Origin of the sequence: Kitasatospora sp. NPDC056531 (genome assembly GCF_042794375.1) — a bacterium.
Lineage (GTDB): Bacteria > Actinomycetota > Actinomycetes > Streptomycetales > Streptomycetaceae > Kitasatospora.
On sequence record NZ_JBHTTU010000004.1, the window covers coordinates 214,725 to 268,227 of the forward strand.

At 72.6% G+C, this 53,503-nt stretch carries 64 protein-coding genes (1 of these 64 running past the window's edge); 26 read left to right on the top strand and 38 right to left on the bottom strand.

The features are described from left to right. Positions 1-177: 177 nt before the first annotated feature. Entirely contained in the window at positions 178-1,356 is a 1,179-nt protein-coding gene (locus tag ACFQ87_RS07220) for a PP2C family protein-serine/threonine phosphatase (RefSeq protein ID WP_380609576.1), read from the top strand. 382 nt (positions 1,357-1,738) lie between these two features. Then, positions 1,739-3,547: a hypothetical protein gene (locus ACFQ87_RS07225; protein WP_380609577.1), complete on the top strand. Its 1,809-nt coding sequence runs from the start codon at positions 1,739-1,741 to the stop codon at positions 3,545-3,547. A gap of 65 nt (positions 3,548-3,612) precedes the next feature. Here ACFQ87_RS07225 and ACFQ87_RS07230 read toward each other — a convergent pair whose 3' ends face one another. Both ACFQ87_RS07230 and ACFQ87_RS07235 read right to left on the bottom strand, forming a co-directional pair. Continuing rightward, positions 3,613-4,389, bottom strand: coding sequence for a GNAT family N-acetyltransferase (locus ACFQ87_RS07230; RefSeq protein ID WP_380609578.1), 777 nt, complete (start codon positions 4,387-4,389; stop codon positions 3,613-3,615). A 4-nt stretch (positions 4,390-4,393) separates the two neighbouring features. Then, entirely contained in the window at positions 4,394-4,828 is a 435-nt protein-coding gene (locus ACFQ87_RS07235) for a MerR family transcriptional regulator (RefSeq protein WP_380609579.1), read from the bottom strand. A gap of 118 nt (positions 4,829-4,946) precedes the next feature. Between ACFQ87_RS07235 and ACFQ87_RS07240 the strand changes: the two genes are divergently transcribed. Continuing rightward, on the top strand, positions 4,947-5,840 hold the full coding sequence (locus ACFQ87_RS07240) for an NAD(P)-dependent oxidoreductase (RefSeq protein WP_380609580.1): 894 nt from the start codon (positions 4,947-4,949) through the stop codon (positions 5,838-5,840). Positions 5,841-5,878: 38 nt separating this feature from the next. On the opposite strand, the gene ACFQ87_RS07245 is transcribed toward ACFQ87_RS07240, so the two are convergent. Further along, positions 5,879-6,655 carry an SDR family NAD(P)-dependent oxidoreductase gene (locus ACFQ87_RS07245; protein WP_380609581.1) on the bottom strand — a complete coding sequence of 259 codons (777 nt, stop codon included), beginning with the start codon at positions 6,653-6,655 and terminating at the stop codon, positions 5,879-5,881. Between the two features lie 116 nt (positions 6,656-6,771). Beyond that, entirely contained in the window at positions 6,772-7,701 is a 930-nt protein-coding gene (locus ACFQ87_RS07250; RefSeq protein ID WP_380609582.1) for an NADP-dependent oxidoreductase, read from the bottom strand. A 148-nt stretch (positions 7,702-7,849) separates the two neighbouring features. Between ACFQ87_RS07250 and ACFQ87_RS07255 the strand changes: the two genes are divergently transcribed. From ACFQ87_RS07255 to ACFQ87_RS07270, 4 genes are read left to right on the top strand one after another with little or no spacing between them, the layout of a single operon-like run. Next, on the top strand, positions 7,850-9,181 hold the full coding sequence (locus tag ACFQ87_RS07255) for a LuxR C-terminal-related transcriptional regulator (protein ID WP_380609583.1): 1,332 nt from the start codon (positions 7,850-7,852) through the stop codon (positions 9,179-9,181). Between the two features lie 37 nt (positions 9,182-9,218). Further along, positions 9,219-9,437 carry a hypothetical protein gene (locus ACFQ87_RS07260; RefSeq protein WP_380609584.1) on the top strand — a complete coding sequence of 73 codons (219 nt, stop codon included), beginning with the start codon at positions 9,219-9,221 and terminating at the stop codon, positions 9,435-9,437. A gap of 15 nt (positions 9,438-9,452) precedes the next feature. After that, entirely contained in the window at positions 9,453-9,884 is a 432-nt protein-coding gene (locus ACFQ87_RS07265; protein ID WP_380609585.1) for a protein phosphatase, read from the top strand. Between the two features lie 10 nt (positions 9,885-9,894). Continuing rightward, entirely contained in the window at positions 9,895-10,470 is a 576-nt protein-coding gene (locus tag ACFQ87_RS07270) for a HEAT repeat domain-containing protein (RefSeq protein WP_380609586.1), read from the top strand. On the opposite strand, the gene ACFQ87_RS07275 is transcribed toward ACFQ87_RS07270, so the two are convergent. From ACFQ87_RS07275 to ACFQ87_RS07285, 3 genes are read right to left on the bottom strand one after another with little or no spacing between them, the layout of a single operon-like run. Further along, positions 10,436-10,783, bottom strand: coding sequence for a hypothetical protein (locus ACFQ87_RS07275; protein WP_380609587.1), 348 nt, complete (start codon positions 10,781-10,783; stop codon positions 10,436-10,438). The two genes, ACFQ87_RS07270 and ACFQ87_RS07275, sit on opposite strands and share 35 nt — an antisense overlap. Continuing rightward, on the bottom strand, positions 10,740-11,390 hold the full coding sequence (locus ACFQ87_RS07280) for a DUF2867 domain-containing protein (RefSeq protein WP_380609588.1): 651 nt from the start codon (positions 11,388-11,390) through the stop codon (positions 10,740-10,742). The genes ACFQ87_RS07275 and ACFQ87_RS07280 overlap by 44 nt, the downstream gene beginning before the upstream one ends. 45 nt (positions 11,391-11,435) lie before the next feature. Further along, on the bottom strand, positions 11,436-12,305 hold the full coding sequence (locus ACFQ87_RS07285) for an NmrA/HSCARG family protein (protein ID WP_380609589.1): 870 nt from the start codon (positions 12,303-12,305) through the stop codon (positions 11,436-11,438). 69 nt (positions 12,306-12,374) lie between these two features. Between ACFQ87_RS07285 and ACFQ87_RS07290 the strand changes: the two genes are divergently transcribed. Then, on the top strand, positions 12,375-12,842 hold the full coding sequence (locus ACFQ87_RS07290) for a MarR family winged helix-turn-helix transcriptional regulator (protein WP_380609590.1): 468 nt from the start codon (positions 12,375-12,377) through the stop codon (positions 12,840-12,842). Here ACFQ87_RS07290 and ACFQ87_RS07295 read toward each other — a convergent pair. From ACFQ87_RS07295 to ACFQ87_RS07350, 12 genes are all read right to left on the bottom strand, one after another. After that, complete coding sequence (locus ACFQ87_RS07295; RefSeq protein WP_380609688.1) at positions 12,839-13,798, bottom strand: urease accessory protein UreD; 960 nt, start codon at positions 13,796-13,798, stop codon at positions 12,839-12,841. The two genes, ACFQ87_RS07290 and ACFQ87_RS07295, sit on opposite strands and share 4 nt — an antisense overlap. Positions 13,799-13,803: 5 nt before the next feature. After that, positions 13,804-14,424 (bottom strand): urease accessory protein UreG, encoded by a 621-nt coding sequence (ureG, locus tag ACFQ87_RS07300; protein ID WP_380609591.1) that lies wholly within the window; start codon positions 14,422-14,424, stop codon positions 13,804-13,806. A gap of 27 nt (positions 14,425-14,451) precedes the next feature. Further along, a complete protein-coding gene (locus ACFQ87_RS07305) occupies positions 14,452-15,174 on the bottom strand; it encodes an urease accessory protein UreF (protein WP_380609592.1) in 723 nt (240 codons plus the stop codon). Then, entirely contained in the window at positions 15,171-16,895 is a 1,725-nt protein-coding gene (gene ureC, locus ACFQ87_RS07310) for an urease subunit alpha (RefSeq protein ID WP_380609593.1), read from the bottom strand. Before ureC ends, ACFQ87_RS07305 begins: the two co-directional genes overlap by 4 nt. Then, a complete protein-coding gene (locus ACFQ87_RS07315; RefSeq protein ID WP_380609594.1) occupies positions 16,895-17,344 on the bottom strand; it encodes an urease subunit beta in 450 nt (149 codons plus the stop codon). Before ACFQ87_RS07315 ends, ureC begins: the two co-directional genes overlap by 1 nt. Before the next feature lie 23 nt (positions 17,345-17,367). Then, complete coding sequence (locus ACFQ87_RS07320) at positions 17,368-18,231, bottom strand: cobalamin biosynthesis protein CbiX (protein ID WP_380609595.1); 864 nt, start codon at positions 18,229-18,231, stop codon at positions 17,368-17,370. Between the two features lie 3 nt (positions 18,232-18,234). Next, positions 18,235-18,540, bottom strand: coding sequence for an urease subunit gamma (locus ACFQ87_RS07325; RefSeq protein ID WP_316524538.1), 306 nt, complete (start codon positions 18,538-18,540; stop codon positions 18,235-18,237). 81 nt (positions 18,541-18,621) lie between these two features. Continuing rightward, a complete protein-coding gene (locus tag ACFQ87_RS07330; protein ID WP_380609596.1) occupies positions 18,622-18,912 on the bottom strand; it encodes a hypothetical protein in 291 nt (96 codons plus the stop codon). Positions 18,913-19,299: 387 nt separating this feature from the next. Beyond that, positions 19,300-20,052 carry a dienelactone hydrolase family protein gene (locus ACFQ87_RS07335; RefSeq protein ID WP_380609597.1) on the bottom strand — a complete coding sequence of 251 codons (753 nt, stop codon included), beginning with the start codon at positions 20,050-20,052 and terminating at the stop codon, positions 19,300-19,302. 130 nt (positions 20,053-20,182) lie between these two features. Beyond that, complete coding sequence (locus ACFQ87_RS07340; RefSeq protein ID WP_380609598.1) at positions 20,183-20,755, bottom strand: dihydrofolate reductase family protein; 573 nt, start codon at positions 20,753-20,755, stop codon at positions 20,183-20,185. 48 nt (positions 20,756-20,803) lie between these two features. Then, positions 20,804-21,541, bottom strand: a complete 738-nt coding sequence (locus tag ACFQ87_RS07345; RefSeq protein WP_380609599.1) for an SRPBCC domain-containing protein — start codon at positions 21,539-21,541, stop codon at positions 20,804-20,806. Beyond that, positions 21,538-22,212 (bottom strand): ArsR/SmtB family transcription factor, encoded by a 675-nt coding sequence (locus ACFQ87_RS07350; protein WP_380609600.1) that lies wholly within the window; start codon positions 22,210-22,212, stop codon positions 21,538-21,540. The genes ACFQ87_RS07345 and ACFQ87_RS07350 overlap by 4 nt, the downstream gene beginning before the upstream one ends. A 282-nt stretch (positions 22,213-22,494) precedes the next feature. Here ACFQ87_RS07350 and ACFQ87_RS07355 point away from each other — a divergent pair, with 282 nt between their 5' ends. Beyond that, positions 22,495-22,752, top strand: a complete 258-nt coding sequence (locus ACFQ87_RS07355) for a hypothetical protein (protein WP_380609601.1) — start codon at positions 22,495-22,497, stop codon at positions 22,750-22,752. Positions 22,753-22,781: 29 nt separating this feature from the next. Here ACFQ87_RS07355 and ACFQ87_RS07360 read toward each other — a convergent pair whose 3' ends face one another. After that, the gene (locus ACFQ87_RS07360) at positions 22,782-23,540 is read right to left on the bottom strand and encodes an alpha/beta fold hydrolase (protein ID WP_380609602.1); all 759 of its coding nucleotides are present in this window, start codon (positions 23,538-23,540) and stop codon (positions 22,782-22,784) included. A gap of 113 nt (positions 23,541-23,653) precedes the next feature. On the opposite strand from ACFQ87_RS07360, the gene ACFQ87_RS07365 reads away from it, so the two are divergent. The 3 genes from ACFQ87_RS07365 (at position 23,654) to ACFQ87_RS07375 (ending at position 25,510) form a co-directional block, all read left to right on the top strand. Further along, on the top strand, positions 23,654-24,187 hold the full coding sequence (locus tag ACFQ87_RS07365) for a SigE family RNA polymerase sigma factor (protein ID WP_380609603.1): 534 nt from the start codon (positions 23,654-23,656) through the stop codon (positions 24,185-24,187). Continuing rightward, positions 24,184-25,089, top strand: a complete 906-nt coding sequence (locus ACFQ87_RS07370) for a hypothetical protein (protein ID WP_380609604.1) — start codon at positions 24,184-24,186, stop codon at positions 25,087-25,089. Before ACFQ87_RS07365 ends, ACFQ87_RS07370 begins: the two co-directional genes overlap by 4 nt. Before the next feature lie 130 nt (positions 25,090-25,219). Further along, the gene (locus ACFQ87_RS07375) at positions 25,220-25,510 is read left to right on the top strand and encodes a hypothetical protein (protein WP_380609605.1); all 291 of its coding nucleotides are present in this window, start codon (positions 25,220-25,222) and stop codon (positions 25,508-25,510) included. 32 nt (positions 25,511-25,542) lie between these two features. On the opposite strand, the gene ACFQ87_RS07380 is transcribed toward ACFQ87_RS07375, so the two are convergent. The 6 genes from ACFQ87_RS07380 to ACFQ87_RS07405 all read right to left on the bottom strand — a co-directional run bounded on the left by ACFQ87_RS07380 (position 25,543) and on the right by ACFQ87_RS07405 (position 30,624). Next, positions 25,543-26,463, bottom strand: a complete 921-nt coding sequence (locus tag ACFQ87_RS07380; RefSeq protein ID WP_380609606.1) for a GNAT family N-acetyltransferase — start codon at positions 26,461-26,463, stop codon at positions 25,543-25,545. 54 nt (positions 26,464-26,517) lie between these two features. Next, a complete protein-coding gene (locus tag ACFQ87_RS07385; RefSeq protein WP_380609607.1) occupies positions 26,518-27,735 on the bottom strand; it encodes a glycosyltransferase in 1,218 nt (405 codons plus the stop codon). A gap of 132 nt (positions 27,736-27,867) precedes the next feature. Then, the gene (locus ACFQ87_RS07390) at positions 27,868-28,671 is read right to left on the bottom strand and encodes a nucleotidyltransferase domain-containing protein (RefSeq protein ID WP_380609608.1); all 804 of its coding nucleotides are present in this window, start codon (positions 28,669-28,671) and stop codon (positions 27,868-27,870) included. A 99-nt stretch (positions 28,672-28,770) separates the two neighbouring features. Beyond that, entirely contained in the window at positions 28,771-29,274 is a 504-nt protein-coding gene (locus ACFQ87_RS07395; protein WP_380609609.1) for a hypothetical protein, read from the bottom strand. Between the two features lie 49 nt (positions 29,275-29,323). Then, the gene (locus tag ACFQ87_RS07400) at positions 29,324-30,232 is read right to left on the bottom strand and encodes a hypothetical protein (protein ID WP_380609610.1); all 909 of its coding nucleotides are present in this window, start codon (positions 30,230-30,232) and stop codon (positions 29,324-29,326) included. A gap of 65 nt (positions 30,233-30,297) precedes the next feature. Beyond that, positions 30,298-30,624 (bottom strand): DUF1330 domain-containing protein, encoded by a 327-nt coding sequence (locus tag ACFQ87_RS07405; RefSeq protein ID WP_380609611.1) that lies wholly within the window; start codon positions 30,622-30,624, stop codon positions 30,298-30,300. 164 nt (positions 30,625-30,788) lie between these two features. Here ACFQ87_RS07405 and ACFQ87_RS07410 point away from each other — a divergent pair, with 164 nt between their 5' ends. Further along, positions 30,789-31,271 (top strand): MarR family winged helix-turn-helix transcriptional regulator, encoded by a 483-nt coding sequence (locus ACFQ87_RS07410; RefSeq protein ID WP_380609612.1) that lies wholly within the window; start codon positions 30,789-30,791, stop codon positions 31,269-31,271. Next, positions 31,268-31,567, top strand: a complete 300-nt coding sequence (locus ACFQ87_RS07415; RefSeq protein WP_380609613.1) for a DUF1330 domain-containing protein — start codon at positions 31,268-31,270, stop codon at positions 31,565-31,567. The genes ACFQ87_RS07410 and ACFQ87_RS07415 overlap by 4 nt, the downstream gene beginning before the upstream one ends. A gap of 83 nt (positions 31,568-31,650) precedes the next feature. On the opposite strand, the gene ACFQ87_RS07420 is transcribed toward ACFQ87_RS07415, so the two are convergent. Beyond that, entirely contained in the window at positions 31,651-32,136 is a 486-nt protein-coding gene (locus ACFQ87_RS07420) for a YbaK/EbsC family protein (protein WP_380609614.1), read from the bottom strand. A gap of 7 nt (positions 32,137-32,143) precedes the next feature. Next, positions 32,144-33,895 carry a 2-isopropylmalate synthase gene (locus ACFQ87_RS07425; RefSeq protein WP_380609615.1) on the bottom strand — a complete coding sequence of 584 codons (1,752 nt, stop codon included), beginning with the start codon at positions 33,893-33,895 and terminating at the stop codon, positions 32,144-32,146. A 168-nt stretch (positions 33,896-34,063) separates the two neighbouring features. On the opposite strand from ACFQ87_RS07425, the gene ACFQ87_RS07430 reads away from it, so the two are divergent. The 7 genes from ACFQ87_RS07430 to ACFQ87_RS07460 all read left to right on the top strand — a co-directional run bounded on the left by ACFQ87_RS07430 (position 34,064) and on the right by ACFQ87_RS07460 (position 40,871). Next, positions 34,064-34,750 carry a FadR/GntR family transcriptional regulator gene (locus ACFQ87_RS07430; RefSeq protein WP_380609689.1) on the top strand — a complete coding sequence of 229 codons (687 nt, stop codon included), beginning with the start codon at positions 34,064-34,066 and terminating at the stop codon, positions 34,748-34,750. Positions 34,751-35,159: 409 nt separating this feature from the next. Then, positions 35,160-37,895, top strand: a complete 2,736-nt coding sequence (locus ACFQ87_RS07435) for a nitrate- and nitrite sensing domain-containing protein (protein WP_380609616.1) — start codon at positions 35,160-35,162, stop codon at positions 37,893-37,895. Further along, the gene (locus ACFQ87_RS07440; protein WP_380609617.1) at positions 37,892-38,338 is read left to right on the top strand and encodes a roadblock/LC7 domain-containing protein; all 447 of its coding nucleotides are present in this window, start codon (positions 37,892-37,894) and stop codon (positions 38,336-38,338) included. Before ACFQ87_RS07435 ends, ACFQ87_RS07440 begins: the two co-directional genes overlap by 4 nt. Positions 38,339-38,453: 115 nt before the next feature. Then, positions 38,454-38,819, top strand: coding sequence for a DUF742 domain-containing protein (locus ACFQ87_RS07445; protein WP_380609690.1), 366 nt, complete (start codon positions 38,454-38,456; stop codon positions 38,817-38,819). A 2-nt stretch (positions 38,820-38,821) separates the two neighbouring features. Further along, entirely contained in the window at positions 38,822-39,436 is a 615-nt protein-coding gene (locus tag ACFQ87_RS07450; RefSeq protein WP_380609618.1) for an ATP/GTP-binding protein, read from the top strand. A gap of 18 nt (positions 39,437-39,454) precedes the next feature. Beyond that, entirely contained in the window at positions 39,455-40,588 is a 1,134-nt protein-coding gene (locus tag ACFQ87_RS07455) for an FAD-dependent monooxygenase (RefSeq protein ID WP_380609619.1), read from the top strand. Positions 40,589-40,679: 91 nt separating this feature from the next. Continuing rightward, positions 40,680-40,871 (top strand): hypothetical protein, encoded by a 192-nt coding sequence (locus ACFQ87_RS07460; RefSeq protein WP_380609620.1) that lies wholly within the window; start codon positions 40,680-40,682, stop codon positions 40,869-40,871. On the opposite strand, the gene ACFQ87_RS07465 is transcribed toward ACFQ87_RS07460, so the two are convergent. The 4 genes from ACFQ87_RS07465 to ACFQ87_RS07480 all read right to left on the bottom strand — a co-directional run bounded on the left by ACFQ87_RS07465 (position 40,825) and on the right by ACFQ87_RS07480 (position 43,126). Then, a complete protein-coding gene (locus ACFQ87_RS07465; protein WP_380609621.1) occupies positions 40,825-41,619 on the bottom strand; it encodes a serine hydrolase in 795 nt (264 codons plus the stop codon). The two genes, ACFQ87_RS07460 and ACFQ87_RS07465, sit on opposite strands and share 47 nt — an antisense overlap. 24 nt (positions 41,620-41,643) lie before the next feature. Continuing rightward, positions 41,644-41,880 (bottom strand): DUF397 domain-containing protein, encoded by a 237-nt coding sequence (locus ACFQ87_RS07470; RefSeq protein WP_380609622.1) that lies wholly within the window; start codon positions 41,878-41,880, stop codon positions 41,644-41,646. A gap of 65 nt (positions 41,881-41,945) precedes the next feature. Next, positions 41,946-42,131, bottom strand: a complete 186-nt coding sequence (locus ACFQ87_RS07475; RefSeq protein ID WP_380609623.1) for a DUF397 domain-containing protein — start codon at positions 42,129-42,131, stop codon at positions 41,946-41,948. A gap of 2 nt (positions 42,132-42,133) precedes the next feature. Next, the gene (locus ACFQ87_RS07480) at positions 42,134-43,126 is read right to left on the bottom strand and encodes a Scr1 family TA system antitoxin-like transcriptional regulator (RefSeq protein ID WP_380609624.1); all 993 of its coding nucleotides are present in this window, start codon (positions 43,124-43,126) and stop codon (positions 42,134-42,136) included. Between the two features lie 10 nt (positions 43,127-43,136). Between ACFQ87_RS07480 and ACFQ87_RS07485 the strand changes: the two genes are divergently transcribed. Further along, positions 43,137-43,598: an ATP-binding protein gene (locus ACFQ87_RS07485; RefSeq protein ID WP_380609625.1), complete on the top strand. Its 462-nt coding sequence runs from the start codon at positions 43,137-43,139 to the stop codon at positions 43,596-43,598. 186 nt (positions 43,599-43,784) lie between these two features. Here the strand turns inward: ACFQ87_RS07485 and ACFQ87_RS07490 are convergent, their stop codons facing one another. Beyond that, positions 43,785-43,988, bottom strand: coding sequence for a hypothetical protein (locus ACFQ87_RS07490; RefSeq protein ID WP_380609626.1), 204 nt, complete (start codon positions 43,986-43,988; stop codon positions 43,785-43,787). 19 nt (positions 43,989-44,007) lie between these two features. After that, positions 44,008-44,196 carry a hypothetical protein gene (locus ACFQ87_RS07495; RefSeq protein WP_380609627.1) on the bottom strand — a complete coding sequence of 63 codons (189 nt, stop codon included), beginning with the start codon at positions 44,194-44,196 and terminating at the stop codon, positions 44,008-44,010. A gap of 45 nt (positions 44,197-44,241) precedes the next feature. Here ACFQ87_RS07495 and ACFQ87_RS07500 point away from each other — a divergent pair, with 45 nt between their 5' ends. Then, complete coding sequence (locus ACFQ87_RS07500) at positions 44,242-44,703, top strand: helix-turn-helix domain-containing protein (RefSeq protein ID WP_380609628.1); 462 nt, start codon at positions 44,242-44,244, stop codon at positions 44,701-44,703. Positions 44,704-44,814: 111 nt separating this feature from the next. Here the strand turns inward: ACFQ87_RS07500 and ACFQ87_RS07505 are convergent, their stop codons facing one another. Beyond that, positions 44,815-45,606, bottom strand: coding sequence for an alpha/beta fold hydrolase (locus ACFQ87_RS07505; RefSeq protein ID WP_380609629.1), 792 nt, complete (start codon positions 45,604-45,606; stop codon positions 44,815-44,817). Positions 45,607-45,840: 234 nt separating this feature from the next. Next, positions 45,841-46,530 carry an alpha/beta fold hydrolase gene (locus ACFQ87_RS07510; protein ID WP_380609630.1) on the bottom strand — a complete coding sequence of 230 codons (690 nt, stop codon included), beginning with the start codon at positions 46,528-46,530 and terminating at the stop codon, positions 45,841-45,843. 173 nt (positions 46,531-46,703) lie between these two features. Here ACFQ87_RS07510 and ACFQ87_RS07515 point away from each other — a divergent pair, with 173 nt between their 5' ends. Further along, positions 46,704-48,002 carry an MFS transporter gene (locus tag ACFQ87_RS07515; RefSeq protein ID WP_380609631.1) on the top strand — a complete coding sequence of 433 codons (1,299 nt, stop codon included), beginning with the start codon at positions 46,704-46,706 and terminating at the stop codon, positions 48,000-48,002. A 208-nt stretch (positions 48,003-48,210) separates the two neighbouring features. Then, entirely contained in the window at positions 48,211-49,440 is a 1,230-nt protein-coding gene (locus tag ACFQ87_RS07520) for a serine hydrolase domain-containing protein (RefSeq protein ID WP_380609632.1), read from the top strand. Positions 49,441-49,523: 83 nt separating this feature from the next. On the opposite strand, the gene ACFQ87_RS07525 is transcribed toward ACFQ87_RS07520, so the two are convergent. Beyond that, on the bottom strand, positions 49,524-51,062 hold the full coding sequence (locus ACFQ87_RS07525; RefSeq protein ID WP_380609633.1) for a hypothetical protein: 1,539 nt from the start codon (positions 51,060-51,062) through the stop codon (positions 49,524-49,526). A 67-nt stretch (positions 51,063-51,129) separates the two neighbouring features. Then, complete coding sequence (locus ACFQ87_RS07530) at positions 51,130-51,408, bottom strand: hypothetical protein (protein ID WP_380609691.1); 279 nt, start codon at positions 51,406-51,408, stop codon at positions 51,130-51,132. 471 nt (positions 51,409-51,879) lie between these two features. Here ACFQ87_RS07530 and ACFQ87_RS07535 point away from each other — a divergent pair, with 471 nt between their 5' ends. Further along, positions 51,880-53,503, top strand: partial view of a putative bifunctional diguanylate cyclase/phosphodiesterase gene (locus ACFQ87_RS07535; protein WP_380609634.1) — the 5' portion only. It continues 1,574 nt past the right edge of the window; 1,624 of the gene's 3,198 nt are visible here — the first part of the coding sequence; the start codon lies at positions 51,880-51,882; its stop codon lies beyond the right edge, outside the window.

Consider the following 53,503-nt stretch of genomic DNA (forward strand, 5'->3'; position numbering starts at 1 on the left):
TTGGCCCGTTGCGGGGGGGAAGGGGGGCCAGGCCTGGGGAACCACTGGAAACCAGCCTGGGGGGGGCCGGAAACCCCCCCCCCCCCCCCCCCCCGACGGCGCCCGCGGCACCGCTGGACACCACCCCCGACACCCCCCGGAGTGCGTCCCACCGTCCGCACGGTGTACAGAGGAGAGGTGCCCCTCCGGCAGCGTGCCGAACAGCCGCGTCCTCGTGCCCGCCGCCGCGCCTGGCGGCCCGACCGCCGAGTGCTGACGGCGCTGTCGCTCGCGCTGATCATCCTGATCACCGTCGTCGACATCCTCTCCCCGTCGGAGATCCACCTCGGCCCGCTGCTGATCGTCGCCCCCGCCCTCACCGCCTCCTTCGCGGGCGCCCGCGCCACCGCCGGGGTCGCCCTGCTCGCCCTCGGCGCGCTCACCTTCATCGGCACCGTCAGGGACGGCCTGACCAGCGCCAACATCGAGACCCAGCTCGGGGCGCAGGTCGTCGTCTCGGCCCTGATCGTCGGCCTGCGGGTGCTGCGCGACCGGCACGAGCGCGAGCTGGCCCAGGTCCGCTCGGTCTCCGAGGCCGCCCAGCGGGTGCTGCTGCGCCCGTTGCCGGAACGGATCGGGCCGCTGCACCTGGCCTCCGTCTACCTGGCCGCCGAGGCCGAGGCGCAGGTGGGCGGCGACCTGTACGCGGCCGCCCGCACCGCCACCGGCACCCGGCTGCTGGTCGGCGACGTGCGCGGCAAGGGCCTGTCCTCGCTCGGCGACGCCGCCCTGCTGCTCGGCGCCTTCCGCGCCGCCGCCCACCTGCACGCCAACCTGCCGGACCTCGCCGCCTACCTGGACGGCAGCGTCTGCTGGGACCTCGCCCAGTTGGCCGAACAGTCGCAGCAGGCCCGGCTGGCCCGTCCGTCCCTGCGCCCGGGGGTTCACGAGGCCCCCGACGAGGGCGGCGAGTCCTTCATCACCGCCGTCCTGCTCGACATCCCCGACGACGGCTCGCCGGTCCGCCTGATCGACTGCGGCCACCCGCCGCCGCTGCTGCTGCGCCCCGAGGGCATCACCACCATCGTCGCCCGCCACCCGGCGCCTCCGCTCGGCCTCGGCGAGCTCACCCCGGTGGAATACGAGGTGGAGACCTTCCCGTTCCGCCCCGGCGACCGGCTGCTGATCTACACCGACGGCGTGATCGAGGCCCGCGACGCCCAGCGCCGCTTCTACCCGCTCACCGACCGGGTCACCGACTGGCAGGCCGAACGCCCGGCCGCCCTGCTGCAGCGGTTGCGCCGCGACCTGCTCGCCCACGTCGGCGGGCGGCTGGACGACGACGCGGCGATGGTCGTGGTCGAGCGGCTGCCGTAGACGCTGCCGTGGCCGCCCGGGCGGTGACGTGCCGCACCGGGGCGGGATGGTCCTCTCGGGTGAGCCCGGGGAGCGGCTCGCGAGGCGGTTCACACTCGCCCCCCGACCGCCCTTGGTCCGTACCGCCCGACCGTCCGGTCGGTGCCCGGGCCCAGACGGTGATGCCCGGCCCGGGCAGCGAACCTTCCGACAAGTCGGCACCGTATGCCATGACCTTCCCCGCGGACGGCAAACGGGTCGTCAACTTCCGTCTCCGGCCCTTGTTGTCGTGACCTCGCCCTCACTACCGTCATCGGGCCCGCGCCGCCCGACCCCCAGGTGGCCGTGGGCAACTCCCGACGCACTGCCCCAGGTTCACCCCCAGACCGCAGGAGGCATCCCGTTGCGCAATCGCAGACTCGCCCTGCTGCTCGGCCCGGCTCTGCTCGGCCTCTCCCTCCTCTCCCCCTCCTCCTCCGCCGCGACCGGGGGCCCGGCCCTGCCCCAGGGCACCCAGAGCGACTCCGCGTACGCGGCGAGCCAGGCGGCCAACGCCGTCAGCAACGTCGAGGCCACCACCGCCCGGACGAGCTGCTTCCGGCCCGAGGTGCCGTACGCCGCCGACAGCGGCCCCGCCGAGGGCTACAGCGGCATGACGCCCTGCCCCGCGGGCGGCGCGACCACCGGTGAGGACACCGGTGCGGCGGGCCCGTACGCGACCCAGGTCGGCAGCAACCCTGGGTACCCGGCGGCGACGCCGATGCTGGTCAAGGGGCACTCGGAGTCCGACCTGCGGGTCGACCCGACCAACCCGAACCACCTGATCGGCGCCTCCAAGTGGGTGGCCAGCCCGGAGGGCTACAACCACCTGCTCGGTTTCTTCGAGTCCTTCGACGGCGGCCACAGCTGGCCGGTGCAGGGCCACATCCCCGGCTACGAGGGCTGGACCGACAACACAGACCCGGTCGGCGCCTTCGACACCTGGGGCAACTACTACTCGCTGCTGCTGCCGTACCAGTTCGTCTACGACGCCAACGGCTCCCACGACTTCGTCCCGGGCACCGCCCAGGAGGCCAACCCGGCCGTCCCGTCCCAGGTCATCTCGGTGTCGGTGCGCCCGCACGGCGCCACCACCGCCACCCAGTGGCTGACCACCCACGGCGGGCACCCGGACTTCGTCGCGTCCTACGACAGCATCGGCAACGGTCCCGACAAGCAGTGGATCGCCATCGACACCAACCCCGACAGCCCGCACCTGAACCGCATCTACGCGATGTGGGTGGACTTCCACAGCAAGACCGCGGTGCCGTACATCGCGTACGCCGACGCCCGCCCGGACGGCACCCACACCGACTGGTCGACCCCGCGGGTGCTCCCCGAGCCGCCGAGCACCCCGCAGGGCGCCACCTATCTGCTGCCCCACGTCGCCCCGGACGGGACGGTGTACACCACCCTCACCAACTCCGACCCGGCGCACCGGTTCTGCTGCGACGCGATCGTCCTGGACGCCTCGCACGACGGCGGGCAGACCTGGTCCTCGGTGTCCAGCCTGCCGAGCACCATCACGCCGCCGCCCGGCTCGTACGCCAACACCACGTTCCGCGACGGCATCGAGGACACCTTCACCCTGGGCAGCCAGCCGGTGAACGGCCACTACCCGCTGTACGTCGCGTACGAGGACTACGCCACCGGCGTGGTCAACGTCCTGCTCACCGCCTCCTACGACGGCGGCGCGAGCTGGAGCGACCCGGTCCGGGTCAACGACAACGCCGCCCCGGTGGACGAGTTCCAGCCCAACCTGACCACCGGCCCCGACGGCACGGTGAGCGTCGCCTTCTACGACCGGCGCCTCGCCTGCCCCGCCGCGGGCACCGCCGAGGCTCAGGCCGCCGGGCTCGCCCTGGACACCGCCAACCCCAAGCACCCCGGCGCACCCTACGGCGCCGCCGACTACTGCGTGGACACCAGCGTCCAGTTCTACGACCCGACGCTGGACCCGCTGGGCCACAACCTCCGGCTCAGCGCCCACTCCTTCGACCCGCAGCTCGACGCCCCGGTCGAGGGTTCCAACACCTTCATCGGCGACTACTTCGGCAACACCATCGGTGGCACGACGGACTACACGACCTCGGTGACCACCTACGACGACGGCACCAACCCGGCCCACCTGCAACAGCAGCAGGTCACGGCGGTGGCGGTCCCGCGCCACTGACCCGGCCCACCTGAACGGCCTGGCCCCCGGCGTCCGCCGCACCGGGGGCCAGGCCTCGCCCGTCCCTAGGGCTGGTACACGTACGGCGTGGTGGTGCTCAGCCGCGCGAAGCCGAGACGCTCCAGGATGGGGCGGCTCTGGTCGCTCGCGTCGACCTGGAGGTACTCGTAGCCGAGGTCGGCGGCGAGGCGGGCGCGGTGGGCCACCAGGGCGCGGTAGATGCCCCGGCCGCGCCAGCCGGGCACCGTACCGCCGCCCCACAGGCCCGCGAAGCCGGTGCCCGGGGTCAGCTCCATCCGGGCCTCGCTCACCGGCCGGTCGCCGGCCATCGCGAGGACCATCAGGACCGTCTCCGAGTTGTGCCGCAGGCAGTCGAGCAGCCGCTCCCGCAGGCCGGGCAAGTCGGTGCCGAAGGCCTGCTCGTGGGCCGCCACCATGAGTTCCACCCCGGCCGGGTCGGTCACCGCCTCCAACCGGACGCCCTCGGGCAGCACCGGCCCGGTCGGCAGGTCCGCGATCCGGGCGATCATCAGCGCCTCGTCGGGCTCGGCCGTGAACCCGGCCGCCAACAGCCGCTGCCCGAGGTCGGCGGGGCGGTCGTGGGCGTAGGTCTTCCACTCGAACTCCCGCCCCAGTGCGCTGAAGTAGCGCACCTGGGCGGCGATCGCCGCGTCCGCCCCGGCCTCGTCCAGGCCGGACCAGACGACGCCGTTCCAGCCGTGCTCCCCGCCCACCTGGCGCACCACGGCGCCGTCGTGCTCGACGCTGACCCCGGGGCCGTCGGGCCGCGCGTTGCGCCGGATCCGCTCGTCGAACAGGGCGAGTACGTGATCATGATCCATCCGATCACTCCAGCACGGCCGGCCGGTGCGCGCCACCGGTTTTCCGTCCCGTCGTGTCGGCCCTCGGCCTGCGGATCAGCTCGCTCGGCGCCTCCGCACCCATGATGGCGTCCAACAGCGCCCGAGCGGCCGCGAGTTCGTCCAGCTGCCGGGTGATCCGGGCTCGCTCCCTGGCCAGACCGTTCAGCAGCTCCGGGCAGGTCGGACCGGGGCGGCGGCGCCCCGGCAACGGCAGGCCCGGGAGGATCTCGGCGATCACGGCGCTGTTGAGGCCGGCCGCGAGCAGGGTGCGGATGCCGTGGACGGTGTCCACGTCCCGCTCGCCGTACTCGCGGTAGCCGCTCGGACGGCGCTCGGGGGTGAGCAGCCCCTGCTCCTCGTAGTAGCGCAGGGCGCGCGGGGTGGCCCCCGTCCGCCGGGCGAGCTCTCCGATCCGCATCGCGACACCTCCGGTGGTCGTTCCCCTGGCGGTTCCCCTGGGCGTGCTCGTCGCCGTACTCGCCGCCGTACTCGTCGGCTTGACTCTGCCGTCGGCGTGAAGGTCTAGCGTAACCGCCATGCCGAACGAACGATCTTCCTCAATCACCCATTCCCGCACCGCAGTTGCCGTCCTCGGCCTGGGCCCGATGGGCCGGGCGCTGACCGCGGCGCTGCTGGCCGTCGGCCATCCCGTCACCGTCTGGAACCGCACTCCGGGCCGGGACACCGAACTGCTCGCCCTCGGCGCGCGACCGGCCGCGAGCGCCGCCGGGGCCGTGGCGGACGCCCCGCTCGTCCTGCTCTGCGTCCGCGACCAATCGGCCGCCCGGACCGCACTGGACGCCGCCGGGCAGGCGCTGCGCGGCCGGACCGTCGTCAACGCCACCTCGATCGCACCGGAGGACGCCCGGGCCAACGCCACCGACGCCGAGGCCCGGGGCTTCCGGCTCCTCGACGCCGCGATCCTCACCCCCACCCCGACCATCGGCCGCCCGGAGGGCACCGTCCTGCTCAGCGGCGACCCGGAGGCCTTCACCGCGCACGAGGCGACGCTCCGGGCCCTCGGCACCGTACGCCACGTGGGCGCGGACCCGGGGCGGGCGGCAGCCTTCGACGCGGCCCTGCTGGACCTGTTCTGGACCACCGTGCACGGCTACCTCCACGCCCTGGCGCTGGCCCGCGCCGAGGGCATCAGCGGCGCTGAACTCGCCCCGTACGCCCAGGGGTTGCCACGCATGCTGCCACCGCTGATGGAGGACTTCGCCCAGCGCGCGGACGACCGCCGCCACTCGGGCGACCGCAGCAGCGTGGCCTCCGCCGCGGCCGGGCTGGAGCACGTCGCCCACACCGCCCGCAGCCGCGGCCTGGACACCTCCGTCCTGGACGCCGCGCTCGCGGTCACCCGGCGGGCGGTGGCAGCGGGGCACGGCGCGGACGGGGTGTCGGCCCTGGTCGAGCTGTTCGGCCGCTAACTGTCAGACGCGGCATCGCCGTTCACTCTCCAGGTGCCCTACTGCGCCAGGTACCCTCCGTCGACCGGCAGCACCGCCCCGGTGATGAAGGAGGCGTCGTCCGAGGCGAGGAAGAGGACGGCGGCCGCGACCTCGGCCGGGTCGCCGAGCCGCCCCATCGGGTGCAGCTTCTCGATCGCCTCCAGGTACTCGGGCCCGCCGGGCTCGTCCCGCAGCCGGGCCACCCGCTCGGTGGAGATGGTGCCGGGGGCGACGGCGTTGACCCTGATCCCGCGGTCGGCCCACTCGACGGCGAGGTGCTTGGTCAGCCCCGAGGCGACGAACTTGGCGGGCCCGTACACCGCCTGGCCGCGCTGGCCGGCCTCGCCGGAGATCGAGGACAGGCACACGATCGAGCCGCCGGGCCGCTCCTGCGCGGTCATCGCCTGGATCGCGTACTTGCAGGTGAGGAACATGCCCCGGCCGTCGACGGCCATCACCTGGTCCCAGTCCTCGGCGGTGGCCTCGGTGATCTCCATCAGCGGGATCACCCCGGCGTTGGCCACCAGCACGTCCAGCCGCCCGTACCGCTCGACGGCCGCGTCGACCATCCGCCGGGCGTCCTCGTCCCGGGACACGTCGCCCACCACCGTGCTGACGGCGCCCGGCAGTTGCTCTGCCAGCCGGCGCAGCCCCTCGGCGTCCACATCGGTGACGACCACCGACGCGCCCTCCCGGACGAACCGCTCGGCCACGGCCCTGCCGATGCCGCTGGCCGCCCCGGTCACCACGCACGAGCGCCCGGCCAACCGCCCCGCCGCGTTCAGAGTCACCATGGGCGGGACTCTACCGACCGCAGCGGGGGAAATCGGGGTTCCGCGGCGATCCCGCGTCCGGTGCGTCAGCGGCGCGGCAGGGGACGGTACGGGCACGGTACGGGCGTGCGGACGCGTCAGACCGTGAGGACGATCTTGCCGCGCAGGTGCCCGCGCTCGCTGACCCGCTGCGCCTCGGCCGCCTCCGCCAGCGGGAACACCCGGTGCAGCGGCAGCCGCAGGGTGCCCGCCTCGTGCAGGGCGAGCGCGGCGGCGTAGGCGCGCCGGTGGTAGGACTCGACGCCCTCGGCGCCGCCGGAGAACCGGATGCCGTGTTCCTGCGCGCCCGGGATGTCGGCGATCGTCAGCACCCGGTCCGCACTGCCCGTCAGCTCGACCGACAGCGGCAGCACCCCGCCCCGCCCGGCCGCGTCCAGCGCCCGGTCCACCCCGCCCGGGGCGGCCGCCCGCACCCGGTCGGCCAGGCCCTCGCCGTACGTCACCGGGATCGCGCCCAGCTCGCGCAGATGGGCGTGGTTGGCCTCGCTCGCGGTGCCGACCACGGTGATCCCGCGCTCCCGGGCGAACTGCAGCAGCAGAGTGCCGACCCCGCCGGCCGCGCCGTGCACCAGCAGTGTCTGGCCGGCCCGCACGCCGAGCAGGCCGAGGACGCGCTCGGAGGTCTCGGCGGCCACCGGGATCGCGGCGGCCTCCTCCCAGCTGAGCGTGGCGGGCTTGGCCGCCAGCTGGTCCGCGGCCACCAGCGCGTGATCGGCGTAGCCGCCGCCCATCAGGGCGCCGAACACCTCGTCGCCGGGCGCGAAGCCGGTCACGTCCGCGCCGACCTCCTCCACCACGCCGGACACCTCGTAGCCGGGCACGGCGGGGAATACGGCCGGGAAGAGCGCGTGCAGCTCGCCGCTGCGCACCTTGTGGTCCAGCGGGTTGACGCCCACCGCGCGGACCGCGACCCGCACCTGGCCGGGGCCGGCGGCGGGCAGTTCGATGTCGATCGGGCGCAGCACGTCCGCGCCGCCGTACTGCGGGAAGGCAATCGCCTTGGTCATGGAATGTCCTCGGGGTTTCCGGGAGTTGTTGCTTCCGACGACTCCATCCTGCGGCGCCGTCGACGGGCGCCCGGCCCGCCGTTCGGACAGTTCGACCTGGCCGAACGGACGGGCGGCCGACCGAAGCTCCCGGATTAGGGTGGACGGCATGGACGAGACGTGGCAGGAACACTGGGGCCGCCCCGAGGACGCGCTGGCACGGGCCGTCGAGGTACTGCGCACGCCCCGGCCGAACATGCTGACGCGCCTGTCGGAGGTGATCGGCACGCTCGTCCCGCACGTGGGGATCGCGCACCTCAGCGGCATCTGCACCTTCTCCCCCACGCACGCCCACGGCCCGGCCGAGCTGACCGAGAGCGTCAGCGGCCTGGAACTCTCCCGACTGGCCGACCGCGCGGCCGAAACGACCGCTGCCGGCCGGCCCTGGCAGGGCGAGGCCGAACTCGCGGGCCGTACCCGGCCGGTGGTGGTGGTCTCGGCGGCGCCGGGCGACGGCAAGGGAGCGGTCCTGGTGCTCGTCCGGACGAACACCGAACCGGTGGCCCCGGGCGCGCTCGCCGTCCTCCAGCAGCTGTGCGACCTGGTGATCACCCACTCCGACCACCGCGCCACCGACGCCGACCCCAGCCATGCGGCGGTCTCCCGCGCCGCCGCCAACGCCCGCGCCCGGGCCATCGCCGAGTTCACCGGCACCCACAGCGCCGCGCTGAGCGCGATCCTGGCGCCGCTGCGCTCGGCCGACCTGGACGACGCGGCCGCCCGCCGCGCCGCCACCGAGCTGGCCGTCACCGCCCTGCTCGACCTGCGCCGGGGCGCCGACCTGGACCGCACGCTCAGCGAGGAGCCCGCCGACGCCGCCTTCGCCCGGCTCGCCCGCGAGCTGCGCCCGCTGCTGCGGCACACCCGGGTCCGGCTGGACCTCGCACCGCCGGCGGACGCCACCCGGTCCGTCCCGGCGGACACCGCGCACACCGCGCGCGACGCCGTCCGGGTCGCCGTCATGCTGATGCTGGAACAGGACAAACCGACCCGACTGCACCTGAGTTGGCAGTTCACGGCGGACGGCGTGCTGCGCGCGGTGGTGCGCGACGACGGCCTCGGCCTACTCGCCGCCGACGCCCTGACCGTCCACCGCACCGCCGACCGGATCGCCGCCCTCGGCGGCCACCACACCGTCGAGGCCGTCCCCGGCTGGGGCACCACCGTCACCGTCGACCTGCCGCTCGCCCTGCCCTCGCCCACGGTGGCCACCGACCCGCTGGACGGGCTCCAGCCGCGCGAGCTGGAGGTCCTCGACCAGCTGGCCCAGGGCCGCCGCAACCGGGACATCGCCGCCGCACTGCACATCAGCGAGTCCACGGTGAAGTTCCATGTGGCCAACATCCTGGCCAAGTTGGGCGTCGCCTCCCGCGGCGAGGCGGCCGCCCTCGCCCACCGGGCCGGGATGCCGGGGACACCGAGGCTGCACGTGGCATCCTGAACCGGTTCCGCCGCCGATTCCGATGACAGGAGTCCCCATGACCCCACCCCGGACGATCCTCATCACCGGCGCCACCGACGGCCTCGACCGCGCCCTCGCCCACCGCCTCGCCACCGACCCCGCCCTCACCGCCGTCACCGGCCGCTACTACGACCGGCTGCGCGAAGCCCGGGCGAACCGCCAGGCCTACGACCTGCGGGCCCGGGCGGAGCTGTGGGAGCGCAGCCTCAAGCTCATCGACCACGCCGACATCTGAGATCCGAGAGCCGACATGACCGACACCTGGGCCCCCGACACCCCTGGCGTGCTCCGACTGCCCTCCGGCCGTCTGCTGCGCGGCCGCGGCGTCCGCAACCCGCTGCCGCCCGGGCCCCGACCCGACTTCGGCATCTACCTGTTGGGGCGGCAGCCGAAGCCCCTGCCCTGGGAGAGCCGCTGGGTCCGCTGGCCCGACTTCCGGCTGCCCGCCGACCGCGCCGACGCGGCCGACGCCTTCCGTGAGGCCTGGGCACGTTCCGCCGTCGACCGGGTCGAACTCGCCTGTGCCGGCGGCCGCGGCCGCACCGGCACCGCGCTCGCCTGCATCGCGATCCTCGACGGCGTCCCGGCGCCCGAGGCGGTCGCCTACGTCCGGGAGCACTACAGCCCGCACGCCGTGGAGACGCCCTGGCAACGCAAGTTCGTCGAGCGCTGGAGCGGCTGACCTGCAGCACATGGGCGGGGGTCCGATCGGGGTCTGCGAATTGGCGCGCCGGTGGCCCGACGACCCGTCCGTCCTGCCCCTGCTCCACGATCGCGCCGCGCACGACCGCAGCCCCGAAACCCGCCGGCGCGCACTCGAAGGGCTCGCCGCCCTGGACGCCGACGGTCCCGAGACCGTCGCGCCGCTCACCCGCACAGCGACAGACTCCGGCAACTCCGAGATGAGATCGAAGGCTGTCAATCTCCTGGCCGAGCGGCGGAGTTCACATCAGGCGACGATTCACGTCCTCCTCGACCGACTGGTCCAGGCGCCCGACGACATGCTGCGCCTCGCAGCTCTCGGCCACTACGCGGTGATCGCCCCGGAAGCCGCCGAGACCGTGATCCGCGCGCGGGCAACCGGCGACCCCAGTACGGCGGTACGGCGCCGGGCGCTGACCATGCTCGCCTGGCAGTGGCCCGGCCGTCCCGAGACTGCTGCGACCCTGGAAGGCGTGGCCGCCCAGGACCCGGACCGGTACGTCCGCGAAGCCGACGCCCACCTCACCTCCGTCACTCCCGGACGAGCGAATCCCCCGTCATCGTGAAGCGCAGCTCCGCCCCCGTCTCCTCCGGCCGCCACCCGGCGGCCAGGCCCGCCCGGACGAGGCCGGCGGTGAGCGCCGGGGTGACGGGCTCCAGCTGGAACACCTCGGCGATCCGCTCGGGCGGGGCCGTCAGCAGCACCCCGTAGTGCAGCCAGGGGTCGTCGAAGCGCCGGGTGACGGCCAGTACCCGGCCACCACGGCCGGGCTGGTCGAGCCAGACGCGCACGACTACGTGTTCGCCGTCGCGGGCGCGGACCGTCCAGCGGTAGTCACGGCCGTCGACGTGGATGCTGCGCGGTGTCCTCTGTGCCACCCCGCGACGATACGTCCCCGGCCCCGGGGACCAGCCGGGCGCGGTCCCGCCAGGCCCGTTCGAACTGGCGGGTCATGCCCGGGTAGACGACGTAGTGGCGGAACGGTGCGATGAGGTCCATGTAGCGGCGGCCGAGCCAGCCGTTGGGCTTGACCAGGACGGCCATCCGCAGCTCGTGGCCGCCGCCGGCGACGGGCACCCAGCCGAGGTGCATCAGGCCGTGGACGGTGCGGTTGGCGATCTCGGCGACGTACTCGTCGTTGGTGAGGTACACCGGGGTGAGTGGCGAGCCGACGGGGTCGACGGTGTCGCGGAGGTCCTGCGGGAGGCGGTCGCGCAGGGACGGGACGCGGCTGCCGAGGCCGGCGGCGGGGTCGTCCCAGCCGAGGAGGGCGCCGAGTTTCCAGCGGACGGCGAAGAGGACGCGGGCCGGGAGGCCCTGGGCGGAGGGTCCGCGGTCGGCGCGGATGGCGGCGAGCGCCGTCGGGAAGTCGTCCGGGCCGGCGCCCGGGGTGCGGTAGGACCAGACGTCCTCGATCCGGAAGTCCCCGGCGAACTCGTGGATCCGCCAGGGCTGTCGGGCGTGTGCTGCGCGTGGAAGCCGCATGGTGGCCACCCCCTTCACCTGACGAGGCTAGACCTCCTTATCCGTTCACAGCTCCCAGGGCTGCTCGGCCGCCCATTCCTCCACCGTCTGCCAGTGGATTCCCGGGTGGGCGGCGTGCAGGGCGGCGGTGTCGACGTCGAGGCCGGGCTCCTGGAAGTAGCGGAACATCGCGGCCAGGTCCTCGGAGTAGGTCTCGACGACGGCGAGCGGCACCTCCTCGCAGCGGATCGGGCGGCCGCTCGCGGCGGCGATGGCGGCGGCGATCTGCTCGCCGGTGCACCACTGGGAGGCGATGTCGATGCGGCGGCCGGTGTAGGCCTCGGGGTGGGTGAGGACGTGGGCGGCGAAGGCACCGATGGTCTCGGCGGCGATCACCGGGAGGGGGACTCCGGGCGGCATCGGGAGGTGGTAGACGCCCTCGCGGAGGGACTGGAGGCTCCAGTCGTTGGCGTAGTTGTCGAGGAAGGCCGCCGGGCCGATGACGGTCCAGGACAGGTCCAGGCCGGCGAGGTGCTGTTCGATGCGCTGCTTGGTGTCGAAGTGCGGGATGCCGGTGGAGCGGTCGGCGTTGGTGGCGGAGGTGAAGACCACGTGCCCCACGCCGGCGGCGGCCGCCGCGTCGAGCAGGGCGATGCCCTGGCGGACCTCGGTGTCGAGGTCCGTCCCGAACGGGGTGGACATCGCGAACAGCGCGCCCGTGCCGTCCAGGGCGGCGGCCAGCGAGGCCGGGTCGTCGAAGTCGGCGCGCACCAAGTCGGCGCCGAGGCCGGAGAGTTCACGGGCGGCCGGGGAGTCGACGGCACGGGTCAGCGCCCGGACGGGACGACCCGCGCGCAGCAGTGCGCGGGCCGTGGCTCCACCCTGGGCGCCGGTGGCACCCGTGACGGCGACAGGAAGCTCAGTTATCTGCGTCATGCAGATAAAAATAGAGAAAGACACCTGCGTCGCGCAACTATTTATCGGGAGCCCGGCTACCCTTCCCCCATGACCACCCGCGACGAACTGATGGCGCAGCTGTGGCCGGTCTCGCGCCGCTACCTGGCCTCCTACGTGCTGTTCAACCAGGCCGTCGCCGACCATCTCGGCATGCACCCGACCGACGTCCAGTGCCTGAACCTGCTCACCCTGGAGGACGGCCCGGTCACCACCGGACGGATCGCCGAGCTGACCGGCCTCACCAGCGGCTCGGCGACCCGGCTGGTCGACCGACTGGAGAAGGCCGGCCTGGTGGCCCGGCAGCGGGACGAGGCGGACCGCCGCCGGGTGCTGGTGGCCGTCCTCCCCGAGGCGCTGGAGCGCTTCGGGGAGGTGTGGCGCGCCCTCAGCACCGACTGGGTGGCGATCTTCGCCGAGGACAGCGAGGACGAACTCGCTTTCCTGCTCAAGCACATGAACCGCACGGTGGACCTCAGCCACCGGCAGATCGCCCGCCTCGCCGAGCAGGACCTCTAGGTCTTCCGCAGTTCCGGCGCCGGAACCCCGATCAGCAGCCGCCGCACCGCGTCCCACGCCGTCCGCAGCGCGGCCGCGCAGGCCCGGGAGTCCGAGCCGAGCAACCGCAGCCAGGCGCCGCCGTCCTGCGGCAGCAGGCTGACCCCGTACAGCAGGCCGCGGCCGGCCAGCGCCTCGTGCAGCACGTCCGCGATCCGCGCCGCCGGGGCGAGCGGGCTGAGCACGTACAGGCTGGACATCACGTCGTGCCCGCCGAGCACGGCCGGACCGGCGACGCCGCCGCCCGCCGGCTCCAGCCGCACCGTGTCCAGGGCCACCAACTCCCCGTCCGGGCGCCGCACTTCGAGGTCCGAGGCGAACACCTGGTAGGCGTTCCGCTCGCCCCGGGCGAGCCGGCCGGTGAGCAGGGTCTCCCCGGCGACCACGGTCGCACCGGCGTCCACGGTCAGCACCGTGCGCTGGTAGAAGCGCGAGTCGACGAAGGGGATCACCGGTTCGGGCAGGTACTCGACGTAGGAGCCCGGCCCGGCCGAGAGGTTGAGGAGCTGGGTCGCGTAGTCGTGCTCCATCCGGTAGACCTTGGTGGCCGCCTGGGTGGTCAGGTGGACCGCCGTGTCGGCGCCGCAGCGGATGTCCGTGCGCAGCCGGTCGGCCTGCAGGATGCCGCCGCCGGTGGACATCAGGAAGGTGACGGCGAGGTCCGGGCGGGCCGGGTCGAAGTAGAGCGGGCGCATGATCTGCAGCGGCGACTTCTGGTAGTGGCCGGTGAGCTCGGTGCGCCCGCCGATCCGCTCGAAGGCCAGCTCCAGCAGCCCGACCTTGCCGGGGCGTCCGACCGCGAGGGTGTCGGGCGTCCCGGCGTGCCGGCGGACCTCGTACGGCACGCGGGCCGGCTCGTAGTGGCGGGGGTCGAGCCGGGGCACCGACCCCGGCGGGGGCGCCGACCCCTCCGCCAGGACCGTCACGCCGGGACCTTCCGGAAGGTCCCCAGGAAGCTCGCGATCTCCTCCAGCCCCTCCCCCGTCAGGCAGTTGGTGAGCACCACCGGCCCGCCCTCCCGGACCCGCCGGGCGTCGGACTCCATGATGCCGAGGTCGGCGCGGACGTACTGGGCGATGTCGATCTTGTTGATGACCAGCAGCTCCGATTCGGTGATGCCCGGGCCGCGCTTGCGGGGCATCTTCTCGCCCTCGGCGGTGTCCAGGACGAACAGGAAGAGGTCGACCAGCACCGGGCTGAAGGTCAGGGTCAGGTTGTCGCCGCCGGACTCGTACAGCAGGGTGTCGACGTCCGGGAAGCGCTCCAGCATCTCGGCCCCGGCCGCCAGGTTCATCGTCGGGTCGTCCCGCACGGCGGTGTGCGGGCAGGCGCCGGTCTCCACGCCGACCACCCGCTCCGGGTCGAGCACCCCGGCGAGGGTGCGGCGCACGTGCTGGGCGTCCTCCTGGGTGTAGATGTCGTTGGTGATGACAGCCGGGCGGTGGCCGCGCGCGATCAGCACCGGGACGAGCGCCTCGATCAGCGCCGTCTTGCCGGAGCCGACCGGGCCGCCGATGCCCACCCGGAGCACGTTCTCGGTCAAGGGGATCTCCTCCACTCGTAGGTGTCTTCAGCTCGCGAACAGCCGGGCCTCGGCCCGCTCGTGGCGTCCGGACATCGCGTCCGCGACCGGTACGCAGCCGCCCAGGTCCGCCGACTCCCGCACCAGGGCGGCCGCCACCACCTCCCGGATCACCGGCGCCGCCGCCCGCAGCACCACCTGCGCCCTGCGGTGGTCGGTCAGCCGCAGCCGCAGCGCGGCGCCTACGAAGCTGGCGCAGAAGGCGAACAGGTCGCCGGCGACGGCCTGTTCGACGGGGACGGCGGCCGAGGCGTAGGCGACCCCGGCCGCCACCGCCTGGCAGCCGGGGGCTTGCTTGGCGGCCACCAGTTCGGCGTACCGCTCCAGCGGCTCGCCGCCCACCGACTCCCGGGCGATGTCCAGGAGTTGGCGCCCGGTGCGGGTGGCGGCAAGCCGCAGCTCGCGGTTGAGCTTGGTGGCGTGCAGCCGCTGGTCGGTCTCGGCCAGCAGCTCCCAGTCCCCGGCCGAGGCGGCCCGGTGGGCCAGCGCCAGCGCCGTGGCGTCGGACGGTCCGACGCCGTGCCGCAGCAGGTCGGCCAGCAGCTCGGGCATGGTGTCCGGGGTGACGGCCTTGGCCTGGGCGTAGCCCTCCAGACCGTGCGAGAGGGTGTAGAAGCCGCTGGGGAACGCGGAGTCGGTCAGCTGGAGGCTGACCAGCAGGGCGTCCAGGCCGTTACCCGAGGCCGTTGCCGAGGCAGAGGCGGCGCTCATGCGAGGTAGAACAGGTGGTTGAGCGGCAGCTCGCGGGCGGGCTCGATGGTGGCCGGTTCGCCGTCCAGGGTGACCTTGTACGTCTCCGGGTCGACCGCGATCTTCGGCAACGCGTCGTTGCGCACCATGTGCTGCTTGCCCACCGAGCGGCACCGCCGCACCGGCAACACCCGGCTGTCCAGCCCGAGTCGGGCCGGAACGCCGAGGTCAACGGCGGCCTGGGACATGAACGAGACCCGGGTGGCCTGCTTGGCCCGCCCGTACGCGCCGAACATCGGGCGGTAGTAGACCGGCTGCGGGGTGGGCAGCGAGGCGTTCGGGTCGCCCATCAGGGCCCAGTTGATCACGCCGCCCTTGATGACCATCTTGGGTTTGGCGGCGAAGGAGTTGATCGGCCAGAGCACGATGTCGGCCAGCTTGCCGGGCTCCAGCGAGCCGATGTGGTCGGCGGTGCCGGAGGCGACGGCCGGGTTGATGGTGAGCTTGGCGAGGTAGCGCAGGACGCGGAAGTTGTCGTTGCGCTCGGTGTCGCCGGCCAGCTTGCCGCGCTGCTCCTTGCAGTGGTGGGCGGTCTGGAAGGCGCGGGTGAAGGACTCCCCGATCCGGCCCATGGCCTGCGAGTCGGAGGAGAAGATCGAGATCACGCCCTCGTCGTGCAGCACGGTCTCGGCGGCGATGGTCTCGGCGCGCACCCGGGAGTCGGCGAAGGAGACGTCCTCGGGGATGTCGTGGCTGAGGTGGTGGCAGACCATCACCATGTCCAGCAGCTCGTCCACCGAGTTGACGGTGTAGGGCAGCGTCGGGTTGGTGGAGGACGGCAGCACGTTGGGCTCGCCGGCGATCCGCATGATGTCGGGGGCGTGGCCGCCGCCCGCGCCCTCGGTGTGGAAGGTGTGGATGGTGCGGCCGTCGATCGCGGAGAGGGTGTCCTCGAAGTAGCCGGACTCGTTCAGGGTGTCGGTGTGGATGGCCACCTGCACGTCGTACTCGTCGGCGACGCCCAGCGCGCTGTCGATCGCGGCCGGGGTGCTGCCCCAGTCCTCGTGCACCTTGAGGCCGCACACGCCCGCCTCGACCTGTTCGCGCAACGCGCCCGGCAGCGAGCCGTTGCCCTTGCCGAGCAGGCCGACGTTGACCGGGAGGTCCTCGACCGCCTGGTACATCCGCCCGATGTTCCACGGGCCGGGGGTGCAGGTGGTGCCGTTGGTGCCGTCGGACGGGCCGGTGCCGCCGCCGATCAGGGTGGTGATGCCGTTGCTCAGCGCCTCCTGGACCTGCTGCGGGGCGATGAAGTGGATGTGGGTGTCGATGCCGCCCGCGGTGGCGATCAGGTGCTCGCCGGAGATCACCTCGGTGCCGGGGCCGATCACCAGCCGGGGGTGCACCCCGCTCTGGGTGTGCGGGTTCCCGGCCTTGCCGACGGCTGCGATGAAGCCGTCCTTGACGCCGATGTCGCCCTTGACCACGCCGAGCACCGGATCCATGACGATCACGTTGGTGATGACCAGGTCGAGCGCGCCCTGCACGGAGGTGGCGGCCGGGTCCTGGGCCATGCCGTCGCGGATGCCCTTGCCGCCGCCGTAGACGGCCTCGTCGCCGTAGTGGCCCTGGTTGTGGTCCTGCTCGATCTCGACCACCAGGTTGGTGTCGGCGAGGTGGAAGCGGTCGCCGACGGTGGGGCCGAAGAGGTCGGTGTACTGCTTGCGGGACAGGATGGCCATCAGCGGTCGCCTTCCTTGCGGTTCTCGCGGCTCTCGACGTGGAAGTCCGCGCGGGGGTCGTCTTCCTTGAGGTCGAGGTTGGTGCCCTTGAAGCCGAGGGCGATCGCCCGGTCGATGGCGCGGGCGCGCGTGGCGGGCGCGGTGGTGCCGCCGTCCACGAGGTTGCTGAAGCCGACCAGGCGGCGGTGGCCGCCGAACTCGGCGAGCGTGACGTCCTTGGTGTCGCCGGGCTCGAAGCGGACGGCGGTGCCCGCCGGGATGTCGAGGTGCTTGCCGAAGGCCGCGTTGCGGTCGAAGTCGAGGGCGCGGTTGGCCTCGAAGAAGTGGTAGTGGGAACCGACCTGGATCGCCCGGTCGCCCGTGTTGCTGACCGTGATGACGGCCTTGGCGCGGCCGGCGTTGATCTCCACCGGATCGTCGCCGTACAGGTACTTGGCGCCACCAGACATGGCTGACCTACCTCTCTGCCGGTTCAGTGGGGGGTGTGCGCGGGGGTGTGTGCCCGGGCGTGGGGGTGTTGGTGCGTGTGGAGGTGGCCGTGGTGGTGGCCGTGGGAGTGCGCCTCGCCGGGCCCGTGGCTGTGCGCGTAGCCGTGCCCGTGCTCGGCGTCGAGGCCGGCCGCGATGCCGTCCTCGCCGTGGCCGAGCAGGTGCAGCGCCGCCGACGTCCGGGCCACGACCACCCCGGCGATCGCGGACGGCCGCAGCAGCGGCCCGCCGTCCCGTACGCCGGACAGGGCGGTGCGCAGCGCCGGACCGAAGGAGGCCGGGACGGCCGTCACCTCCGCCGCCCCGAGCAGGCGGCAGCGCTCGGCGCCCTCGGCGGGGTCCGGATCGCCGCCCGCGAGGGCCACCTCGACCCAGCGGTGGCGCCCGTACTGGCGGACCAGGCGGGCGATCCGGAACAGTTCGGCGTCCTCGAAGGGGCCGGCCGCCGGGGCGGTGACCAGTACGGCGCCCTCGCCGCCGACTCCGGCCGCGGCGCGCAGCCAGCCGATCAGGTGCTCGGCGGCGCCGAAGGGGGCGGTGAGCGCGAGCCGTCCCCGGCCCTGGTCGGCCGCCAGCCAGCGCAGGGCGCGGGCGGTGTCGGCGACCAGCCCGGGGTCGCGTCCGAGCGTCATCGGCACGACGCACACCGGTCCGGCGGTGGCCGCCAGCGCCGACCGTACGGCCTCGACGAGTGGTCGGCCCGCGGCGGCGACGGCGTGCACCGCGGGCCCGGTCGGCGTGGATCGGTGCTCCACCAGGGCGGCCAGGTCGCGGCCGCCGTCGCTCTCGTGGCCGCCGGCCAGCACGACGGTGGCGGGCCCGATCCCGGGGGCCTGTCGTGCGGTCATGGCTCAGGCACCCACCGGGTCGTGGCAGGAGACCAGCTTGGTGCCGTCCAGGAACGCCGCCTCGACCTGGAGCAGCGGCAGCATCTCGCGCACTCCGGGCATGACGTCCGCACCGCTGACGACCTGCTTGCCGATCTCCATGCACTCGGCGACGGTGCGGCCGTCCCGGGCGCCCTCCATGATCGCCTCGCTGATCAGGGCGCAGGCCTCGCTGTAGTTGAGCTTGACGCCGCGGTCGCGGCGTTTACGGGCCAGATCGGCCACGACGTAGATGTAGAGCTTGTCCATCTCACGCGGGGAGAGATTCACGGGAATCACTCGTCCTTTCCGAGAATCCGATGAAATGCAAGGGAGTTGGACAGTGGAGAATCGGGCTCGGCGCCGCCGCGCTCAGACCCGACGCAGCCGGGGAATCGCCGGTACCGCTGCCAGGAACAGCATGGTGGTCAGGACGAACGGCCAGGTGAAGGCGTGGCCGCCGAAGGGCGCGGACATCGCGCCGCGCGCCGGGGTCACTGCGGCGGCGAAGAGGAGTCCGCACACGGCGGACGGCATGAGATCGACCTGGGCGACACCACGCAGGACTTCGACGACTAACTTGACGGATATCGGACGGGCAACCTCGGCGGCACCCTCGAAGGTTTCACCGAAGACACCTTCCCCATCCTTTTGTTGAGCCATGCAGCGCACCAATTCCCGGTACGGCCGAGGGGGCTCGGGAGATTGCTCGGGAGCCCGTTCGGCGATTCATTGGGAACCGTACTCCCGCGGATTGCCGATCGGGATAGGCGCATGGCGTTACGCCAAATCAACCGTGAGTGACCGACAGGCCGCTGAGCTGCAACATTCTGTTGAAGACTCGCCCCCGAGGAGCGACTGGAGAGGGTAATTCTTTGCGAAGTTTTACTTCCAGGTAACATGCCTCGGAATGTGCCCATGTCAACCAATCCGCGACAAATTCCCCCCACCCCGGCGATACGGACACCCCGAACTGTGGGAATCCTGTGAAACAGGGTGCCGCCGTGTCGGAAACATGTTGGATCCGGGATGCACTCGCGCCGGATTCCGTCAGTCGGCTGCACGTACCTGCGCGCCGAGCTTCCGGAGCAGGAACCGCTCCGAGGAGTCCAGCTCGAAGTCGGGCACCGCCAGATGGCCCCCGGGATTGGCGTGCAGCGTCCTCTCCGCCGATCCGAGCGCGCCGTACACCGCCAACGCGGCCTCGCGCGGCACGAGTTCGTCGTCCCACTGCAGCACGAACCGCACCGGCACCCCGACCCGCCGCGCCGCCTCCAGCTGGGACGCGTGCCCGGTCAGCCCGAACACCGCAGCGGTGATGCGGGGTTCGGCCGCGACCAACGGGATGCCGATCACGCTGCCCAGCGACAACCCCCAGTAGCCGACCGGGCCGAGACCGCCGGCGGCCTTGTCCAGCGCGTCCAGCACCGCCCGCCACTCGGGCACGGCCCGCTCCGCGAGCGCCGCCGTGTGCCGCGCCACCCACGCGCTGATCGGCCGCCCGGCCGCCAGCAACTCCCCGATCTCCGTGGCGAATCGCTCGTCCTGCGCGGTGCGCTCCCGCTCGCCGTGCCCGGGCGCGTCCAGCGACACCGCCGCCCACCCGTACCGAGTCACGCATCTGCGGGCCCGCTCCACCACCCCCGGCCCCAGCTTGTGCTGCCCGCCGCCGTGCCCCAGCAGCACCAACGGCCGTGCGCCCAGGGCGGATCCGTCCGGCTGCCAGAGCACGCCGGGTACGCCGTCGAGGGTGAAGCGGTGCTGCGTGACGCCGTTCGAGGAGGTGTGAGAGGTGAGGTGCATCCCCTCATCATGGCGCCCGACACACGTTCGAGTCCTGCCCTTTCACCGCCCCGGCCAATAGTCACCACGCGGTGGGCGCATCGGGGGACGGGGCGGGGAAGGCTGCTTCGGGTCCTGCCTTCGGGTCGCGTCAGCGGACCACGTCGAAGACCTGCATCTGCAGGCCGTTGCTGTAGACCGCGTGCTCGACCAGCTTCAGCTTCTGGGTGTCCTTGTCCGTGCTGCTGAACAGCCGCTTGCCGGCGCCGAGCAGCAGGGGATAGACGAGCAGGTGGTAGCGGTCGATCAGGCCCGCGTCCGAGAGGGCCTGGTTCAGGGTGGCGCTGCCGTGGACGATGATCGGGCCGCCCTCGGTCTCCTTCAGGGCGGTGACCTCGTCCAGCGAGCGCAGGATCGTGGTCTCACCCCAGTCGGAGACCAGGGCGTCGTCGGTGAGGGTGGTGGAGACGACGTACTTCGGCATCGTCTTGTAACGGGCGAACTCCGCCATGTCCGGCCACACCGGGCTGAACGCCTCGTAGCTGACGCGGCCCATCAGGATCGCGGTGGCCTCCTGCTGCTCCCGCTCCTTGATCTCGTAGGCCTCGGGGACGAACTCGACGTCCTTGAAGGTCCAGCCGGAGTTGCGGTAGCCGGGTTCGCCGCCGGGGCCCTCGACGACGCCGTCGAGCGAGATGAAGGCGGTGCTGATCAGGGTGCGCATGAGTGGTTCCTCGGTTCTCGCGTGTCTACCGGTGTACGTGTTCGGGGCTCAGCCGAGGAGCCCGGCCAGCCACTGCTGCCAGGATGCGTCGATGCCTTCCGGTGCCGGACCGAACAGGTGATGGAACATCAGGACCATGCCGCCGCCGTGGTGGAAGGTGTGGACCGCGTCGGCGGAGCGGACCTCGAAACGCTCGTCGTCCGCCCAGACCACCTCGCCGTCCAGCGGCGGCAGACCGGCCGGCGCGGCGTGGACCGGCGTGCCCACGGTGACCGGGAGCGGCAGCGCGAGGGCGTCGGCGAGCGCCGCCCGCACCTCCGGCTCCGCCCGCCCGCCGGACGGCGCGGCGGCGAACACCGGTACGGCGGTGCGCCCTTGGAAGTGGGCGAGGTACTCGCGGAGCGTGTTGAGGTGGAACGGCCAGCCGCGGCGCAGCGCGTCGTACTCGTCCTGCCAGTCGTCGCCGAGCAGTCCGCTGTGGACGACGCGGAGCACGGTGCTACCGCCGCCCCGCCCCTCGACCAGGTACTCGAAGGCCATGAACCGGCCGTCCTCGCCGGTGGCCGTACGGGTGGCCAGGCGCTTGCCGGGTTCGTAGGCGGTGATCACCGCCTGCTCGCGGTGGCCCCCGATGTCCATGACGGCGGCCCCGCCCTCACGCGGGTCGAGTTCGTTGCGGCCCATGAACCAGGAGTCGAGCCCCGGTCCGGTGGCGATCGCCTCCCAGACCTCCTCCGGACTCGCCGGCAGGGTCGTCTTCAGCTCGATCTCGAACGGGTGGGTCATCGGGGGTTCTCCTGTTCCGGTTCGGTCCCGGCGTCCTCGGCCGGGTCGGACGCCACGGCGTCGGGGGACCCGGCGTCGAGGGACGCGGGTGACGCCGCGGGGATCTGGTGGAGCCCGACGACCACCCGGTGGCTACGGCCCCCGGGGGCGGACTCGTCGTGGTAGCGGCTGACCAGCGCCGCCACCGCCTGGGACAGCTCCTCGGCGAAGGCCGCCCGGTCGGCCGCCGAGGCGAACCGCACCTGCGCGTCGATCCCGAAGGTGGCGACCCGCTTCCCGGCCCGGGAGGCCCCGGTCAGCAGCGCCCCCACCTCCTGCACCAGCCGCGACCCCAGCGCCAGCAGCCAGCGGGCGGAGAGCTGGTCCGGCGAGCGCGAGGGGTCCGGGCTCACGGCGGCCAGGACGCTCGGCGAGATCACGTACGAGGCGGCGGTGGCGCGGTACACCCGTTCGGTGACGTTGCCCTTGCGCCGTTCCTCGGCGAGTTCGACGAGCTCGTGCCGCTCCAACTCCTTCAGGTGGTAGTTGACCTTCTGCCGGGGCAGCCCCAGGCGGGAGGCCAGCATGGCGGCCGAACCGGGTTCGGCGAGGGCGGCGAGGATCCGGGCCCGTATCGGATCCAGGGAGGCCTCGGCCGCGGCGGGCTCTTCGATGACGGCGACGTCCAGCATGGTTCCAGAGTCGCGCCGACAAGAAAATTTGTCAAGGACAGAATTCTTGTCGGTTGCGCCGTCGACAGCCGTGCCCGACTCGTCAGCTGAAGCGCCCGGAGCAGGAAGTCGGCCCGGCCGACTTCCTGCTGCCGTCCATCACCCCGCTCACCGCCACCGGCCCCGACCGCGACCCCGACCCCGGATGCCGAGTACGGCGGGCAGTGGCCCACAATCGGCCGGGTGATCAATTGGCCACGAAGGGCCCGTACCCGGAAGAGCCCTCTGGTCGAGGAGTGCGTCGTGCTGACGGCGGACGGCGGCGCACCTCTGACCGTGGTCTTCGAGCCGATGGGCAGCCTGTACGAGCTTCCCGCGGGCGAGCACTTGACCATCCGGTTCGCCGGTCCGCCCGAATCGCGCGGCGCAGTCGACCGTCGGCCCGACTACGTGTCGGCCTGCGGCCCGCTCGGCGGGACCATGACCGTCCGAACGGCTGCGGGCGCGGAGATCGACCTGCTCACCGGCGTACCCGAAACACCGTGGCGCCCAGGAAGTTGACCGGATCGACTTCCTGTTCCGACCCGCCCCTACCGGCCTGCCGACGACTCCCGCAGGAAGTCGGTGAGCAGCGCCGTCACCTCGGCCGGGCGCTCAAGGTTGGGGAGGTGGCCGGCCCAGGGCAGTTCGCGGTGGCGGGCGTTCGGCAGCAGGGTCGGCAGGGAGGCGGCGATCCGGCGGAAGTCGGGGAGGTCGTGAGCGCCGGAGAGGGCCAGGGTGGGGGCGGTGATGCGAGTGAGGTCGACCTCCTCCTTCTGCGGGCCGACCTGTGCCGTCAGCTGCACCTCGAAGTTGTGCCGCTGCATCCGGCGGACCAGCTCACGGGTCGCCTCGTCGGCCTCCGGGCCCAGCCAGGTCCGGACGTTGAGTTCGACGGCGCCCTCGATGTCGCCCGCCGTGAGCAGTTCCTCCTCCTGGGCGTCGAAGGCGAGGAGGGTGTCGGTCGGCTCGTGTCCGGACTTGGCCGCGCAGAGGAGGGCGAGCGCGGTCACCGCCGTCGGGCGGAGGGCCGCGACCGTCAGGGCGATGCGGCCGCCGTAGGAGGCGCCGATGAGGGCGGTGGTCTCGATGTCGAGGTGGTCGAGCAGGGCCAGGACGTCGGCTGCGGCGCTGTAGGGGGCGTCGGCGAGGGGCGTGTCGCCGAAGCCGCGGAAGTCGCAGCGGACCACCCGGTGGCCGGCGTCGAGCAGGGCCTGCCACTGCGGGTCCCACATCCGTCGGTCGCACACCGAGGAGTGCAGGAGGACAACGGCGGGACCGGTTCCGGATACGTCATGAGAGATGATCATTCGGCGGATCGTAACGAGCGCGGCAGCCGGGCGCGAGGCAGTTACGGATCGGCGACGGCGCGGAGTAAGCGTTTCCGGCCCCGCCCGGGCTCTGGGTGGGTGAGGAGGTGCTCATGGGAGAGCCGAGGAGTTCACGGGACGAGGAGTTCCAGGCGTTCATCGTCGGGGTCTGGCCCCGGCTGGTGCGGACGGCGTTCCTGCTGGCCGGGGAGCAGTACGCGGCGGAGGATCTGGTGCAGTCCGCGGCGGAGAAGGCCTGCGCGGCCTGGCCGAAGGTGCGGCGGGCGGACGATCCGTACGCGTATGTGCGACGGATCCTGGTGAACCAGCACGCCCGGCGCTGGCGCCGCCGCCCGCCGGAGCTGCTGGTGGACGCGGTGCCGGACACGCCCGGGGTTGAGGACGGTTTCGCCCGCTCGGACCAGCGCGGGGCGCTGCTGGCCGCGCTCGCCACCCTGCCCCCGCGTCAGCGCGAGGCTGTGGTGCTGCGGCACTGGGAGGACCTGAGCGACAGCCAGACGGCCACGGCGATGGGCTGCTCGGTGGGCGCGGTGCGCAGCCACGCGGCGAAGGGCATCGCGCGGTTGCGTCAGGTCACGGCGCTGGTGGAGGTCAAGGACACGACACGGATCGGAGGGGCGGCATGAACGCGGACGCGGAGAAGGACGCTGACCTGTGGGTCGGCCTCGGCCTGGCCGAGGCGGCGGCGGGGGCGAAGGTCGGCCCGGCGCCGGTGACGGACATCCTGGCGGGCGGGCGCCGGATCCGGCGGCGTCGCCGGACGGTGGTCGGCGCGCTGGCGCTGGCCTCGGCGGTGGTGCTGACGGGCGGGGCGCTCGCCGAGCTGCGCCCGGAGCCGGCGGCCTCCCACTCGCTCGTCCCGGCCGGCACCGGGCTCGGCTCCGGCACCGGCGGCCCGCCGTCGGCTTCGGCGACCACCCGGGCCACCCCGGCGGTGCGGGACCCGTTCACCCCGGTCCGGGTGGTACTCGGACAGGGCACCACGCCGGACGGCAAGGAGTGGAAGCTGTGGCAGGCGCTGTGGCCGGTGGCGCCCAAGGAGCGGGCGTATGAGCAGGCGTTGGCGGTGTGGCAGGAGCGCAGCCCGTACGACCCGGCGGTCAGCAAGCCGACGAAGGAGTTCGTCGACCAGTACTACGACCCCAACTCCGATGTGATCAACACCTATTTCACGGTGGACGGAGCGCGTCTGAGCCACGATGCCGCGGGCATCACCCCGTCGCCCGGCAAGCTCGACCCCCGCGAGGGGGGCTACATCGGCGGCGGCCTGGTCGGCCACCGGGGCAAGGACGACACGGTGGCCCCGCTCGACGTGGTCGCGCTGTCCCTCGGCCCCGACATCGCCCGGGTGAAGGTGACCTGGACGGACGGTACGGTCAGCGAGCCGCCGTTCGTCACCGTCGCCGACTCCCCGCTGCGCCAGATGGTGGTGGCCCGGCCGGAGGGCAAGACGGCGAAGCTCTGGGAGTACTTCGACAGGAACGGCAACAAGCTCCCTGACTCCGGCAGCCAGTTCCTCCGGGAGTAACTCCACCCCTGGTCGGACGCGAAGCGTTCCGCCCTCGTGTTTCGGTGGACGGGTGACGGTTCAGGGGAGTTCGGCGGGGGCAGGTGCCCGGGTTCCGTGGGTCGCCCGGTGCGGGTGGGGCGGACTCGGGTTGGTCCTGTTCGCCTGGACGGTGTTCGAGGCGGTGAAGCACGCGGGGCTGACGGTCCCCCTGGCGGCGGCCGGGTTCGCCGTTCCGCTGCTGTCAAAGCTCCTTCCGGGTAGGCCAGTTGTACGACAGGTGCTGCCTCGGGTCTGGGTGCCGCTGGCCGCCGTGGTGGTCTGTGCCGCCATTCCCGGCCCGGCCGAGGACACCGCCGCCCCCTTCACCTTCGGCATGGCCTGGCTGACGCACCTCGCGCTGCGGCACGCGGTGGGCAGGGCGGGAGTGGGAGGTCGGTAGGGCCGACCCCCCACTCCCGCTCAACGACTCGCTCAGCCGATCCGCTTCTCGAACCAGTGGTGGGCGTAAGGCTCGTCATTGAAGGCAGGAACCTCCTGGAAGCCGCAGGAGTGGTACAGCCCGATCGCGGCGGTGAGCGCCTTGTTGGTGTCCAGGCGCAGCACGGTGCGGCCGTGCCGGGCGGCTCGCGTCTCGAGTTCGGCGAGGAAGCGGCGGCCGAGGCCGAGGCCCCGGGCGTGGGGTGCGACCCACATGCGTTTGATCTCGCTCGGGGCGTCGGGCGGCAGCTTCAGGCCGGCGCAGCCGACCGGCTCGCCGTGCAGCCGGGCGACCAGGAACAGGCCGTGCGGGGGCCGGAGTTCGCCAGCGTCGGGCAGCAGGCTCAGGGCCGGGTCGAAGCCGGTCTCGAAGCGCTCCTGGATCTCGGCGAAGTAGGAGCGCAGGCAGTGCCGGGCGTCGGGATGGTCCGGGTCGACGGTGTCGAGGGTGACGGTCGCGGCGGTCAGCAGCCGGTCGACCTCGGCCATGGCGGCGGCCAGCCGGGCCCGCTGGGTGGCGTTGAGCGGCTCCAGCAGGGAGGCGGCCAGCTCGTCGCTCCGGGCGTCGAGCGCGGCGCGTTCCGCGAGGCCGGCGTCGGTGAGCCGGACGGTGCGCAGCCGCCTGTCCCGGGGCTGCGGCTCGACCGTCACCAGGCCGTCGGTCTCCAGGGAGCGCAGCAGTCGGCTGAGGTACCCGGAGTCGAGCCCGAGGCGTTCCCGCAGCCGGCGCACGTCCTGGCCCTGTTCGCCGATCTCCCAGAGCAGTCGGGCCTCGCCGATGGGACGGTCCTGGCCGAGGTAGTGGTCGTGGAGGACGCCCACCCGCTGGGTGACGGTGCGGTTGAACCTCCGCACCTGGGCGATCTGCGCCTCGGTGTCGGTATCGATGCATGCGTCGATCTGCGCCGGATCCATTCTCTGACCTTAGTCAGAGAATGGATCCGGCGCCAGTGGACGCCCCGCCCGGACTCAGCCCGCCGCGTCGAGGAGCAGCTTCGCCGCCACCGCCGTCCCGTCCGTGCGGATCTCGCCGGCGAACGCCGCCGCCCGGGCACCGACCCCGGGCGCCAGGGTCTGCTCGAGCGCGGCCGAGAGCGAGTCCACCGTCGGCGCCGGACCGTCGTGGGCCGCGCCGATGCCCAGGGCGGCGACGCGGTCCGCCCAGTACGGCTGGTCGACGATCTGCGGCACCACGACCTGCGGCGCCCCCGCCACGGCCGCGGCGGTCGTGGTCCCCGCCCCGCCGTGGTGGACGACCGCGGCGACTCGGGCGAACAGGGCCTGCTGGTTGACCTCGCCGACGGTGAAGCAGTCGTCCCCGCCGTCCACCGGCGCAAGGTTCGCCCAGCCCTGGGCGAGCACGATTCGCCGCCCCTGCGCCCGTACCGCCTCGACCGCCACCGGCCCGGCGTCCGGCGCGCCGTGCAGCGGCATGCTGCCGAAGCCCACGTACACCGGGGGCTCGCCCGCCGCCAGGAACGCCGACAGGTCGGCGGGCAGCGGACGGTGGTCCGGCAGCAGCCAGGCGCCGGTCTGCACGACCTCGCGCTCGGCCGGCTGCCGCCAGGGGCCGAGCAGCGGGTCGGTGGCCAGCCACGGGCGGTCGGTGAACACGTGGTCGCGCACGTTCTCCACCTCCGCGAGGCCGACCGACGCCCGGTGGGCGTTGACCTGCTCCCGGAACAGGGCGTTCATGGTGCCGATGTTGAACTCCCACAGCTCCCGGTGGTCGGTCAGCTCCGGCGGGTACGGCTGGCTGGGGAACTCGAACGGCCGGTGGTGCGGGGACGGCAGCATGGTCGGCTGCAGCGCGACGTACGTGAAGCGGGCGCCCACCCGCTCGGCCGCCGCCTGCGCGCCGGCCACGGCCGGGAACAGCCCGGTCGCCACCACCGCGCCGCCCGGCTCGGCCGTCGCGGCGACCGCCTCGTGGAACTGCCCGACCAGCATCGCCACCCGCGTCGGGAAGTCCACCGTCGTCGAGGACGCCCCGCTCGCCACCACCGCCCGCACCGACTCCCCGACGGGCACCATCTCCACCCCCACGGCAGCCAGTCGCTGCGCGAACTCCTCGTCCGGCGGCGCGCACACCCGTACCTCGGCGCCGAGCTCCCGCAGCTTCACCGCGAGGCCCGCCAGCGGCTGGACGTCACCGCGCGACCCGTACGTGGACAACACAACTCGCATCTCGCGCATCTCCCGTTCCCCCCAGGCTCCGCCCTGGAGTTGGAGATTCTGCGGCACGACCGGGGCCTTGCGGCAAGGCCCCCCGCGCGCTATAAGTTGAGAGTGGCGGGGAGTGGGTGACATCGATCCCCATCAGCTTCGCAGCGCCGCCACAGCCTCCTCGACCAGCTTCCGCGCACGCTCCACGGTCTCCGTCAGCTCGTCGGGGGTCTCCCCCACCGCACCCAGCAGGCCTCGCACCCGAATCCCGAACCCCGGCGGTTTGCCGCGCAGTTGTGCGGCGACGGCGAGCGCGCCCTTCTCGTTGAGGCACCAGTGCCGGTTGCGCGCGTACAGCGCCTGCACCAGCACCCCGACCGCCCGGGACAGGCAGAGCGCGACGTACAGGGTGTCGCCGCGCGCCGCTCCCTTGGCTGCGCCGCCGACCAGGAACTCCGCCTCCCAGACGCCCGCCATCAGCGCTTCGCGCAGCGGCTCGGGGTACGTGGCGGTCTGCGTCTTCAGCGATGCCAACTCACCTGCGGGATCGGCGAGTACGTGCCCGAGCGCGACCTCGCCGACGTAGCACGGCGACCAGAAGCCGAGCGGATGCCCGGCCTGTACGCCCACCTCGTACCGGCCCTCCCGGCAGTCCGCCCACACCCGCTCGACCCGGTCGAGGTCCCGCAGGATCCAGTCGACGGCGACTCCGTCGACCTGCAGCCACGCCCCGCCGTTCACCCACGGCCCCCAGCCGCCGGGCCCGGCCACCTCCACCTCCGGCCCGGCCAACTCCCGCAGCGCGGCGAGGTCCGGCTCACCGCGGTAGTAGACCCCGAGGTCCCAGTCCGAATCCGGCCGGTGCCGACCACGCGCCCGGCTCCCACCGAGCATCACCCCCACCACGCCCGGGACTTCGGCCAGTCGGTCCGCCATCTGCTCGATCAACGCACGCATAGCGGAAGTCTGGCGGCCGGAACGGCCCCGGACCAACGCTTATCGACACAGCGACCCGATCGGCGGCGTAGCGTCGAACCGTCCGCGCCTGGCGGGCGCTCATCGCCTTCGCGTCCAACCGAGCGGACTGTCGGCGGCCGCCGCCAGGATGGCCGCGGCCGCCGAGACCTCCTGCTCCCAGGCGTGGAAGGCCTCGGCGTTGTAGGTCTCCACCTCCACCAGACAGGAGGAGCAGCACATCCGGAGGACCGCCTCGGCGAACTGCCACTCCACATCGGTGGCGGTCTCCCCCATGCCGTGCCAGGCCCTGCCGGCCGCCTCCTTGGGCGTCAGCTCGCCCGCGACCACCCCGGCCGCCAGAGAGCGGAGCAGACAGCGCTCGGCCAGGCCGCTGTCCGGGCGCGGAACGCCCAGCTCCTCCAAGGCCTCCCGGAGCAGCTCCTCCAGGTCGGCCGTCGGCTCGCCCCGACCCCGCCCGGCGAGGTCGCACAGGGCGGGCGAGTCCTCGCCCGCCGCCAGCAGCTCGGCGGCGGCCATCGGCAGGTCCTCGGGGCGCACCAGGCCGGCGGCGTGCTGCCAGGCCAGGGTGAATACGGCGTCCATGACGGCATCCTGGCGCACCCGGTAGCCCCGTGACCAGCGATTCAGCCGGTCAGGGCCAGCCGCCGGAGTGCTTCAGCCACTCCCGCCCCTCGGGATCCTTCGGGTCCATCGCCAGCAGCAGCTTCGCCAGCGACCGCTGCGCCGCCGGGTCACCGGCCCGGGCGGCCACCCGCAGCAGGGCGGCGGCCTGCTCGGGCTTTCCGGCGTCCAGCCGCCCCTGCGCGTCCGCGTGCACACCGAGCGAGGCCCGCCCGAGCAGGTCCCACATCTCCTCCGACGGCTTTGCCCCGGTACGGGCCGCCTGCTGCTGGAGGACGGACAGCAGGTTGAACTGCGCCTGCCAGTCGCCCGCCTCGGCGGCCGGACGCAGCACCGCCTCCGCGCCGTCCAGGTCGCCTGCGGCACTGAGCGCGGCGCCGAGGATCGGGGTGATCAGCTCCTCCCCCTCCTGCACCGCCCGACGCAGCAGCGGCACCGCGCCCGCCGGGTCGCCGTCCTCGTACAGCCAGAGACCGGCGAGCTTGGCGCCCCCCGCACGGCCGCCCCGGCCGGCCTGCTCCAGCAGCTCCAGGGCCCGCCCGGTCTCACCCCGGTCGCGCAGCCTCAGCGCCAACTCCCAGGCGGCGTCGGCGATCCCGCCCCTCGCGGCGACCTCCAGCCGGCGCTCGGCCTCCTCTCCCTCGGCGAGGTCCAGCAGGTCCATCGCCGCCCGGTGCGCGGCCGCCGCGTCGCCCCGCTCCGCCTTGGCCACGTCCGACGCGACGGACTCCCGTACGGCCCGGAGCTTCGCCATGTCGAGGCCCAGGTACTCGATCGCCTTCTGGTGGCCCGACGCGCGAGCGTCGAAACCGCGTGGAGCCGAGCGGAAGACCCGCGCCACCCGCACCCGCCGCACGGCGAGTGCGGGGCGGGCAGGTGGCGCAGTACCGCAGCAGCGGAAGAAACGCGAGACCGCCATCAGGACACCCAAGCCCTCACGCTTTGGTGACACCGTTACGGACCTTCCGGGCGGAAACGTCCGGGCTACTGAGACCTGACTATGGACTCAGCAACGGCGGGCACGATCATCGCGGTGTACGGGACGGTGGCCGCGAGGCGTTCCTCCAGCAGCGCCCGGTAGTCCTCGGACTCGTAAACGGCGCGGGCCTGTTCGGCGTCGGCGAAGCGCAGCACGACGGTGTGGGTGCCGCCGGACGGGCGGCCGCCCTCGTGGAGGTGGACGGTCCGGTCGGTGCTGGCGAGGAGTTCACCGGCGTCCGGGCCGAGCAGGACGGGGCCGGCGGCCTGGCGGTAGGCGTCCAGGCGCCCGGGGTCGGTCACGTCGTAGTTCAGGATGAGCAGGGCAGGCACGATGACTCCTCGTCAACTCATGGGAAATGGGCCGGTCATACGGTCGAGGGCGCGATCGAGCGCCGTGGTCGGCGGCATGGCGGCGAGGGCGAAGGCATTCGGAAACCTCCCTGTGTCAGCTAAGCTGACACAGACGATACGCTGACGCGCCGAAAGAGCAAGGAATGGCCGAACCCGATGACGGGGAAGCGGAGTTGTCGCTCCTCAGCCTGCTGCTGAGGAACGCCCGCCGGTTCCAGGGGGAACTGGCACGCCGGCTGGACGAGGCGGGCGTCGAACCGACCACCCCGGCCCACATGACGGTGTTGGCGCACCTGCGCGACGGCGACGCCCTGAGCATCGCCGAACTCGCCCGCCGCGCCGGAGTGACGCGGCAGACCATGCACCGGGCGGTGCACCGACTCACCGACGAGCGCCTGCTCGTCACCGAACCGGGAGCGGGCTTTCCCCGCAGCGCGCTGGTTCGCCTCACCGACCGGGGCGTTCGACGCCGCGAGGTCGCCGCCCGCATCCTCGCCGATCTGGAGGGCGAACTCGCCGCCCAGCTCGGCACGCAGAGCGTCACCACCCTGCGCGAGACCCTGTGTGAAGCCCTGCACCACCCCTGGCCTCCGCACCACGATCCGCCTCTGGAGGGCCTGACATGACCGTCTACGCCGTCGCCCAGCTCACGATCCACGACCGCGCCCGGTACAACCGCTACCAGGCCCGCTTCCTGGAGGTGCTCGGCCGCTTCCGGGGGCGGCTGCTGGCCGCCGACGAGAACCCGGCGGTGGTGGAGGGGAGTTGGGAGCACCAGAAGGTCGTCCTGCTGGCCTTCCCGGACACCGCCGGGTTCCGGGAGTGGGCGGACTCCCCGGACTACCGGGAGATCGCCGCCGACCGGCTGGCGGCGACGCACGGGGTGGTGCTGCTGGTCAACGGCCTGGACGGGACGCGCTGACTCCCCCGGGCCACGCCGCGGAACCGGACCGGGAACGGCGGGAGGGCGGCCCGTCGGCATGGACGGGCCGCCCTCCTCCTGGGTCAGTCCGTCGCCACCACGGTGCTCGGGGTGCCGGCCGTCACCCGCAGCAGTTCCTCGTACGTCATCGGCACGACGGTGTGCGGGTGTCCGGCGGCCGCCCACAGCACCTCATGCCGCTGCAATGCGGTGTCGACGACCGTGCGCAGCGGCGCCGGGTGGCCGGTGGGGGCGACGCCGCCGATGGCCTGGCCGGTGGCCTCGCGGACCTGGGCGGCGGAGGCCCGGGCGATCGCCTCGGCGCCCAACTGCGCAGCCAGGTAGGCGGTGTCGACCCGGTGGGAGCCGCTGGTCATCACCAGCAGCGGTTCACCGTCGCAGCTGAACACCAGGCTGTTGGCGATCGCGCCGACCTCGCAGCCGAGGGCGGCGGCGGCCTCGGCGGCCGTCCGGGCGGAGTCGGGCAGGACGACGATCTCACCGGCAACGCCGGCCGCCGCCAGCGCCTCGGCGACCGCGAGGCTTCGGGCAGGGAGGGAGGAGGTCATCGCCCCATCATGCCTTCCCTGCCCCGCCGGCAGCACGCCCGGCCGCAGCACGCGCGGCCGCGCTCAGCACCGCCCGTACCCCCGCCGTGAGCACCGAGGCGTCCCGCCCGACGCCCCACACCACCGCCCCGCCGGAACCGCCGGAGCCCCCGGAACCCCCGACCCGCGCCTCGACGTACGCGACCGCATCCCGCCCGCTCCCGGCCTTGTGCTCGCTGAAGGAGAGGATCTCCGCCCCCACCGCGTCCGCCACCGCGTCGACCGGCCCGACGCCCGTGCCCCGGCGGCCGTTCACCTCGGCCCAGTCGTCGCCCACCGTCCAGGCCCAGTCCGAGGGCGCGGCGTCCAGGTACTCCGCCCGGAACAGCCCGTACAGCTCCTCCCCCGTCACCTCCCGCCCGCTGCCGTCGGTCGCCTCCTGCACGACCCGCGCGAACTCGATCTGCAGCCGCCGGGGCAGTTCCAGCCCTTCCGCCGTCTGCAGCAGGTAGGCGATCCCGCCCTTGCCGGACTGGCTGTTGACCCGGATCACCGCCTCGTAGTCGCGCCCCAGGTCCGCCGGGTCGATCGGCAGGTACGGCACGGACCAGGGCGCTTCCCGTTCGGGCAGACCCGACTCGGCGGCGACCTCGGCGTGGTGCGCGAAGCCCTTCTTGATGGCGTCCTGGTGGGTGCCCGAGAAGGCGGTGTGCACCAGGTCCCCGACGTACGGGTGCCGCTCGTGCACCGGCAGCCGGTTGCAGTGCTCGACGGTGCGGCGGATCTCGTCGATGTCGGAGAGGTCCAGCATCGGGTCGACGCCCTGGGTGTGCAGGTTGAGCGCCAGCGTCACCAGGTCGACGTTGCCCGTGCGCTCCCCGTTGCCGAACAGGCACCCCTCCACCCGCTGCGCGCCCGCGAGCACGGCCAGCTCCGCGCAGGCCACGCCCGTCCCCCGGTCGTTGTGCGGGTGGACGGAGAGGATCACCGAGTCGCGCCGCTCCAGATAGCGGTCCATGTACTCGATCTGGTCGGCGTACACGTTGGGCGTGGCGACCTCGACCGTCGCGGGCAGGTTGTGGATGACGGGCCGGTCGGGGCTGGCGTCCCACAGCTCGCTCAGGCCGTTGCAGACCTCCAGCACGTAGTCCGGCTCGGTCAGGTTGAACACCTCGGGCGAGAACTGGAACCGTACGCCGTCGCGCCCCTCCCCCAGCCGGGCCATCCGGTGCGCCGCCGCCGTGATCAGCGCCCGCAGTTCGGCCCGTTCCTTGCCGAGGACGACGTCCCGCCACAGCGGCGCGGTCGCGGTGTAGAGGTGGACGACCACGTTCGACAGGCCCTCGACCGCCTCGAAGGTGCGGTCGATGAGGTCGGCCCGGGCGGCGGTGAAGACGACCACCGTGACGTCCTCGGGTACGGCCCCGGGGGTGGTGGCCAGTTGGCGGACGAAATCGAAGTCGGTCCGGCTGGCGGAGGGGTAGCCGACCTCGATCTCCTTGAAGCCCATGGCCAGGAACAGGTCGAACATCCGCTGCTTGCGGGCCGGGTCCATCGGCTCGGCGAGCGCCTGGTTGCCGTCGCGCAGGTCGACGGGCACCCACAGCGGCGCCCGCTCGATCCGTCGGCCGGGCCAGCGGCGCAGCAGGGCGGGGACGTGGACCCGTTCGTGGACGGGGCGGTAGCGGTGGGAGGGCATGGCGCCGCCGCGTTGCGGGTTCCAGGCGGGGGCGTCGGCCGGGACGGGCCCGGCGGGTGCGTGCAGCGTCGGGAAGGCCATCAGGATTCCTCAGGGCAGGTACCGGTGACCGGCAGGACGGCGCCCCGCAGCGGGGTGCCGGTCCGGTCACGCCCCGCTGCGGCCGCCAAGAAGGAGGAGCCCCCACGACTGCATGCCGGGTAGGGTAACCACGACAGAAGTCCTCAGACAACCTGACAGGTGACGACGATGCCCCCGCTCCGCCCCTCCCCCCTCGCCGAACAGGCCGCCGCGCGGATCGAGGAGCAGATCAGGGCCGGCGAGTGGCCCGTCGGCGGCAAGCTGCCCGGCGAGGTGGCGCTCGCCAAGGAGCTGGGCGTCGGCCGCTCGACCGTCCGGGAGGCGCTGCGCACCCTCGCCGCGGCCGGGATGGTGCAGAGCCGGCAGGGCTCGGGGGTGTTCGTGACGAGCGACCGCCCGACCGCCGGGGACTGGGCGACCCGGCTGCGCGCCGCGGAGCTGGCGCACGTCTACGAGGTGCGGACGATGGTCGAGGTGCAGGCCGCCCGGCTGGCCGCGGAGCGCCGGACGGACGCGGACCTGGTCACTGTCGACGCCGCGCTGGCGGCGCGCCTGGCGGCGGGCAGGGCGGACGACGCGGGCTTCGTGGCGGCGGACATCGCGCTGCACACGGCGATCGTGGCGGCCGCCCACAACCCCGTCCTGGATGACCTCTTCGCCCAGTTCGCCCCGGTCCTGAGGGACCATCTGGTGGCCCTGGTGGGCCTGTTCGGCCTGCGCGACGTTGATCCGAACCAGGGGTACGGCTCGCACGAGGAGCTGGTCCGGGCCCTGCACGACGGTGACCCGGAGGCGGCGGGGCGGGTGCTGGCGGCAGAGCTGGAGGCCACCCGCTCCCGGCTGCTCAGCTCCTAGCAGCACACCCCGGACGGGGCGTCACACAGTTTTCACACGACGGCCATCCAGCGTCAGTGCGCGTCGTTGACACTATGTCTAGCACTGTCGAATCTGGCTGATTCGAATACAAACGGTCAACGTGCGGGTGACATTGTGCCCAACTGGTGCGCAGGCACCGCTCAGGCAGCGAACGGGCATTCACGCCAATCACACGATATGACTAGTATCGCCTCGTCAAAAGCCCGTGCCCGGACGGCCCGCCACTCACCGGCCGGCCGCCAGCCCCAAGGAGTCTGCTCTGCGCGCGCGTGCGAATCGGCGGCCCCCGGCGCCGAAGGCCCCCCGCAGGCGGCCACGCCTGTCCCTGCGAGGGGCGCTGCTCGTCCTGGCCGTCGTCCCCAGCCTGGCCCTGGTCGCCCTCTGGGCGGTGACCAGTGGTGAGACCGTCTTCGACTTCCAGCGCCAGGCCGCCCAGGGCATGCTGGCCCAGAAGGCCGGCCAGCCGTCCAACATCGTCTACTACAACCTCCAGGAGGAGCGCCGGCTCAGCGCCGAGGCCCTCGCCAGACCCGGCGCCAACACCGACCAGCTGCGCCACCAGCGGCAGTTGACCGACGACGCGGTGCGCCAGTTCCAGGAACTGTCCGGCGAGACCGCCGACCACGCCCCCGACGACGTGCGCACCGCCGTCGCCGAGGCCCGGCAGGCGATGGGCAAGCTGGCCGAAGAGCGCGCCGCCGTGGACAAGGGCTCCGTCGACCAGCAGACGGTCTTCGCCTACTACACCGACCTGATCTCCGTCGACCTGCGGCTGTTCACCGCGCTCAGCCACGTCGACGCGGGCGAGGTCACCTGGGTGTCCAAGACCCTGGTCAACTCCTTCTGGGCCAAGGAGATGCTGGCCCGCGAGGACGCCATCCTGGCCCGCGGCTGGCCCGGCGGACGCCTCAGCACCGCCGACTACCAGCAGGTCCAGGAGCTGATCGGCGCCCAGGACCACCTGTTCACCGTCCAAATCGTCCCCTACATCCCGGCCGGCGAGGCAGGCGCCTGGCACGACCTGATGAACGGTCCGGCCTGGCAGGCCAAGGCCGCCGTCGAGCAGCAGCTCACCAAGCCGACCGCCGCCGACGCCAACGGCACCGTCAGACTGCCGCCCGCCCAGGACCAGTGGCGCCAGGCCGTCGACCAGCTCAACCCGCAGCTCGTCAAGGCCATCGAGGCCCGCACCAGCGCCATCGTCGAGGTCGGCAAGGGCACCATCCTCGACCTGCTCACCCGGGTCGTGCTCACCACCGTCATCGGCCTGATCACCGTGGTCGCCGTCGTCATCGCCTCCTGGCGGATCAGCCGCTCGCTGCGCCGCCGGATCAAGGAGGTGCAGACCCAGGCCGAGGAGATGGAACGCACCCTGCCCGAGGTGGTCGACCGCCTCGGCCGCGGCGAGCAGGTCGACGTCGAGGCCGAGACCCGCGCCGTCACCACCGGGGCGCACGGCAACGGCACCGACGAGCTCGCCCGCCTCGGCCAGGCGCTCAACCTGGCCCGCTCCGCCGCGCTGGAGGCCGCCGTCCGGCAGGCCGAGCAGCACCGCGGCTTCGAACGCCTCCTCCAGCGCATCGCCCGCCGCACCCAGCTGCTGATCGGGCGCCAGCTGCGCAAGCTGGACGAGCTGGAGCGCAAGCACGAGGACCCGGAGGTCCTGGAGGGCCTGTTCGACCTCGACCACCTCACCGCCCGCCTGCGCCGCTACGAGGAGAACCTCGTCATCATGGCCGGCGGCCAGCCGCAGCGGCGCTGGCGCAAGCCCGTCCCACTGCTGGACGTGCTGCGCTCCGCCCAGGGCGAGGTGCAGGACTACCGCCGGATCATGATCGACGTCGAGGGCCACCCGTGGCTCTCCGAGCGGGCCGTCGGGCCGGTCGCGCACGTGCTGGCCGAGCTGATGGAGAACGCCACCACCTTCTCCAAGCCGCCCACCCCGGTCGAGGTCCGGGCCGGCATGGTCGGACGCGGGCTCGCGGTCGAGATCGAGGACCGGGGCCTGGGCATGGACCCGGAGCAGTACTGCGCGGCCAACGAGCTGATGAGCCGCCCGCCGCGCACCGACGTGCTGGCCCGCGCCGACGACATCCGGCTCGGCTTCCACGTGGTCGCCCGCCTCGCCGCACTGAACGGGCTGAAGATCGAGTTCCGGCCGTCGGCCTTCGGCGGCACCCGGGTGGTCGTGCTCGTCCCGGACGAACTGGTCATCGACGGCGACGCCGGGCTACTGCCGGACACCGCGCCCGCCGAGCCGATCCCGCTGGTCCGGCGCTCCCGCCGGGCGGTGCGCTCCGCCTCCGACGAGCCGCCGCAGCCCGCCCTGCCGGTGGGGCCGCCGGTCGCGCCGGTGGACTCCTTCGGGCCCGTCGGGGCCGTCGCGCCCGCGTTCCAGAAGCCGACGTTCCAGGAGTCGACGTTCCCGGAGCCCGCCTTCCAGCAGCAGGCGGTGCGGGGACAGGCGGCGCAGCAGGAGCAGGCGAACGAGCAGCCCATCGAGCACAGCTCCCCCGCCGACCCGCCCCCGGCATGCCAGGCCCAGGCCGCGCACGACGCCCCGCCCGACGCCCCCGCCTACCCGGACATCGCCTACGCCCGGGTCACCGAGGCCGAGGCCCCGTACGCCGACGAGCAGTACCGCCCGGCCGACAACTACCGGCTGGCCGAACGGCGGCAGCCCCGTGAGTACCCCTCCGCCGTGCCGGTGAGCCCGGTCGAGGGCGGGCAGCCTCCGCTGCCGCAGCGGGTCCGCCAGGCCAGCCTGGCCGCCGAGCTGCGGCTGCCGCCGCCGCCCCGGCAGCAGTGGGTCGACCCGGCCGACGCGCAGCCGGCCGACGCGCAGCCCGTCGGCGGCCCGTTCCACCGGCTCGACCAGGCGGACCAGCCGGACCGCTCCGGGCGTCCGGTCCGCCGCTCCGGCGCGACCATCGGCGCCTTCCAGCGCCAGTCCCGCGCCGCCCGGGCCCAGGACAGCGGCGAGCACCCGCTGCCCCGGGCCGCCGCCACCCCGCCGGCTCCCCCCAGCACGCCCGCCGGTCCCCCCGCCTCCGCGTCCGTCGCGTCCCCCTGGGCCCTGCCGGCCGCGGAACCCCGAACCACACGAACGGAAGACAGGCCATGAACCGCACGATCGCCACCCACCAGGACCTGGACTGGCTGCTGGACGGACTCGTCGACTCGGTGCCCGGGACGCGCAACGCCGTCCTGCTCTCCGACGACGGCCTCGTGGTCAGCCACTCCCGCACCATCGAGCGGGCCGACGCCGAGCGCCTGGCCGCCGTCGCCACCGGGCAGCAGTCGCTCGCCCGGGGCGTCGGCCAGCTCTTCGACGGCGGGCCGGTGCACCAGGTGATCGTCGAGCTCGCCGAGTGCTGGCTGTTCGTCATCGCCGCCGCCCAGGGCACCCACCTGGCCGTGGTCGCCTCCCAGGAGGTGGACGCCGAGGTGATGTCCGTCGCGATGCACACCCTGGTGCAGCAGGTCGGCCAGAAGCTCACCACCCCGAGCCGGGCCGAGGCCGCGCCGGCGTCCTTCGACGTCTTCGCCAGCCGGAACCGGGGCTGACGGCCGAGTGGGCCCGTACAGCGAGCCGGGGGACGGCTGGGCGCGCGGCCGGGTGCCGCACGTGCCGCACTGGAGCGAGCTGGAGGAGCCGGAAGCGGAGGACGAGACGGGCATCATGGTGCGCCCGTACACCATCACCCGCGGCCGGACCGCGCCCGAGCGCGACGACCTCACCCTGATCACCGTGCTCACCACGATCGACGAGGAGGCCGACGCGGCCCTGGCGCGGGGCAGCCGCGCCGGTGCCCGCGGCCTCCAGCCCGAGCACCGGCTGATCCTCGACCGCTGCCGGCGCCCGGCAGCCGTCGCCGAGGTGGCGGCCGGCCTGGACCTCCCGGTCTCGGTCACCAAGATCCTGCTGGGCGACCTGGTCGCCCAGGGCCTGCTGAAGGCCCGGGCACCGCTCTCGGTGGCCCGCGCCGCCGGGGGCGTGGACCTCGGCCTGCTCACGGCCGTACGCGAAGGACTCCGGAGACTTTGAACATGGCAACACCCCACTCCAGCCGTTCCGTTGACGGGATCGCCGCTGCCCCCGCCGCCGCCCCTGCCGCCGTCAAGATCCTGATCGCGGGCGGCTTCGGCGTCGGCAAGACCACCCTGGTCGGCTCGGTCAGCGAGGTCACCCCGCTGCGCACCGAGGAGTACCTGACCACGGCGAGCGTCGGCGTGGACGACCTGGCCGGCGTCGACCAGAAGGACACCACCACCGTCGCCCTGGACTTCGGCCGGATCACCGTCAGCCCCGAGCTGGTGGTCTACCTGTTCGGCACGCCCGGGCAGGAACGTTTCTGGTTCATGTGGAACGACCTGGTCAACGGCGCCCTCGGTGGGATCGTCATCGCCGACACCCGGCGGCTGGAGACCAGCTTCGCGTCCATCGACTTCTTCGAGAGCCGGGGCATCCCGTTCGTGGTCGCGATCAACTGCTTCCACAACCACAACACCCGCACCCCGGAGGAGATCCGGGCCGCGCTCGACCTCGACCCGCAGGTCCCGATGCTGATCGGCGACGTCCGCGAGCGCGCCTTCGGCCGCGACCTGCTGCTGGCCCTGGTCGACCACCTGATGGACCTCGCCGCCGTCGCCCCCGTCGGCTGAGCCGCTTTGGAGCCCCTCATGACCACACCTCTGCGCGTCCTCGTCCACGGCGGCGGCATCGGCGGCCTCACCCTCGCCACCGCCCTCGCCCGCCGCGGCCACCACGTCGAGGTCGCCGAACTGCGCGACCGGCTGGAGGCGCTCGGCGTCGGCATCGTCCAGCCCTCCAACGCCCTGCACGTGATGCGAGAGATCGGCGTGCTGGACGAGTGCCTGGCCGTCGGCTTCGAGTGGGAGGTGCTGACCATCTGCGACCCGGCCGGCGCCACCCTCGCCCGGATCCCCCAGCCCCGGATGGGTGACGCCCCCGCCAACAACGGCATCCCGCGCCCCGCCCTGGCCCGGGTGCTCGCCGCCGCGGCGACCTCCGCAGGCGCCGTCGTCCGCTTCGGGACGACGATCGAGTCGGTGAAGGAGGACGGTTCCGGCGTTGATGTCGCCCTCAGCGACGGGCACGGCGGCCGCTACGACCTGGTCGTCGGCTTCGACGGCATCGGCTCACCGTTGCGCAGGCACCTCTACGGGGAGAAGTATTCCCCCGAGTACACCGGCTTCGCCAACTGGCGCGTCACGCTGCCCCGTTCGCCCGAGGTCCAGGGCGTGGTGATGTCGGCGGGCAACCTCAAGGCCAAGGCGCTGCTCACCCCGATCAGCGACGAACTCATGTACCTGGGCGCGGTGTTCGCCGAGGCCGAGGACTTCCGCCCGGACCCGTCGACCGCCCACGAGCAGCTGCGGAAGCGGCTGGCCGGCTTCGGCGGCCCGATCGCCGAAGCCCTCGCCCAGGTCACCGACCCGGCGGCCGTGGTCTACTCCCGCATCTCCCAGGTCACCGTCGAGGAACCCTGGCACGTCGGCCGGACCGCCCTGGCCGGCGACGCCGCCCACGCCTCCACCCCTCACCTGGCCCAGGGCGCCGCCATGGCCGTCGAGGACGCCGTGGTGCTGGCCGAGAGCCTGGACGCGGCGGACTCCGTCCCGGCCGCGCTCGCGGCGTGGGAGGAGCGGCGCCGGCCGCGCGCCATGTGGGTGCAGGCGATGTCCCGGGCGATCCTCAAGCAGGAGACGGGGACGGAGACGACGGCGGAGGAGGACGAGCTGTTGAAGGTCGGCATCCCGGGCGCCGCCCACGTGATGGTCAAGCCGTACTGAACCCGCCGTCGGCCCAGCGCGGGGTTGTGCCCGCGCTGGGCCGCGTCGCACGCTGGCGGTCGTCCGGATCGGCGATCGTTCGGAGGGCACGGTGTCGGTGGCACCCCTGTTCCGCATGCTCGAACTGCACGAGGCCGTGGAGCGCGAGCGGCTGGACCCGGGCGGGCGGCTGCTCGCGCTCGACCAGCGGCACTTCGAACTCGCCGGGCACGAGGAGTTCGTGAGGATCAACCTGCTCAACGAACTGGCGCTGGAGGGACTTCAGGCCCTCGCGGAACGGTGATTTCCTTGCGCCGTTTCCAGACCGCCGCCGAGACGCGGGCCAGCAGCCGGGCCGCCGGGTCGTCGCGGTCCGCGCCGGAGGCGAGCGGGCCGGTGTAGCAGACCGCGATCAAGTATGGCGGGCAGTCGTACGGGTGGACCAGGCCGACGCAGTGCCGGGCGCCGGGGACCCAGCCGTTCTTGAACGCGATCCGGGTGCCCGGCGGGAGGCCTGCGGCGAGGTCCACCCGGAAGTCGTTGCGCTCCAGTAGCCCCAGCAGCTCCGGCTCGTCGGCCAGCGAGTGCAGGAGGCGCACGAGATCGCGGGCGCTGACCCGGTTGTGAATGCCTGCGGCGCGCGCCGCGTAGTCCTCGATCCCGCGCGGGCTCGCGCTGCGGGTGGCTCCCGCCTGGCGCCAGACCTCGGCCACGGCCCGCTGGTCGGTACGGGCCAGGCAGAGGTTGGTGGCGAGGTTCGAGGAGTGGGTGATCATCCGCTCGGCGAGCAGGCGGAGTGGGACATGGGTGCCGAGGAGCTCCCAGGGCAGCGGATCGCTGTCCCAGTCCGGATCGTTACCGAACTCCCCACCCACGACGGACGCGAAATGGTTGACGACCGGCACCTCGGCATCGAGGTTCGCCCCACTGCGGGTGAGTGCGGCGAGCACCGCGATCTTCATCGTGCTTGCAGCATCGTGCAGTTCGTCCGGCGCATGCGTGAACACCGGCTCAGCGTCGCTGGCCCAGGGGGCCACCACCACGGACAACATGGCGGCAGGATAGAGGAGATCCGGTCAGACCTCGGCCGTTGCGGCGAACGACACGAACGCCTTCCAGGCGGCGGGCTCGAAGGTCAGTTGGGGCCCGCTCTTGTCCTTGGAGTCACGGACGAGGACGACACCGGGGGTCTCGGCTACCTCGACGCAGGCGCCGCCCTCGTTGCCGCTGTAGCTGCTCTTACGCCAGGCGACTTCGACGCACTCGCCGCCCTCGTTGCCGCTGTAGGTGCTCTTGAACCAGGCGAGTTCCATGTCTTCTGACGCTACGCCAACGGCCCGCCGCCCGGAAGACGGTGGGCCGTTGAGAGGAGGTCCGATCAGACCTCGGCGGTGGCGGCGAACATCACGAACGCCTTCCAAGCGGCCGGCTCAAAGGCCAGCTGGGGGCCACTCTTGTCCTTGGAGTCACGCACGTGCACGACACCGGGCGTCTCGGCGACCTCGACGCACTGGGCCTCTTCGTTGGTGCTGTAGCTGCTCTTGAACCACGCCAGCTCGGCCATGACTACCGCTCTCCCAGAATCGCTTCGATCAGGGCCAGGGACTCCCTCAGCCCCAGGGCCTGAGCCCGGATGCTGCTGTACCGTGCGGCCATATTACGGACTTCCACCGGATCCGTGATCAACCGATTCACGTGCTGCGCCGCCGCGTACCCAATCTGCGGACGATTGGGCGGCGTGAGGATGGTGAACGAGCCACCCATTCCCGCGTGACACATCCGGTCGAGCGGCATGATCTGGATTTCGGGACCTCGCATCTGGCCCACTTTGAGCAGGTGCCGGAGCTGTTCCTTGTGGACGTCCCAGCCACCCAGGGGGCGACGGAGTACGCTCTCGTCGATCACCCACGTCACGACCGGCACGGGCCAGCGGCTCAGGATTTCCTGCCGAGCGAGTCGCGCCGCCACCCACTCGTCGATCTGCTCTGGCGAGAGCAGCGGCCGACGCATCTCGTACAGGGCTCGGATGTACGCCTCAATCTGCAGCAGCCCCGGGATCACCATCGTGCTGTACTCGTGGATCTCGATGGCTCGGTTTTCCTCCGACGTGAAGGCCTTGGAGAAGGCCGGGTGCCGCTCGCTGACCCGGATCTTCGCCTTCATCACGTCGTCCGCGACGACCCTCAACGCACCGCCTGCATTGAGGAGATCGTCAATGACCGTCAGGTACTCGACTCTCGGGGTCCGAATTCCCCGTTCGATCGCGCTGACCAGGTCCTCGCTGTAGCCGCTCATCTTGGCCAGCTGCTTCTGCGTGATTCCGGCCCGCTCCCGGAAGAGCTTGATCAGCTTCCCGACTGCGCTGTAGAACTCCGCGACGCCGTCGGAGTTCTCCGCCGTCTCGCCGTCGTCGAAGACCGTGCGCTCGACGCCACCCACGGCAATCACCCGCCCTTTCGATCGATTGATCCGGGCCGCCCGACAGGCAAACCCTCCGCATCCGCACAGGCACAGTGAGTGCCTGCCGAAGCCATGGTCAGCGTACGTCCAGGCCGCCACGCTTTCTCCCATGACGACCGAAATCCCCCTCGACAGCCCCCGCAGTCACACCACCGTCCTCGCCGGCACGCCCAAGGGCGCCGCCATCTGCCGACGCATCGCCAGACGTCAACTCACCACCTGGGGGCTGAACTCCACGCACACCGAGCCGTTCTACTCCGCCCTCCTCATCGTCGCGGAGCTCGCCGCGAACGCGATCACGCACGGACGCGTTCCGGGGCGCGGCTTCGAACTTCACCTCGCCCTCACCACCACCGCGCGCCGGGGCACCACCCTCCGCATCGAGATCAGCGACTGCCGAGGCGACCGGCTCCCCGCCCTCCCGACCGTCCACGTCCCCAACGCCCAGTCCGGGCGCGGCCTCACCCTCATCGACGCCCTCTGCGACCGATGGGGCACCATCCCCCGCCACCCCAACTCCAAGACCGTCTGGGCCGAACTCGACCTGACCACTACCCCCGATGCCACCTGAACCCGGCCATAGCGAGGGCCACGCCACCCTCTGCACCCTCCTCCCCTTCGCGCTCCTCGCCTGGGCCTACCCCCTCACCTCCCACCACCACCAGCCCCCACACCCCACTTCAAGCCCCACCACAACCCCATAAAACAGAAGGAGTGGGAAGCCGGCCAAGCCGACTTCCCACTCCGCTTGCTTCGCTCAGCGAAAACGCAAGGCCTCAGTGCTGCCGCTGACAAGGACGCGCTCGTACTCGCCCTCACCGCCGATCGAGCGATAGTTGAGCACCGGATCACCGGCCCGCACGAGGGCGGTGGCGCATCCGAGGCACCACGGCTGAGGCGGCTGCACGTCGAGGTCTTCGATCACCGCAGGCGCGGTGCGGCACTGCGCGCAGTTCGCCATCGGGTCCTCCCTGGGGGCCTCAGGCCCAGGTGGCGACGCACACGGTGCAGCCCCACCGGCCGTTCATCGTCTGGTAGGTGGCGCTCGATCCGCAGACCGGGCAGGCGCGGGCGCTCGGCTCGTCGTCCCGCTCCAGCAGCGTACTGGGCGCGAGGGTGTCGCAGGACCGGGTCTCGACGATCGACTCGGAGAGCAGGATGGCACTCATGGCGTCTCCCTTCAGGGCGAAGTGACAGAGGTGCGCCGGCCGGGCATGACCAGGAAACCCCGGGCCAGCCCGGACGCGGATGCCGTAGGGCCGCTCCCGCACGCCGTGTGCGTGCCTCGCACACTCCTTGCACGCCCCGCCCGGCCACCTGACACGGCCGGTAGCGTGGCCAGTCCGTTGCAGTCGAAGGGCGGCGCGGTGTCGCTTCACCAACGCCAGATCGGGGCCGTCATCAGGGCCGCCCGATGCGCACGGCGGATGACTCAGGCCCAGCTGGGTCGGGCGTGTGGCTACTCTGCGTCCGCGATCAGCCGCATCGAAGCGGGCAGGCTTCGGCCCCCGGAACCGTCAATCTTGCTGATCGCACGGGCACTGGGGCTCCCTGAGCATGTCGCGCCCGAAGAAGTCCGCCGCCCTGCCCTACGAGCACTGACGGCGGACCTGCTTTACGCACCGGTGACGGTGCCCGGCGTACGGGAACTCGCCGCACGCACAGGTGTCTCGTGAGGGCGCTCCGATCAGGAACGCGGACACGATGAAACGACAGTGGGAAGTCGGCCGAGCCGACTTCCCACTCGTCAGAGGGCGTTGTGCGAATGCGAGGCCCAGTTCGTTGCCTCAGGCCCGGTCCTGAACCTGGCGCTTGTCCACGTACTCCGTGACGATCGAGAAGAACCGCACCGGGTCCTCGAACGGCAGGCCGTGGCCGCCGGGGACCTCCAGGTAGTCGGCCTGGTGGATGGCGTCGGCCAGCTCGCGCTGGTGGTGGGGCGGGATGATCTGATCGTCGGCGCTCGCCACCACGAGGGTCGGCGCGGTGACCCGGCCCACCGCGTCACGCAGGTCGATTCGGGTGTCGAGTTCTATCTGCCCCAGGATGCGCTCGTCGAGCATGGCCGTGAAGCCCGCAGCCATTTCGGCGAACTGCGTGTCGTCGAGGGCGCCGAGGAGACCGGGCCCCATCGCGGTGAGCACCAACTGACGGGCCAGCAGGGCCGGGTCGGTACGCAGCAGGCGCGCCCACAGGTCGAACATGAACGCCTCGCGCGGGCCCGTTCTGACCCATCCGGCATGCAGGACGAGCGAGGTCACGGCATCAGGGTGGCGGGCGGCCACGGCCGTGGAGACGACGGAACCCACCGAGTGACCGACCAGGTGGAACCGGTCCAGTCCGGCAGCCCGGGCAGTGGCGACGACCCGGTCGGCGAGTGCGTCCAGGTCGATCGGTGCGGGGTCGACGGGAGTGGCGCCGGCGCCGGGCAGGTTCGGGGCGACGACGGTGTACCGGTCGCGCATCGCGTCGATGAGAGCTCCCCAGTTCGAGGTCGCGTCGGCGCCGGTGCCGTGGATCAGGACCAGACCCGGGCCGGACCCGGTGACGACGTGCTCAAGCGGTTCACAGCTGGCCAACGGGTGCCTCCATGAGCGAGTGGCTGAGTGGCGCCAGAATAACAGAGTTCTGCCATGTATCAGCACTCTGTTATTCGGCAGGGTTCGAGCTGACGGCGCGCGACCACCTTCGCGGAGATGCCGGCCACGGAACGCCTCGGGCTGCACAGGCGTGGACGTCGACTCGTGGCCCCGCTGGGGAGGGGGAAGTCGGACGGGCCGACTTCCCCCTCCTCCGAGCAATCGCCGGGTCGCTCACGACTCGGCGCGGTACGCCTCCAAGCGCTCGGCCAGCTCCTTCGGGTGGCCGAGCATCGGGAGGTGATCGCCGGGCATCTCATCCGGCTGGAAGCCGAGCCGTTCGACGACCACCCTCCGCATGAACTCCGGCGGGAAGAAGCGGTCCCCGGACGCCATCAGGAACCTGGTGGGCACCTTCGGCCACGCCTCCAGCGGCCACGGCTCCCCGAACGGCGTCGCCGCCTGGTGCCGCTGGTGCTCGGCCAGCAGCTCGGCGGCCAGGTCGGCCGGAGTGTCGTGCAGGAAGAAGGAGCGGGGGTCCTCCTCGGCGCCCTCCGTGATTCCCCTGCGCAGGTCGGCCTCCCGCCGCGCCGGCCCGTACCCCGTGTTGTCCCACCACGCACCCGGCGACTCTCCCGGGGCCGGCACCTGGGCCTGGAGCATCACCAGCAGGTCCGCCGACACCCGGTCGCACACCAGGGGACCGGTGAATCCGCCGAACGAGTGTGCGACGACAACGAGTTGGCCACGATCGCCGATCGCCTCGACTACCGCGTCCGCGTACTCCGCAAGCCCGGCCGACTCGTCGTCGCACGGCAGGTCGGGCGCGACCACCTCGTGGCCCCGGTCGCGCAACTCGGCGGCCAGCGGCCCCCAGCACCAGGAATCAGCAGCCCCACCGTGGATCAGTACGTAAGTCGCCACCGGCCAGCCCCCTCAACGTCGTTGGTCCATCAGGCAGGCTAGGCGTTCGAGCCCGGGAAGACGCGGAGCGGGACGTCGGACCCGCCGACTTCCCACTCCTCTCCATTGTCCCGGCCCCCTGCAACGCAGAAGTCGCTTGACCTCAAGCGTGCTTGAGCCGCGAGTCTGACCAGGTGACTCTCCCGCCGGCCACTCGCCTGCTGCCACGGACGTATCGGCCGCTGTTCGCCCATCGCGACTTCCGGCGACTCCTTCCAGCCCTGGCAGCCTCCGACCTCGGCGACGGGATGAGCGTGGTCACCGTGGCGTGGCTGGCCGTCCTGATCGCGCCTCCCGACCAGTCCGGGCTGGTTGTGGGCGCTGCGATCGCCGCCTACGCGCTTCCGGGGGCCGCCGGTTCGCTGCTCTTCGGCCGTTGGCTGCGTCGTCTGCCTCCCCGGCGACTGCTGGCCGCCGACAGTTGGGTCCGCGCACTGCTTCTCGGATGCGTGCCCGTGGCCTGGGCCACGGGAGTGCTGCACCCGGTCCTCTATGTCGTCCTGCTTGCCGGATCATCGGTGCTGCATGCCTGGGGCAGCGCGGGAAAGTACGCGCTGCTCGCCCGGATGCTTCCGCCGGAGCAGCGCCTGGCCGCGAACGCACTGGCGAGCTCAAGCAGTTCGGCGTCCGTCGTCGTCGGTCCCGCACTCGCCGGCTTCCTGGCGACAGTCGTCAGTCCCGCCTGGATCATCGGCCTCGATGCCGTGTCCTTCGCCATCCTCGCCGCGCAGGTCGGACGGCTGGGCTCCATGGCCGAGGAGGCCGCGACGGCCGAGCCGATCGACACCGGCCGCTCGGCGGCCGGCCTGCACTTGTTGTGCCGCCAGCCCGAACTACTCGGGGTTCTCGCCCTGACGTGGTTCTTCAACCTCTTGTACGGACCGGTGGAGGTCGCACTCCCGCTACATGTCACCGGTGATCTCCATTCCGGCGCAAGCCTTCTCGGGTTGTACTGGACGCTCTTCGGTGTCGGTGCCGTTCTGGGCGCCCTGACCGTGGGCACCCTGCGCAGGCTCCCGCTCTGGCCGGTCACCCTGGGCATCGTCGTCGGCTGGGGCCTGGCCCTCGTACCTTTCGGCCTGGGGGTGCCGACATCCGTCTCCGTCAGCTGCTTCGCGTTGGGCGGCCTGATCTACGGACCCTTCACCGCGCTGTCCTTCACCCTGTTCCAGGACCGTACCCCGGCACCCTGGCTGACCACCGTGCTGGCCGCCCGAAGCGCCGCCCTTCTCACTGCCGCACCCACGGGCACCGCCCTCGGCGGCCCCCTCACCGCCGCTATCGGACCCCGCCAGGTGTTGGCCGCGTCGGGAATCGCCACCATCACCCTCGCCCTCGTCGCCGCCGCCGTTCGGGCCCGGGGGAAGAGCCGAGCGCCCGCCGGGCAAGTGGACCGGGCAACCCGCGACGCCGAAGCCGGATCGGGCGGGTGATCGGGAGGCGTGCGTTCACTCTCAACTCATTGCAACGTACGCCGCCGATCAACCATTGCGTTCAGCTCATAACCATTGCAACGGAGCGCCAACACACCTTGTATGGGCGGATATACATCCACTCTCTATCGTTGACGAATCTGTGAACGCAATGTAGCTTCGTCGTCGTTCAGTGATTCCCGAACACTCACGTAGGGGGAGATCCATCATGGGGAAGAGCAACGGCGGTTTCTCGGAAGCAGGACTGCGCAAGGTGCGCGACGTGCTGGCCCGGCACGTGGACTCCGGGAGGATCCCCGGGGTCGTCGCCCTCGTCAGCCGGGGCGACGAGACGCACGTGGAAGCACTCGGGACGATGAGCCACGACGGTGGCGCTCGGATGCGCCGGGACACGATCTTCCGGATGGCCTCCACCTCCAAGCCCGTCACCATCGCGGCGGCGATGGTCCTGCTGGACGAGTGCGGGCTGCGGCTGGACGACCTGGTGGAGCAGTGGCTGCCCGAACTCGCCGACCGGCGCGTACTGAAGCGGATCGACGGCCCGCTGGACGACACCGTGCCGGCGCACCGGCCGATCACCGTACGGGATGTGCTGACCAGCACAATCGGGCTCGGCATGGATATGACGGCGCTGGGCACCCCGATCATGAACGCGGTCTTCGAGCAGGGGCTCACGCCCGATCTGCCGACGCCGATGCCCGAGCCGGACGAGTGGCTGCGCCGCCTCGGCACGCTTCCGCTGATGCACCAGCCCGGGGAGTCCTGGCAGTACCACATCGCCAGCGACCTCATCGGCGTACTCGTCGCCCGGGTCACCGGCCGGCCGTTCGAGACCTTCCTGCGCGAGCGCGTCTTCGGCCCGCTGGGGATGAAGGACACCGGCTTCCACGTGCCCGCCGACGGGATCGACCGGCTGCCTCCCCTGTACGCCCCCGACCCGCAGAGCGGGGCGTTCACCGTCTGGGACGAACCTGCGGACGGACGCTGGAGCGAGCCCCCGGCGTTCCCCGGCGGCGGCGGTGGGCTGGTCTCCACCGTGGACGACTACCACGCCTACTTCCGGATGCTGCTGAACCACGGGATGCACGGGAGCGAGCGGATCCTGTCCCGGCCCGCCGTCGAGCTGATGACCACCAACCGCCTCTCGCCCGAGCAGACCGCCGCCCGCACCGCCCTGGCCCGCGACAACGTCCACCTCTCGTACGGCCAGGGTCAGCACGGCGGTTGGGGCTTCGGGATGGCGGTGCGCACCTACCGCGGCGACTACGCGCCCGTCGGCCAGTTCGGGTGGGACGGCGGGAGCGGCACCTCGACCTACGCCGACCCGGAGAACGGGCTCGTCGGCATCGTGCTCACCCAGGTCGGGATGTCCGTGCCGCACTCGGCTCGGCTGATCCACGACTTCTGGACCACGGTCTACCAGGCGATCGAGGACTGACAGCGGACCGTGAAAACGAGAGGAGTGGGAAGTCGGACCGGCCGACTTCCCACTCCTCTCTCAGCTGTGATCGATCAGATCGATCAGGTGCTGCTCGGACGCGGGGACGGCAGGGACGCCGAGCCCGCCAGCAGCGGCCATTCCTTGTGGAAGGGCGGCAGCGGCAGCTTGCCCTCGATGATCGGGGTACCGAAGATCTTCAGGTGGGCGGTCAGCGCGCCGTTCAGGTCGATGCCGCCGACCAGGGCCCAACTGCCCTGCACCTGCGGCCCGTTGCCGGGCACGTCGACGGCGAGGGAGCCCTCGGCCTTGGCGCTCAGGTAGGGGGCGACCGTGGCCTCGACACCGACGGTGTCGTACAGGCCGAGGCTGACCTCGGCGCCGAGGGCGGCGCGGACCGAGGCCTTGCCGTTGAGGCGGACGTGGACCGGGGAGACCTTGGTGTCGGCGTTGGTGGCCGAGGTCCAGCCCTTGCCGCCGGTGTAGTCGGCGCGGACGGCCCAGGTGCCGGTGGCGTCCTGCTCGGTCTCCAGGTGGACCTGGCCGTCGGCGCTGACCTCCAGGTAGCAGGTGAGGCCGAGGTTGACCACCACGGGCAGGCCCGCGACGGTCAGCACGGGGCTGGCCTGCAGCTTCGCGAAGGGCACCCGGATCGGCGCCGCGCCGGTGTTGCGGGCGACGTCGCCGGTGACCTTCCACTGGGCGTGGGCGCCGAGGTCGAAGCCGATGGAGGCGGTGCGCGGGCTGGTGGCCTGCGCGCCGTGGTAGGCGAAGTGGACGGCCGGGTGCAGCTGGAGGGAGCCGGAGGCGTCCAGGCTGGCGCCCTCGGGCAGCGGCACGGGGGCCTTGACGTTGACCTCCAGGGTGCCGGAGGCGTCGGCCTGCACACCGCCCAGGTCGGCGCCGACGGTCGCCTTGAGGTCCTTGACCAGCGGCGTGATCTTGATGCCGTGGACGTCGACCGGGATCTGGCCGTCCGCCTCGGTGCCGCCGAGGAGTTCGGAGAGGGTGGCCGGGCGGGTGGTCAGGTTGAGGGTGTTGCCCGCGCCCGGGTTGACGCCGGTGACGGCGACCAGCGCGCCCTGCGGCGCGGCGGCGGTGGGCGGGCTGGCGATCAGCTGGCCGGGCTGGACGGCGGCGGCCGCGGCGGTGGCGGTGGCGGTGGCGGTGGCGGGCGCCGAGGGAGCAGCCGAAGGCGAGGCCGTCGGGCCCGAGGCCGTGAGGACGGCCGTGCCCTTCCCCGGGTCGTACGCGGTGAGCTGGAGGGCCTTGGTCGCGGCCGTGACGGCGCCGCCGTCCTTGCCGGGGCTGCCGATCGCGGCCTGCGTGTCGCCGGCCGGCGCGGTGGTGACCTGCGCGGTGCCCGCGGACGGACGGGCCGAGGCCGAAGCCGAGGCCGGGGCTCCGGCGCGGGCGCGCGGGGTGCCGCCGGCCGCTGCGGCGGCCGGGCTGCCCCCGGCGGCGGCCGTGCCGGTGTCGGTGGCGGTGCTGGTGGCGGCGGCCGGTTCGACGGCGGCCTGCGGGCTGCTGCCGGGGCTGGTCGGCCCGCACGCGGCGGTTCCGGCGAGGATGAGGGTGAGCAGGGCGGCGGGCGCGGCCTTGCCTATCGAGGGTTTGAACACGCGGCGCTATGTTACTGACGAGGAATAATTTTGTCGAAGACAGGCCAAGACGCCGCGAAAGCACAGGTCAGACCAGCCGCGCGACGGGCAGTCGATCACCCCTCAGCGGGCCCGTCGAAACGGCCCCGGCCAGCTCGGCGAGGTACCGGGAGCGCTCCATCGGCACCGCCCCGAGGCTGCGGATGTACGGCCCGTCCCACTGGGCGTCCAGCAGCCGCCCGCCCGCCGCGCCGAACCGGGCCCCGAGGTCGGCCACCGCGCCCCGGGCGGCGTCCGGGCGGCGGTGGAGCATCGAGTCCAGGCTCGGCACCGACCCGCCGGCCACCCCGAACACTCCGCCGACCAGCTCCTCCCCCTCCCGACACCTCCACGCTGTGCGCCGCGCCCCGTACGTTCAGATCCGTCAGCGCCGCCAGATCGCGTACTGACCGTCGTCATTGCGCACCACGGCGTGACTTCGGGAGCTCACATCCGTTCGTACGCCCTGTGCGCTGTCGGCTGCGTCGCCCACCGGCTTGACCTCGTGATGAAGCGGCAGAATGCTGGGAGATGCGACGTTCTCGACTATGCGCACTCAGGGCACACCGACACCGTCCGTCGCAGGACAAGGCCGGACGCCGGTGCGTCGTGCGCCGATCCGCCCCGTCGATCCCGCATCGATACCGCGTCGACATCGATACCGCGTCGACGCCGCGTCGATACCGCCAACCACCGCGCCGACCACTGCGCACTGACCCCCCGTACAGCGGCACAGTCCGCCCTCGCCCGCACTCCCCCGGCCGACCGGCGGGGTGACGTCGTGGAGGAGGTAGCCTCGTTGACTCGCCGGCGACAACGCCTGATGGCCTGCTACCTGCTCTGGATGGTGCTGTTCACCGGCATCTATTTCGCCGACCCCGGGTTACGGGTCATCTGGTGGACGGGCATCGGCCTCGGCTGCGTCGCCGCCATCGTGATCGGCGTCCGGCTCCACCGCCCACGCCATCCACTGTTCTGGTACCTGCTGGCGCTCGCCAACCTGAGCTTCACCACGGGCCAGGCGATCCAGATCTTCGAGCTCGACGTCCTGCACCTCAACAACCCGTTCCCGTCCGTCGCCGACGGCTTCTACCTCGCCGAGTTCCTGCTCTACGCGGTCGGCCTGCTCGGCTTCATCCGCTGGCGAACGGCCCGTCAGGACCGCGCCGGGTTGCTGGACGCGCTGATCATCACCCTCGGCCTGGCCTTGCTGGTCTGGATCTACCTGATCCTCCCGTACGCCCGGAACCCGGACCTCACCTGGCTCCAGAAGGCCGTCTCGATCGCCTACCCGCTCGGCGACGTGGTCGTGCTCGCCCTGCTGTTGCGGCTGTTGACCCCCCGCGGCGGCAACTCCCGCTCCCTGCGACTGCTCACCGTCGGCGCCCTCGGCCTGCTCACCTCCGACACCCTCTACGGGCTGATCCAGCTGCACGGCACCTGGCAGACCGGCACCGGCGTGGACCTCGGCTGGGCCGCCTTCTACACCGCCTGGGGCGCGGCCGCGCTGCACCCCTCGATGGTCGAGCTGACCAGACCCGTCCCCACCCAGCAACCGGACCTCTCCGCCACCCGGCTCGTCCTGCTCACCCTCGCCTCGCTCATCGCGCCCGCCATCCTGATCATCGAGTCGCTGGCCGGGAACACCAGCAACGCGGGCGTGATCGGTGCCTTCTCCGCCCTGCTCTACCTGCTCGTGCTGGCCCGGTTGGCTGTCGTCGTGGCCGCCAGACGCCAGGTGGTGGCCCGGGAACGGGCGCTGCGCGAGGCGGGCGCCCGGCTGACCGCGGCCGTCACCGTCGCGGAGGTCGCGGACGCCGTCCAGTCCGCCGCCTCCACCCTGATGCCCGCGGAGCCCGGGCACCTCGCCCTGCTCGCGGTCGCCGAGACCGGCGCCGGCTCGGGGGGCGAGTCGGGGGGCGAGTCAGGGTGCCGGTCGGGCGTGCTGCACGTCCGGCGCGCCGGGCCGGACCCGGCGCGGCACCGCCCCGCGCCGTCGGCCGCCGACGACGAGGTGCTCGCCCTCGCCGCCGACCGGGAGACCCGGCTGCTGCCCGTCGGCTCCGTCAACCTGCCCGCCCACCCGGGCCGGATGCCCTCCGCCCTGGTCTGCCCGCTCACCCTGGCCGAACGCCCCTCCGGCGACCCGGTGATCGGCGCGCTGGTGGTCACCGGCACCGAGCAGGAGCTGACCAGCCTCTGGGGCTCGCTGGAGATCCTGGCCGCGCAGGCGGCACTGGCCGTCGAACGGGTGGTGCTGAGCCGGGAGGTCACCCGGCGCAACAGCGAGCTGTACTTCCGCACCCTGGTGCAGAACGCCAGCGACGTCATCCTGATCCTCGACGCCGACGACGGCGTGCGCTACGCCTCCTCCTCCGCCGAGCGGGTGCTCGGCTACCCCAGCCTGGACGGCACCCTGCTCA

Coding starts and splice junctions, on each gene's coding strand:
- ACFQ87_RS07235 (WP_380609579.1), bottom strand. CDS start 4,828: ATGCGGATCGGAGAGCTCGCCCGGCGGACGGGGGCCACCCCGCGCGCC.
- ACFQ87_RS07415 (WP_380609613.1), top strand. CDS start 31,268: ATGACCGTCTACGCCGTCGCCCAGCTCACGATCCACGACCGCGCCCGG.
- ACFQ87_RS07465 (WP_380609621.1), bottom strand. CDS start 41,619: ATGTTGTCCGTGGTGGTGGCCCCCTGGGCCAGCGACGCTGAGCCGGTG.
- ACFQ87_RS07400 (WP_380609610.1), bottom strand. CDS start 30,232: ATGGCGGTCTCGCGTTTCTTCCGCTGCTGCGGTACTGCGCCACCTGCC.
- ACFQ87_RS07270 (WP_380609586.1), top strand. CDS start 9,895: ATGGGCGGGGGTCCGATCGGGGTCTGCGAATTGGCGCGCCGGTGGCCC.
- ACFQ87_RS07455 (WP_380609619.1), top strand. CDS start 39,455: ATGACCACACCTCTGCGCGTCCTCGTCCACGGCGGCGGCATCGGCGGC.
- ACFQ87_RS07370 (WP_380609604.1), top strand. CDS start 24,184: ATGAACGCGGACGCGGAGAAGGACGCTGACCTGTGGGTCGGCCTCGGC.
- ACFQ87_RS07340 (WP_380609598.1), bottom strand. CDS start 20,755: ATGCGCACCCTGATCAGCACCGCCTTCATCTCGCTCGACGGCGTCGTC.
- ACFQ87_RS07470 (WP_380609622.1), bottom strand. CDS start 41,880: ATGGAACTCGCCTGGTTCAAGAGCACCTACAGCGGCAACGAGGGCGGC.
- ACFQ87_RS07440 (WP_380609617.1), top strand. CDS start 37,892: ATGAACCGCACGATCGCCACCCACCAGGACCTGGACTGGCTGCTGGAC.
- ACFQ87_RS07330 (WP_380609596.1), bottom strand. CDS start 18,912: ATGGCTCAACAAAAGGATGGGGAAGGTGTCTTCGGTGAAACCTTCGAG.
- ACFQ87_RS07425 (WP_380609615.1), bottom strand. CDS start 33,895: ATGGCCTTCCCGACGCTGCACGCACCCGCCGGGCCCGTCCCGGCCGAC.
- ACFQ87_RS07395 (WP_380609609.1), bottom strand. CDS start 29,274: ATGGACGCCGTATTCACCCTGGCCTGGCAGCACGCCGCCGGCCTGGTG.
- ACFQ87_RS07265 (WP_380609585.1), top strand. CDS start 9,453: ATGACCGACACCTGGGCCCCCGACACCCCTGGCGTGCTCCGACTGCCC.
- ACFQ87_RS07250 (WP_380609582.1), bottom strand. CDS start 7,701: ATGACCAAGGCGATTGCCTTCCCGCAGTACGGCGGCGCGGACGTGCTG.
- ACFQ87_RS07280 (WP_380609588.1), bottom strand. CDS start 11,390: ATGCGGCTTCCACGCGCAGCACACGCCCGACAGCCCTGGCGGATCCAC.
- ACFQ87_RS07335 (WP_380609597.1), bottom strand. CDS start 20,052: ATGCACCTCACCTCTCACACCTCCTCGAACGGCGTCACGCAGCACCGC.
- ACFQ87_RS07345 (WP_380609599.1), bottom strand. CDS start 21,541: ATGACCCACCCGTTCGAGATCGAGCTGAAGACGACCCTGCCGGCGAGT.
- ACFQ87_RS07285 (WP_380609589.1), bottom strand. CDS start 12,305: ATGACGCAGATAACTGAGCTTCCTGTCGCCGTCACGGGTGCCACCGGC.
- ACFQ87_RS07380 (WP_380609606.1), bottom strand. CDS start 26,463: ATGGATCCGGCGCAGATCGACGCATGCATCGATACCGACACCGAGGCG.
- ACFQ87_RS07520 (WP_380609632.1), top strand. CDS start 48,211: ATGGGGAAGAGCAACGGCGGTTTCTCGGAAGCAGGACTGCGCAAGGTG.
- ACFQ87_RS07445 (WP_380609690.1), top strand. CDS start 38,454: ATGGTGCGCCCGTACACCATCACCCGCGGCCGGACCGCGCCCGAGCGC.
- ACFQ87_RS07495 (WP_380609627.1), bottom strand. CDS start 44,196: ATGAGTGCCATCCTGCTCTCCGAGTCGATCGTCGAGACCCGGTCCTGC.
- ACFQ87_RS07450 (WP_380609618.1), top strand. CDS start 38,822: ATGGCAACACCCCACTCCAGCCGTTCCGTTGACGGGATCGCCGCTGCC.
- ACFQ87_RS07500 (WP_380609628.1), top strand. CDS start 44,242: ATGACCAGGAAACCCCGGGCCAGCCCGGACGCGGATGCCGTAGGGCCG.
- ACFQ87_RS07385 (WP_380609607.1), bottom strand. CDS start 27,735: ATGCGAGTTGTGTTGTCCACGTACGGGTCGCGCGGTGACGTCCAGCCG.
- ACFQ87_RS07490 (WP_380609626.1), bottom strand. CDS start 43,988: ATGGCGAACTGCGCGCAGTGCCGCACCGCGCCTGCGGTGATCGAAGAC.
- ACFQ87_RS07360 (WP_380609602.1), bottom strand. CDS start 23,540: ATGATCATCTCTCATGACGTATCCGGAACCGGTCCCGCCGTTGTCCTC.
- ACFQ87_RS07245 (WP_380609581.1), bottom strand. CDS start 6,655: ATGGTGACTCTGAACGCGGCGGGGCGGTTGGCCGGGCGCTCGTGCGTG.
- ACFQ87_RS07260 (WP_380609584.1), top strand. CDS start 9,219: ATGACCCCACCCCGGACGATCCTCATCACCGGCGCCACCGACGGCCTC.
- ACFQ87_RS07430 (WP_380609689.1), top strand. CDS start 34,064: ATGCCCCCGCTCCGCCCCTCCCCCCTCGCCGAACAGGCCGCCGCGCGG.
- ACFQ87_RS07240 (WP_380609580.1), top strand. CDS start 4,947: ATGCCGAACGAACGATCTTCCTCAATCACCCATTCCCGCACCGCAGTT.
- ACFQ87_RS07410 (WP_380609612.1), top strand. CDS start 30,789: ATGGCCGAACCCGATGACGGGGAAGCGGAGTTGTCGCTCCTCAGCCTG.
- ACFQ87_RS07290 (WP_380609590.1), top strand. CDS start 12,375: ATGACCACCCGCGACGAACTGATGGCGCAGCTGTGGCCGGTCTCGCGC.
- ACFQ87_RS07350 (WP_380609600.1), bottom strand. CDS start 22,212: ATGCTGGACGTCGCCGTCATCGAAGAGCCCGCCGCGGCCGAGGCCTCC.
- ACFQ87_RS07390 (WP_380609608.1), bottom strand. CDS start 28,671: ATGCGTGCGTTGATCGAGCAGATGGCGGACCGACTGGCCGAAGTCCCG.
- ACFQ87_RS07420 (WP_380609614.1), bottom strand. CDS start 32,136: ATGACCTCCTCCCTCCCTGCCCGAAGCCTCGCGGTCGCCGAGGCGCTG.
- ACFQ87_RS07230 (WP_380609578.1), bottom strand. CDS start 4,389: ATGGATCATGATCACGTACTCGCCCTGTTCGACGAGCGGATCCGGCGC.
- ACFQ87_RS07255 (WP_380609583.1), top strand. CDS start 7,850: ATGGACGAGACGTGGCAGGAACACTGGGGCCGCCCCGAGGACGCGCTG.
- ACFQ87_RS07305 (WP_380609592.1), bottom strand. CDS start 15,174: ATGAGCGCCGCCTCTGCCTCGGCAACGGCCTCGGGTAACGGCCTGGAC.
- ACFQ87_RS07475 (WP_380609623.1), bottom strand. CDS start 42,131: ATGGCCGAGCTGGCGTGGTTCAAGAGCAGCTACAGCACCAACGAAGAG.
- ACFQ87_RS07320 (WP_380609595.1), bottom strand. CDS start 18,231: ATGACCGCACGACAGGCCCCCGGGATCGGGCCCGCCACCGTCGTGCTG.
- ACFQ87_RS07485 (WP_380609625.1), top strand. CDS start 43,137: ATGACGACCGAAATCCCCCTCGACAGCCCCCGCAGTCACACCACCGTC.
- ACFQ87_RS07365 (WP_380609603.1), top strand. CDS start 23,654: ATGGGAGAGCCGAGGAGTTCACGGGACGAGGAGTTCCAGGCGTTCATC.
- ACFQ87_RS07315 (WP_380609594.1), bottom strand. CDS start 17,344: ATGTCTGGTGGCGCCAAGTACCTGTACGGCGACGATCCGGTGGAGATC.
- ureC (WP_380609593.1), bottom strand. CDS start 16,895: ATGGCCATCCTGTCCCGCAAGCAGTACACCGACCTCTTCGGCCCCACC.